The organism is Phenylobacterium composti DSM 19425 (genome assembly GCF_059568645.1).
In genome coordinates this window covers 112,162-167,638 of the sequence record NZ_JCANTT010000015.1, presented here as the reverse complement: position 1 = coordinate 167,638, position 55,477 = coordinate 112,162, and the positions used below count along the sequence as shown (strand labels likewise).

The following is a 55,477-nucleotide window of genomic DNA, read 5'->3' as shown; positions in this document are numbered from 1 at the left end:
AAAGCTCGCTGTGGAACAACGGAGGTGTTCGGTTTGAGGTTTTCCGGCAGACCGGGCAGAAGCCCGGTCCGCAGCGGGACTGTTGGAACGCGATTAGCTCGTGTTAGTGAGTCCTTCATTGCGAAGGATCATCCAGCGTCCTGCCAAGGCCGGGAGAGGGGGCCAGATTGGGGTGGGAGTGTGGCTTCGGCGACACTTACGCAACCAGACGGCCTTGTTATAACGCGGCTGGGTCGATAGGCCGCACCACCTGAGGGCAACGAGAGGGCTCTGATTATGAAGTTGAAACTCCTGGCAGGCGCCGCGATGGCTGCGGCGTTCGCCGCATCCGCCGCCCAGGCGCAAGGCTGGTATGGCGCGGTCGATCTCGGCTACCACTGGCCGCAAGAGTTCGAGATGTCTTCCTCGAACAACGCGCCGAACGGCAATCCCTACAACTGGGATTTCAATCAGGAAGATGACTGGGCCGGCTTCGCCCGTCTCGGCTACCAGCTGAACGACAACTGGCGCGTCGAACTCGAGCTCGGCTATCGCGGCGGCGACATCGAGTCGATCCGCGGCGGCTCGAACCAGGCGGTCCTCGGCCTCTGCACCCCCGGCGTCGTCCGCACGGCGGCGGCTCCGGCCTGCAACTCGCCGGACGGCGACGTGACCTCGTGGACGGTCATGGGCAATGTCATCTACGACATCCTGCCGGGCTCCACGATCAACCCGTTCATCGGCGCCGGCATCGGCATCAACCACACCTCGGTTGAGACCGTCGGCCAGTTCTCGAACGTGCCGAACGCCATCACGGCGGCGAACCCGGCCATCCAGAACCTGACGATCGACGACGACGACACGGCCTTCGCCTGGCAGCTGATCGCCGGTCTGGCCTGGCGCGCCACCGATCGCCTGAACGTCGACCTGACCTACCGCTACCTCGGCGGGTCGGACCTCGACTTCGCCTCCACCGGCTCGTCGGCCGGCGGTCTGCAACCCGGCGTGTTCGGCGGCGAATACCGCGACTCGTCGGTGACCCTGGGCCTGCGGTACTCGTTCGCGCCGCCGCCGGCTCCGCCGCCGCCGCCCCCGCCGCCCCCGCCGCCTCCGCCGCCGCCTCCGCCGCCCCCGCCGCCTCCGCCGGCGCCGGCCTATGAGGCCCGTCAGTTCATCGTCTACTTCCCGTTCGATCAGTACGTGCTGACGCCGGAAGCCCAGACGGTGGTTTCGGAAGCTGCAAACTACGCCAAGGCCGGCAACGCCACCCGCGTCGTGGTCGTCGGCCACGCCGACACCTCGGGTTCGGCCGCCTACAACGTCCGCCTGTCGGAACGTCGGGCCAAGGCCGTCGCCGACGCCCTGGTGGGCGCTGGCGTGAACCAGACCTCCCTGTCGGTGGACTGGAAGGGCGAAAGCCAACCCGCGGTCGCCACCGGCGACGGCGTGAAGGAACCGCTCAACCGCCGTTCGACGATCGACATCAACTTCTGATCTCGATCGCCGGCGACAGTCGGTATCTAAGCGAGGGCCCGGCGGCGACGCCGGGCCCTTTGCCGTTTCAGCATCCGGCGACAGGGCCGCGCTGGCGCCCCCCGGAACCGCTGTCGAAAACTGTTCACAGTCTCGTGAGCGACCTGTGGACGGCTGTTGGCAACCGATTGATCTGCCGAGGGGCGGGCGCCCAGATTAACCACTGGTTTACGAAAAAGGCTGTGGGCGGCGGGCCCGCCTCATTGACGAGTCATTAGCCAAGTGTCCCCATATGTGGGCTGGTTCGCGGGGGTGAACCACAAGATGTAGGGCACGGGCGGCCGATGAGCCGTCAATCGAGGGCTAGGGTAGGGACATGAGCGAAGCGGCTAAGGTTGGGATTGCCGAAGCTTCTGAACGGGTTGCGCCATCCCAGGCGAAGCCCCAGCTGCAACTCGTGCGTAAGGTCCAGGTGGACCGCAGTCGCGACGCCCTGCTGACCGAATTCGGCAAGACCACCCTCGAAGACCGCTACCTGCTGCCCGGCGAGAGCTATCAGGACATGTTCGCGCGCGTGGCGACGGCCTTCGCCGACGACGCCGACCACGCCCAGCGGATCTACGACTACATCTCGCAGCTCTGGTTCATGCCGGCCACGCCGGTGCTGTCCAACGGCGGCGCCTCGCGGGGCCTGCCGATCTCGTGCTTCCTGAACGCGGTGCCCGACAACCTCGCCGGCATCGTCAGCGTGTGGAACGAGAACGTCGCGCTGGCCTCCAACGGCGGCGGCATCGGCACCTACTGGGGCGGCGTCCGTTCCATCGGCGAGAAGGTGAAGGGCGCCGGCCAGACCAGCGGCATCATCCCCTTCATCCGGGTGATGGACAGCCTGACGCTGGCCATCAGCCAGGGCTCGCTGCGCCGCGGGTCGGCGGCGGTCTATCTCGACGTCCACCACCCCGAGATCGAGGAGTTCCTCGAAATCCGGAAGCCGTCGGGCGACTTCAACCGCAAGAGCCTGAACCTCCACCACGGCATCTCGATCACCGACGAGTTCATGGAGGCCGTCCGTGACGGCGCCATGTTCGCCCTGCGCTCGCCCAAGACCGGCGAGGTGATGCGCGAGGTGGACGCCCGCTCGCTGTGGCAGAAGATCCTCGAGATCCGCCTGCAGACCGGCGAGCCCTACCTGATCTTCTCCGACACGGTGAACCGGGCCATGCCGCAGCACCAGCGCGAGCTGGGCCTGAAGGTGCGCCAGTCGAACCTGTGCTCGGAGATCATGCTCCACACCGGCAAGGACCACCTGGGCAACGAGCGGACCGCGGTCTGCTGCCTGTCGTCGGTCAACGCCGAGAAGTTCCTGGAGTGGCGCGACCACCCGACGTTCATCGAGGACGTCATGCGCTTCCTGGACAACGTGCTGGAGGACTTCATCCGCCGGGCGCCGCCCGAGATGAAGAACGCGGTCTACGCCGCCCAGCGCGAGCGCTCGGTGGGCCTGGGCCTGATGGGCTTCCACTCGTTCCTGCAGTCGCAGAACGTGCCCTTCGAGAGCGCCCTGGCCAAGAGCTGGAACATGCGCCTGTTCAAGACGCTGCGTCGCCAGTGCGACGCGGCCTCGCGGACCCTGGCCGCCGAGCGCGGGCCCTGCCCGGACGCGGCCGAGCGCGGGGTCATGGAGCGGTTCAGCCACAAGATCGCCATCGCGCCGACGGCCTCGATCTCGATCATCTGCGGCGGCACCTCCGCGGGCATCGAGCCGATCCCGGCCAACATCTACAGCCACAAGACCCTGTCGGGCACCTTCGCGGTGAAGAATCCCTACCTGGAGCGCCTGCTCGAGGAGAAGGGCAAGAACACCTCGCAGGTGTGGGACTCGATCCTGCAGAACGAGGGCTCGGTGCAGCACCTCGATTTCCTCACCCAGGACGAGAAGGACGTCTTCAAGACCGCCTTCGAGATCGACCAGCGTTGGGTGGTGGAGCTGGCCGCCGACCGGACGCCAGACGTCTGCCAATCGCAGTCGGTGAACATCTTCCTGCCCGGCGACGTGGATAAGTGGGACCTGCACATGCTGCACTGGACGGCGTGGGAGCGGGGCTGCAAGTCGCTCTACTACCTGCGTTCCAAGTCGGTGCAGAGGGCCGCCCACGCCGGCGGCGAGGGCGTCGTCGCCATGGAGATCCAGGCCGAAGGCAAGACCGACTACGAGGAATGCCTGGCCTGCCAGTAGGCCGAGGCCTCAAGACAGATCGCCGCCCCGAGGCGGCCGGGAAGGCCGGCGGAGACGCCGGCCTTTCTTTTGATGTTGTCCTCGGTGCGGATCGTGAAACTATGGCCGCTCAAGACCCGCCCCAACGGCGGGTCGGGAGTGGCGCATGGCGCGGCGAGCGGTCCTTCTGGCCATCGTCCTGGGGTGCGGCGCGGCGAACGCCGCCGCGGCCCAGGGGCTCCCTGGCCCGGCATCGGTCCCAGAAAATCCTCCGGCGGGGCCGCTGATGGGGCCTCTGATGGGCCCTCTGGCGGGTTCCCTGGCCGACCAGCTGACCGGCGCCGCCGTCCTCGACCGCGAAACCTATGCCACGCGGCAGGGCCTGGCCCGCCGCAGCACGAGCCTTGCCCGGCTCGGCCGAAGCGGCGGGGCGGTGGACTCCCTGCGCATCCGGGTGGACGGCGTGCTGCGCACTCCCGGCGGCCTGCCGCTCGGCCGAGACCGGGCCGAGTTCGACGCGCAGGCCTATGACATCAGCCTGATCCGCGCCTGGCCCCGGGCGATCAACCTCACCGACGGCCGGTACGAACTCGACATCTCGCCTCACGCCGGCTTCGGCGTGGGTTCACGCGGCGGCTCGGCCGAGGCCGGGGCCATGCTGACGGTGGGCGAGCGGCGCGAACAGCGGGCGGTGGAGGCGCTCAAGGGCCTGGGCGTGCGCGAGGGCTCGGCCTATGGCGACAAGGGCCGTTGGTACCTGTTCGCCGCCGCCAGCGGCCGGGCCGTGGGCCTCAACATGCTGCGCAGCGACGGCGACTGGCGCCGCGGCGACTGGACCACCGACGACACCGGCGAACTGGTGGGCGACGCTCAGGTGGGCGTGGGCTGGCGCAAGGGCCAGATGCAGAGCTCGTTCGGAGTGATCCACCGGGAGGTGAAGGGCGACCATATGGTCTTCGGCCAGCACACCCGCGACGATACGGTGGCCGCCTTCACCTTCTCGATCCGGCCCCAGAACTAGGCGTCGGCCTCGTCCCCGGCGAAGGGAAAGCGCCGGGGCCAGAGGTCCGCCAGGCCCGGGTGGGCGTCGATGGCCCGGGCGATGGGCGCAAGGCCCGGGGCGGCCGCCTCGAAGGCCTCCCGTCCCGGCCGCCAGCGCGAGACGACCGCCAGATAGAGGTCAAGGACGCTCGCCTCGTCGCCCAGCAGGAAGCGCCCCTCGGGCCGGACCTGGGCGTCCATCATCCGCCAGCAGTCGAGAATGCGCCGGGCCGTGCGCTCCAGGATCACCGGCTCATGGGCGGCGTCGGCGGCCAGGCGCCGGACGTCGTCGCGGATCCAGTAGAGGGCGTAGATCTGGGCCGAGATGTAGCTCATCCACCGGAGGAAGCGGGGCCTCAAGGGATGGCCTGCGGGCGGGCCGAGCCGGGCGTCCGGGTGGGCCTCGGCGAGGTGGATCAGGATGGCCGCGCTCTCGGTCATCAGTTCGCCGGACGGGAGCAGCAGGGCCGGGGCCTGGCGCTGGGGATTGACCTGTTCGATCTCCGGCCCGGCGTCGGCCTCGCCCACCCGCCATTCCACCAGGCTGTAGGGCGCGCCGGCGAGGGTCAGGGCCGCCTCCACGGCCACCGAGCCGGAGCCTTCGGCGCCATAGACCACATAGCCGCCAGCCATGATCGTCCTCCGGTTTCCTTCACAACATCTTGGGCGCGGTGGCCAACTTGCCTCTAGATGTGGGGGCGATTTGGCGCCTATCGTACCCCCAAGAAACGCTTCTCCTCGCGCGTACGGGAATCAAAAGTCGTGACCGCCTCGAACGTCAAAGCCCTGCCGGGCCTGCTCACGCCCTCCTACGCCTACAAGCCCTTCCGCTATCCCTGGGCCTTCGAGTTCTGGCGCCGCCAGCAGCAGGTCCACTGGATGCCGGAGGAGGTGCCGCTTGGCGAGGACCTCAAGGACTGGGCGGTCAAGCTGAACGACCGCGAGCGCAACCTGCTCACCCAGATCTTCCGGTTCTTCACCCAGTCGGACGTCGAGGTGAACGACAACTACATGGAGCGCTACGCCCGCGTCTTCAAACCCACCGAGGTGAAGATGATGCTGGCGGCGTTCTCGAACATCGAGACCGTCCACATCGCGGCCTACGCCCTGCTGCTGGAAACGATCGGGATGCCGGACTCCGAGTTCACGGCCTTCCTCGACTACCAGGCCATGCGGGACAAGCACGACTACATGCAGCAGTTCGGCGTCGACACCGAGGCCGACATCTGCCGGACCCTCGCCATGTTCGGCGGCTTCACCGAGGGGCTGCAGCTGTTCGCGTCGTTCGCGATGCTGATGAACTTCCCGCGCCACAACAAGATGAAGGGCATGGGCCAGATCGTGTCCTGGTCGGTGCGGGACGAGAGCCTGCACTGCGAGGGCATCATCAAGCTGTATCACGCCTTCAACAAGGAAACCGGGGCGGTGACCCCGGCCGTGGCCGACGACATCGTCGACTGCTGCAAGACCGTGGTGGGCCTGGAGGACAAGTTCATCGACCTGGCGTTCGAGGCCGGCGAGGTCCAGGGCATGACCCCGGACGACATCAAGCAATACATCCGCTTCATCGCCGACTGGCGCCTGCGCCAACTGCACCTGCCGGAAGTCTACGGCATCAAGGAAAATCCGCTGCCCTGGCTGCAGTCGATGCTCTCGGGCGTCGAGCACGCCAACTTCTTCGAGGCTCGGGCCACCGAGTACTCGAAGGCCGCCACCAAGGGCCAATGGCATGGCGAGTCCGGCGTCTGGGCCGAGTTCGACCGCCTCCAGGCCCGCCGCGCTACGGAGAACGTCCCGGCGGAGTGAGTTTTCGCGCCTCGCTTGAGGTCGGGCGTCCAGACCGCAGCGCCAGCGCGAAGGCCGCGGAGGCCTTTGCGCGTCTCTGACATTTTGAACTCGTAGAATTGTGCGACGGCGGCTGCGTTGTGCGCACCGTTCGGCGTGCGCTGACGCGCCAAGTATTTCAATTTTGAACAAGCTGAGCCGTACCCTCCGTAAACATCTTGGGCGGGGATGGCCATGATTGGGCCAAGTTCTGGCCGCCGACGCTTCCCACAGGTGGGCGCTTCCGAACGAGGAGGCAGGCGATGGCTGGCAGCACCGGGAGCGCCGCCGCAGCCCAGGCGGACGGCGGGCGCGCCGCATCCTTCCGCATCCGCGGGCGCAACTTCATGGCCCTGGTGCTGGCGCCCGAGTTGCCGGCGACGCCGTGGTTCGCGGCCCTGGACGTCCAGCTGAGCGAGGCCGGCGCCGTGTTCCTGGACCGGCCCGTGGTGGCCGACCTGGGCCTGGCCGTGGCCCAGGCCGGGCCGGACGTGGCGCCCCTGTTGCTGGAGGGCCTGGAGGCCCGGGGCCTGCGCCTCGTGGGCGTGGACGGGATTAGCGCCCGGGCGCTGGAAGGCACCCGCTGGGCGCGCCTGCCGCGCATCCAGGGGCGGGACCTGCCCCGGGAGGCCAAGGACGAGGTGGAGGCCAGGGCCGCCCCGCCGCCGGCCTCGTCGCTGCTGATCGAAGGGCCGGTGCGCTCGGGCCAGTCGGTGGTGTTCGAGGACGGCGACGTGACCATCGTCGGCGCGGTGAGCTCAGGGGCAGAGGTGATCGCCGGCGGCTCCATCCATGTGTACGGCGCCCTCCGCGGGCGGGCGATCGCGGGCCTCAAGGCGGGCGGCGCGGCGCGGATCTTCTGCCGCCGGTTGGAGGCCGAGATGGTCGGCGTCGACCGGCTTTACCGAACCCCCAGCCAGGATGGCGGCTCCCACTGGGGCGCGGACCTGCACGGCCGGCCGGTGGAGGTGCGGTGCGACCGCGGCGCCATCCGCCTGACCGTCATCGATTAGAGGAGCAAAGGCGATGTCCAAGGTGTTGGTCGTGACCTCCGGCAAGGGCGGGGTCGGCAAGACCACCTCGTCCGCCTCGCTGGGGGCGGCGCTGGCCCAGGCCGGCAAACGGGTGGTGGTGGTCGATTTCGACGTGGGCCTGCGCAACCTCGACCTGGTGATGGGGGCCGAGCGGCGGGTGGTGTTCGACCTCGTCAATGTGGTTCAGGGCGACGCCAAGCTCCCGCAGGCGCTGATCCGCGACAAGCGGCTGGAGGGGCTGTGGCTGCTGCCGGCCTCCCAGACCCGGGACAAGGACGCCCTCACCGAGGCGGGCGTGGCCAAGGTGATCGAAGAGCTGCGGGCGACCTTCGACTGGATCATCTGCGACAGCCCGGCCGGCATCGAGAAGGGCGCCACCCTGGCCATGCGCTTCGCGGATGCCGCGGTGGTGGTGACCAATCCCGAGGTCTCGTCGGTCCGCGACTCCGACCGGATCATCGGCATGCTGGACGCCCGCACCCGCAAGGCCGAGGCCGGCGAGCCCATGGAAAAGCACCTGCTGCTCACCCGCTACGACCCGGCCCGCGCGGCCCGGGGCGAGATGATGAAGGTGGAGGACGTGCTGGAGATCCTGGCCATCCCGCTGCTGGGCGTGGTGGCCGAAAGCCCCGACGTGCTCACCGCCTCCAACGTCGGCTGTCCGGTGACCCTGAACAATCCGGCCTCGCCGGCGGCCCGGGCCTATGCTGATGCGGCCCGCCGGCTGCTGGGCGAGGACATCGCCGTCCGGATGCACGAGCCGGAGAAGAAGGGCTTCATGAGCCGCTTGTTCGGACGGAGGGCCGCGGCGTGAGCTTCCTGAACTTCTTCACCCGCGGGCGGGGCTCGGCGCCCGTGGCCCGTGACCGGCTGCAGGTGCTGCTGGCGCACGAGCGGATTTCCAGCGGCGGGACCGACCTGGCGGCCATCCTGCACAAGGAGATCCTGGGGGTGATCGCCAAGCACATCCCCATCGACCAGGACAAGGTGGTGGTGAAGCTGGACCGCGGCGCCCAGGTCTCGACCCTGGAGATCGACATCGAGATGCCCGAGGAGGCCCTGGCCCGCTAGCGCCCCTGCGGGGTCGGGCCTCCATCAGGGGCTGATCAGGCCCAGGGGCCCTTGCGAGTCACGGGGACGGCTGTGCCGCGGCGCCGCGAAGCGGCGACCGGGGCGCGCAGCGGCTGGACGGCCGCCGAGGCGCCGACCATCTGCATCAGGGCCGCAACCCGGTTGTGGGTGGCCGGGTGGGTGGAGAAGAGATTGTCGCCCCGGCCGCCGGCCAGGGGATTGATGATGAACATGTGAGCCGTGGCCGGATTGCGCTCGGCGTCCGGGTTCACATAGCCGCCCTTGGCGTAGGCCTCGATCTTCTGCAGGGCCGAGGCGAGGGCCTGGGGATCGCCCGAAATCTCGGCGCCGTGCCGGTCGGCCTCGTACTCGCGGCCGCGGCTGATGGCGAACTGCACCAGGGCGGCGGCCATGGGGGCCACCAGGGCCACGACGATCATCGGGATCACGCCCGCCGGGCGGCCTTCCTCGTCACGGCCGCCGAAGAAGAAGGCGAAGTTGGCCAGGGCCGAGATGGCGCCGGCGATGGTGGCCGTCACCGTCATGGTCAGGGTGTCGCGGTTCTTCACGTGCGCCAGTTCGTGGGCCATGACCCCGCGGATCTCGCGGCGGTCGAGCATGGCCAGCAGGCCGCGGGTGGCGGCCACGGCGGCGTGGGCCGGGTCGCGGCCGGTGGCGAAGGCGTTCGGCTGGTCCTGGTCGATCACATAGACCTTGGGCCGCGGCATGCCGGCCCGGTCGGCCAGCTCCAGGGTGTCGGCCACATAGTTGCGGATCACCGCCTCGGGATGGTCGGGCCCCACCTCCTGGGCGCGGTACATGCGCAGCACAATCTTGTCCGCGTTCCAGTAGCTGACGAGGTTCATGCCGGCGGCGAAGACGAAGGCGATCGCCATCCCGGTCGGCCCGCCGATGAGATAGCCGACGCCGATGAACAGCGCGGTGAGGGCGGCCAGGAGCATGAAGGTGCGAAGGTGGTTGCGCATGGTCCCTTTGGATCTGCGAGTGACGTCCCCACTGGGAATATGGGTTTTCGTCGGGCGGATTTAAGGAAGGCCGCCGGGGGCGGGAAGCCCGAAAGCGCCTCCGCCTCCCTAGCCGGCGGCGCGGCAACGCGGGGCGGCCTGACGCCGGGCCTCGGCCGGGCTCGCGCGCAGGAAGGCGTCCATGGCCTCGCCGCTCATGGGGCGGGCGAAGAAGTAGCCCTGCATGCGGTCGCAGCCGGAGGCGCGCAGGAACAGGGCCTGGGCCTCATGTTCGACGCCCTCGGCGACGATGGAGACGCCCAGCGCCCGGGCGGCGTGCAGCATGGAGGCCACCAGCTTGGAGACCCGGGCGTTGCGGCCGACATCGGCGATCAGCGAGCGGTCCAGCTTCACCGTCTGGATCGGCAGGTTCATCAGCGCCCGCAGGTTGGAATAGCCGGTGCCGAAGTCGTCCAGGGCCACGCGCACGCCCCGGGCGGCCAGGCGCTCGATGTGGCGGCGCGCCAGGCCCAGGTCCTGCAGCAGGAAGGTCTCGGTGATCTCGACGGTGAGGGCCGTGGCCGGCAGGTCGGTGCGGGCGAGGCGGCTCATCAGCTTGCGCGAGAAACCGGGGTCGAGCAGGTCGCGGGGGCTGACGTTGCAGGACACCAGCTCGATCAGGCCCTGCGAGACCCAGGGCGCGGCCCGTCGGCAGGCGGCGTCGAACACCGCCTCGTCGATGGGGCGGATCAGGCCCAGTTCCTCAGCCATGGGCACGAAGGCGGCGGGGGCGAGCATGCCCTGCTCGGGATGGTTCCAGCGGGCCAGCACCTCGACGCCCACCACGCGGCCGGTCATGGCGTCCACCACCGGCTGGTACCAGGGCTCGATCTCGCCCGCCGGGATCGCCCGGCGCAGCTCCTGCTCCAGGGTGCGGCGGCGCTCGGCCTCGGCGCGCAGCTCACCGTCGAAGATGCTGTAGCAGCGCCCGCCGCGAGTCTTCACCCGGTAGAGGGCCATGTCGGCGAAGCGCTGCAGGTCGGAGGCGTCCTGGGCGTCGTCCGGGAACACCGCCACGCCCACCGAGGCCCCCGGAGAGACCTGCCGACCGTAGATCGCCTGGGGCTGGGAGACCACGTTCACCAGGCGCTGGGCGCGGCCGGCCAGATCGCGGTCGGCGGAGATCAGGGCGAACTCGTCCCCGCCGAGGCGGGCGGCGACCTCGCCTGGGCCGCAGTCGGCCAGCAGGCGGGCGCCGAGCTCGGCCAGCAGCAGGTCGCCCGCATGGTGGCCCAGGGTGTCGTTCAGGGACTTGAAGCGGTCGAGATCGACCACGAACAGCGCGAGGGCCTCGCCGGCCGCCCGGGCGGCCTCGAGGCGCTCGCACAGCAGGGTGGTGAAGGCCCCGCGGTTCAGCAGGCCCGTGAGCGAATCCGTCTGGGCCAGACGCAGGGTCTGCGCCCGCTCGGCCTCCAGCGCGGCGACGCGGGCGGCGAGCTCCGCATGAGTGTTTCGCGTCTCGGACACGGGACTTGGCGCTCGGCCCTACCTTCCTCGAAGGAGAGAGCTTGGGCGCAACGCGGCGAACGGGCCGTTAAGGGGCGCGGTTAACGGAAGGTTGCGCGCCGCAGGGCCGCCCGCCCGGGAAGAGAGCCCGGGCCTCCGCGCGGGGCGAAGGCCCGGGGTCGTCAGGACGGGATCAGGCGCTCTGAGGCTCGGCGCCCGGCTCCTCGATCTGCTTCTCCCACTTGGCGACCACGGCGCTGGCGATGGAGTTGCCGACGACGTTGGTGGCCGAGCGGCCCATGTCGAGCAGGTGGTCGACGGCCAGGATCAGGGCGATGCCGGCCTCGGGCAGGTCGAAGAAGGTGAGGGTGGCGGCGATGACCACGAGCGAGGCGCGCGGCACGCCCGCCATGCCCTTGGAGGTCACCATCAGCAGGGCCAGCATGGTGATCTGCTGACCGATGGAGAGGTCGATGCCGTAGACCTGCGCGATGAACAGCGTCGCGAAGGTGCAGTACATCATCGAACCGTCGAGGTTGAACGAGTACCCCAGCGGCAGGACGAACGAGGCCACCTTGCGGCTGATGCCCCACTTCTGCAGCTCCTCGAGGGTCCGCGGATAGGCCGCTTCCGAAGAGGCGGTGGAGAAGGCCAGCAGAGTCGGGGCGCGGATCTGGCCGACCAGCTTGAGGATCCGCGGGCCGACGATGATCACCCCGGCGAGGACCAGCAGGCCCCAGAGGATGCCCAGCGACAGGTAGAAGCCGCCCACGAACTTGGCGTAGGTGAAGATCACCTCGATCCCGCGGGTGGCGATGGAGGCGGCCAGGGCGGCGAAGATGGCGAAGGGCGCCGTCTTCATCACATAGCCGGTCACCTTCAGCATGATCTGGGCGACCTGCTCGACCAGGGCCAGGACCTGCGGCGCGCGGTCGTCGATCGCCGCGACAGCGACGCCCACGAACACCGAGAAGACCACGATCTGCAGGATCTCGTTGCGGGCCATGGCGTCGAAGATCGACGAGGGCACCAGGTGGGTGACGAACTCGCGCAGGGTGAACTTCGACATGTCGACGGCGGTGGAGGCCACGGCCGCGTCGTCTGGCGACAGGTTCATGCCCACGCCCGGCCGCAGGATGTGGACCATGATCAGGCCCAGCAGCAGCGAGCAGATCGAGGCGATCAGGAACCAGCCGATGGTCTTGACGCCGACGCGACCGACTTCGGACGCGTCGCCCATGTGTGCGATCCCGACCACGAGGGTCGAGAACACCAGCGGCGCGATGATCATCTTGATCAGCCGCAGGAAGACATCGGTGATGATGGTCAGGTTGCCGGCCACGCTGGCGGCGGCCTCGGGCGACATCGTGACGTTGATCGCCCAACCGGCGACGACGCCCAGCACCATGGCGCCCACGATGAGATACGTGAATAGGCGGTTCATTAAGCCCCCGGGGGAATTACGAGGGCGCCTTTGTCGCCAAGAACGCCAGTTCAGTCCAGCGAAGCCGGGATACCGTGGATTCGCATCGCTCACTGAGCGGTCTATAAGCGGCCGATGAAGAGAACTGATGCAGCCGGCGTCGTTGATCGGCTTGAACATGAATACCGCAAGAGCGTCGAAGCGCTACGGTCGTCCCTGAAGAGCTTCCTGGCGGGCGGTCCGCCGCCGGATCCCGAGGCGCGGCGCGCCGGGGCCTATGTCTATCCAGAACTTCGGCTGACCTGGCCCGAGGGCCGGCCCTACCCCCGGCTCAGCCGCGCCTACGCCCGGGTCGGCCTGCCCGGCCGCTATGCGGTGACGGTGACGCGTCCGGACCTGTTCCGCGACTATCTGACCGAGCAGCTGTCCCTGCTGCAGCAGGATTTCGATGTGGAGCTGGAAGTCGGGCGCTCCACCCAGGAGATTCCGTTCCCCTATGTGCTGGACGGCGCGCGGGACCTAGCCCTGGCCGACGTCGGGGCGGCGCAGATCGCCCGGCACTTCCCCTCCACCGAACTCGCCCACATCGGCGACGAGGTGGCGGACGGGGCCTTCCTGGTCCCGGACGCGGCGCCTCGGCCGCTGGCCCTGTTCGACGGCCTGCGCACCGACTTCTCGCTGGCCCGGCTCGCCCACTACACCGGCACGCCCGCCGAGCACGTCCAGCAGTACGTGCTGTTCACCAACTACCACCGCTACGTGGACGAGTTCGTCCGCTGGGCGGCCGCGCAGCTGAAGGTCGAGGGCGGGCGCTATACGGCCTTGTCGGCGCCGGGGGGAATCATGGTCGCCGCCGACACCGAAGACCCCGAGGGGACGGTGGCGGCGGGGCCCTGGCGGCGGCACCAGATGCCCGCCTACCACCTCATGGCCGAGGGCCGCGCGGGGGTGACCCTGGTGAACATCGGCGTCGGCCCGTCGAACGCCAAGACCATCTGCGACCACCTGGCGGTGCTGCGGCCCCAGGCCTGGCTGATGATTGGCCACTGCGGCGGCCTGCGCGGCAGCCAGACCATCGGCGACTATGTCCTGGCCCACGCCTATCTGCGCGACGACCATGTGCTGGACGGCGTGCTGCCGCCCGAGATCCCGATCCCGCCGATCGCCGAGGTGCAGGTGGCCCTGCACCGGGCCGCCGAGATCGTCACCGGCGAGAGCGGCGACATTCTGAAGCGGCGCCTGCGCACCGGCACGGTGGTGACCACCGACGACCGAAACTGGGAGCTGCGCTATTCCACCAGCGCCCTGCGGTTCAACCAGAGCCGGGCGGTGGCCATCGACATGGAGTCGGCCACCATCGCCGCCCAGGGCTATCGCTTCCGGGTGCCCTACGGGACCTTGCTGTGCGTGTCGGACAAGCCGCTGCACGGCGAGATCAAGCTCCCAGGCCAGGCCAACGCCTTCTACGAGCGGGCCATCGGCCAGCACCTGCAGATCGGCCTCGCCACCGTGGCGCTGCTGCGCGAGGAAGGGCCGCGCCTGCATTCGCGCAAGCTGCGCAGTTTCGACGAGCCGCCGTTCCGATGATCGACCAATCCATGAGCCGTCACCTGCCCTTCGAGGGGATCGAGAACTTCCGCGACTTCGGCGACTATGTCGCCGGAACCCGGCGGCTGCGGCGCGGGCTCCTGTACCGCTCGGCGCACCACGCCGAGGCCACCGAAGCGGACCTGGCGAAGCTCGCCGGCATGGGCGTGGCGGTTATCGTCGACCTGCGCCGGTCCAACGAGCGCCAGAGCCAGCCCTCGCGCCGCTGGCGGCCGTTCTCGGCCGAGGTGATCGAAAACGACATCGGTCAGGAGCACGCCGACGAGTGGCACGAGTTCATCGCCGGCTCGGACCTGACCGCGGAGTCCTTCCGGCGCTACATGCTCGACTACTACGACGGGGCGCCCCACGCCCGGCGGCACGTCGATCTCTATTCCCGCTACTTCCAGGCGCTGGCGCGGACGGACGGGGCGGTGCTGGTGCACTGCGCGGCGGGCAAGGACCGGACCGGCATCCTCTGCGCCCTGACCCACCATGTGGCCGGGGTGCATCCGGACGACATCATCGAGGACTATCTCCTCACCAATGACGAGGCGCGGATCGCCCGGCGGCTGCCCACGATCCGGCGGCGGATCGCCGAGGCTTCGGGCCGTGAGCCGAGCGAGGAGGCCCTGCGGGTGGCGATGCGGGTGGAGGCCGAATATCTGGAGCGCGCCTTCGCCGCCATGCGGGCGCGGCACGGCTCCATCGACGGCTATCTGGACCAGGCCCTGGGGCTGACGCCGCAGCTGCGCGAACGCATCCACGACCGCCTGCTGGGCTAGACGACTACGCCCGCCGCGGGCTCCGCAACCCGCGGCGGGCGATGTCAGGGACAGACCTCAGAGAAGCCGTCCGACTGTGCGCTCATCCTGCGCCGGGCGGCCAATCACCTGCCCGTGAATCACGGACTGCTGATTGCGGCGCAGCCCCGTTGCGGCTTACGTGGCGGTCGACGGCCGACGCCAGATGCGGCCGCGAAGGGGTGTGAAATGCTCAATCCGGAATCCGTCGATGCGCGTGGTCCTGCGTCGGTGGTCGATCCGCCGGTGACGGCGACCGTGGGGGGCGATGGGCGGCTGAACCGTGGCGGCGTGGCCTGGGCCCTGTTCCAGGGCGGCCGCGACCCGTTCATCATCCTCGTCACCATCTACATCTTCATGCCCTATGTGGCCGCCACCCTGGTGGGCGACGCGGTGCAGGGCCAGGCGGTGATCTCCCGCTGGGACCAGTACATCGGCTGGACGGTGATGGTGACGGCCCCATTCCTGGGGGCCTCGATCGACAAGCTGGGGCCGCGCAAGGGATGGCTGGCGCTGATGGTGGGGCTGATGGTCCCGGCCATGGCCGCCCTGTGGTTCGCCAGGCCCGGCGGGCCGCTGTCGCTTACCGCCGTCCTGGCCCTGGTGGCCTTCGTCCGGGTGCTGTTCGTCTACAGCGAGGTGCTGCACAATTCGCTGCTCGTGCGGGCGGCAGGGGTCGAGGGGGCGCACAAGGCCTCAGGTCTCGCCCTGTCCCTGGGCAACCTGTTCTCGGTGGCGGCCCTGGCCTTCACCGCGATCGCCTTCGCCCTGCCGGGCAAGGTGGACTGGAGTTTCGTGCCGGCCACGCCGCTGTTCGGCCTCGACCCGGCCACCCACGAGCCCGAGCGGGTGGTCGCCCTGATGGCTGCGGGCCTGCTCGCCCTGGGCTCGATCCCGCTCTTCCTGTTCACGCCGGACGCTCCGCGCACGGGCATTCCCATGCTGCGGGCGTTCCGCGAGGGCGCGGCCGACCTGGTGGCCATGATCCGGGCCGTGGGCCGGCACCGGGACGCGGCGGTCTATCTGGTCTCGCGGATGTTCTTCGTGGACGGGATGAACGCCATCCTGATCTACGCCGGGGTGCTGGCCGTGGGCGTCATGAAATGGGGCGCCCTCGAAATGCTCGCCTATGGCGTCCTGCTCAGCGTCTTTGCGGTGCTCGGCGGCTATGTGGCCCGCTGGCTGGACGGGGCGCTCGGCCCCCGCATCGCGCTGCAGATCGAGATCGCCTTCTCCATGCTGGCCCTGACCGCGATCCTGGGCATGGCGCCGGACCGCATCCTCTTCTTCTGGCCCTACGACCCGGCCGCCCACGCGCCCCTGTGGTCCGGGCCGGTGTTCCGCACCCTGCCGGACTGGATCTATGTGGGACTGGGCTTCGTCTCGGCCGTCTTCATCACGGCCCAGTACGCCTCGAGCCGGACGCTGCTGGTGCGGCTGACCCCGGCGGCCCAGAGCGGGGCGTTCTTCGGCGTCTTCGCCCTCTCGGGGGTGGCGACCGCCTGGCTTGCGCCCACCCTGGTCAACCTCGGCACCGAACTTACCCGCACCCAGCAGGGCGGACTGGCCACCATCCTGCTGCTCCTGGCGGCGGGTCTTGCGGGCCTGTTCCTGGTCCGGGGTGGCGGGCGACTTGGTGGCGAAATCGACTGAATATTGTGAGTAAATCGCCGGTATTTCTAGGTGTGGTTAATCGATATAAATGCTGAATCTGAATAAACCATAGAATATTGGCGGATAGAGGTATCGCCTTTACTGCGGATTAAGCGAGTTTGGCGATGTTGGTCGCGCCATCGGGGCGAGCAGGCGTCTGCTTGATGTCCCCCAACGTCTGCTCGCAGACACAAGGAGAGTGACCATGTCGAAGTTCGTTACCCGCTTCATGAAGGACGAGTCGGGCGCTACGGCCATCGAATACGGCCTGATCGCCGCCCTGATCGCGGTGGTCCTGGTCGGCGCCCTGCAGCTGCTCGGCGGCAGCCTGAACGACAAGTTCAACCAGATCAGCGACGAAGTGAGCAACGCCGGCGCCTAAGCCGGCCGTGGTTCCCGCGTGACGAGGGCCCCTGGCGCGCGTCGGGGGCCCTTTCGTTTGCGCGCGCGGATTGCGCGCGGCCTTTTCCATTCGTTCACGGGTGGCGTGGCAGGGTCGCGCCCATGATGGCCGCCGTCACCCTCTGGACCGCCGCCCTGCTGGCCCTGGTCCTGCCCGCCCTCGTCATCGTGGCGGCGGTGAAGGACGTCACCAGCTACACCATTCCCAACTGGATCTCCCTGGCCCTCGTGGCCGCCTTCATCCCCGCGGCGCTGGCGGCGGGGCTGCCCCTGTCGCAGGTCGGCCTGCACCTGGCGGTGGGCCTCGGCGCCCTGACGGCGGGCCTGGTTCTCTTCGCCCTGCGGGTGATCGGCGGCGGCGACGCCAAGCTGATGGCGGCGGCGGCCCTGTGGCTGGGCTGGCCGGCCCTTACGACCTTCATCGTGGCCACCGTCCTGGCGGGCGGGGCGCTAAGTCTGCTGATTCTCAGCCTGCGGGCGCCGCTGGTGCGGCCGCTGGTGCTGTCGGCGCCGGCCTGGTTCGTGCGTCTGGCCGAGCCGGAAGAGGGCGTGCCCTATGGCGTGGCCATCGCCGTGGGCGCCCTGGCGGCGTTTCCGGTTTCCCCGTTCCTCGCTCCACTTTCGGCGCTGTAAGTTGCAGTGGAAGGGCGCATGGGCGAGAGGAAAGAGATGTCCGACGTGATCCTCGAGGCCTGGGACGGCGAGACCGTGCCCGTGCACGCCCTGACTGCGGCGCAGGTCGAGGGGCGCCTGGCGTCGGATCCGTTCGCGGCCGCCCTGGCCGCGACGGCCGGGTTCAAGGGCAAGGCGGGCCAGGCGCTGCTGGTCCCCGGGCCGGACGGGGCGCTGTCGCAGGTTCTCTTCGGGCTCGGCGAGGCGGCCGAGGCCATGGCGTTCCGCGCCCTCCCGGCCAAGCTGCCCGCCGGCGTCTATCGGATCGCCGAGGCGCCCGAAGGACTGGCGCCGGAGCGCATCGCCTTGGCCTTCGCCCTGGGGAGCTACCGCTTCGACCGCTACAAGCCCCGCGAGGCCGCGCCGCCGCGGCTGGCGTGCCCGGGCGCCGACCTTTCCGAGGCTCGCGCCGTGGCCCACGCCTGCGCCCTGGCCCGGGACATGGTCAACACCCCGGCCAACCACATGGGCCCGCGCCAGATCGAGGCCATCGCCCGGGAGATCGCCGAGCAGCACGGCGGCCAGATCACGGTCATTGCGGGCGAAGGCCTGCTGGAGGCCAACTATCCGGCCGTCCACGCCGTGGGCCGGGCCGCCCATGCCGACCGGGCGCCGCGGATCATCGAACTGACCTGGTCGCGGCCCGGCGACGCCGACCGGCCCCTGGTGGCCATTGTCGGCAAGGGCGTGGTGTTCGACACCGGCGGCCTCGACATCAAGCCCTCGGCCGGCATGCGGCTGATGAAGAAGGACATGGGCGGCGCCGCCCACGCCCTGGCCCTTGGCCGGATGATCATGGCCGCCAAGCTGCCGGTTCGTCTCGCCGTGCTGTGTCCGGTGGTGGAGAACGCCATCTCCGGCGACGCGATGCGGCCGGGCGACGTCCTGGACACCCGGGCCGGCCTTACCGTGGAGGTGGGCAACACCGACGCCGAGGGACGGCTGATCCTGGCCGACGCCCTGACCCGGGCGGCCGAGCTGGAGCCGGCCCTCACCCTGGACCTCGCCACCCTCACCGGCGCGGCGCGGGTGGCCCTCGGGCCGCAGGTCATTCCCTTCTATACCGACGACGATGCGCTGGCCGCGCAGATCGCCGCCGCGGCGGAGGCCGAGGGCGACCCCCTGTGGCGGATGCCCCTGTGGAAGGGCTACGCCGAGGCCCTGGACAGCGACATCGCCCATCTGAAGAACGATCCCGACGCCTGGGCCCAGGCCGGATCGGTGACGGCGGCCCTGTTTCTGCAAAGGTTCGCGCCCGCGGGCGCGTGGGCCCACTTCGACATCTTCGCGTGGAACCCCAAGGGTCGGCCGGGCTTCCCGGCCGGGGCCGAGGCGCAGGCCATCCGCGCGCTCTATCGCATGATCCGGGAGCGGTTCGCATGATGATGGATCCGCGCGTCACCCTGCTGCGCGACGGCATCGCCACCCGAGCCCTGGAGGGCGTGGTGGAGGCGGAGGTCTATCTGGACCCGACGCCCATGAGTTGCGTCGTCCCGTCGGCGGGGATCCACCGCGCGCCGGACTCGGCGTCCGAACAGATGGACCAGCTGCTCTTCGGCGAGCGCTTCGACGTGCTGGAGGAGGACCGCGGCTTCTACCTCGGCCAGGCGTCGCGGGACGGCTATGTGGGCTTCGTGGCCAAGGCGGCCCTGGGCCCGCTGGCGCCGACGCCGACCCACCGGGTGGGCGCGCTGCGCACCTATGCCTTCGAGGGGCCCAGCATCAAGAGTCGCGCCCTCATGGCCCTGTCGCTCAACAGCCTGGTCGCCGTGGAGTCCGAGGACGGCAAGCTGGCCAAGGTGGCCGGCGCCGGCTGGGTGAGCCTGGACCACCTGATCCCCATCGGCGTCTTCGAGGAGGACCCGGCGGCGGTGGCCCTGCGGTTCCTTGGCGCGCCCTATCTGTGGGGCGGGCGCGAGAGCCTCGGCCTGGACTGCTCGGGCCTGGTGCAGCAGGCGCTGACCGCCTGCGGCATGGCCTGTCCCCGCGACACCGACCAGCAGCAGCGCCTGGGCCGGGACATCGCTCCCGACGAGTTCGGCCGGGGCGACCTCGTGTTCTGGAAAGGCCACGTGGCCCTGGGCCTGGGCGAGGGGCGGATCGTCCACGCCAACGCCTCGCACATGATGTGCGCCGTCGAACCCCTGGCCGAGGCCGTGGCCCGGCCGGCCTATGGCGAGCCCACGGCCTATCGCCGGGTAATGTAGGCCCGCCCGGGCGGGCGCCGGTTCCCTGAAGCCAGATATGGAAAAGCCCCCGCGCGGGCGGGGGCTTTCGCAAACGATCGCCAAGGCGCGGCCCCTGCGGGCCCGCCTGAACGCGCGGGCCTCAGGCCGCCGGAGCGGCTTCGGCTTCCGGCGCAGCGGCCTCGGCCGGGGCGCCTTCGGCGGCGGCTTCCGGCGCAGCGGCGGCCGGGTTCGGCGCCGGGATCGGCAGGTTCGAGCCCTTCGAGCGCAGGAAGGCGATCATGTTGATGCGGTCTTCCGGCTTCTTCAGGCCGACAAAAGTCATCTTGGTGCCGGAGATGTACTTCTGCGGCGCCTTGAGGAATTCGTTCAGGTGCTCGTAGTCCCACACCGGCTGCTTGCCGCCGAAGTCGGTCATGGCCGCCGAATAGGCGAAGCCGGCGTGCGAGCCCGGCTTGGCGCCGACGACGCCCCAGAGGTTCGGGCCCGTGCCGTTGGCGCCGCCCTGAGCGATGTTGTGGCAGGACACGCACTTGGCGAAGGCCGCCTCGCCCGCCGCCAGATCAGCCGCCGGCAGCACCGTGCCCCAGTCGATCGGCGCGTCAGCCGCGGCGCCGCCGCTCGCGGCCTCCTCGGCGATCGCGATCTCGTAGCCCATCTTCTCGGGCGGTTGCGGGGTGAAGACCCCCTTAGAGACTTCGCGCAGGCCTACGATGGCCAGACCGGTCGCCAGAACCGCGCCGGCGACTTTGTTGAACGTCAGGTCGCTCATAGTCCCTAGATCACGCCTCTCTTCGGCTGGCGGCATCGCCAGCGAACGCTGCGGGAATCCCGCCCCTTATTGCGTGCGGCTCTCTTACACGCTACCGGCGCGGGCGCAACCGCCCAGACACGGGTCCCCACCACCAAAGCGCCACCATGAACCCCATTGTCCTCATCCCGGCGCGCCTGGCCGCGACCCGACTGCCGGGAAAGCCCCTGGCGGACATCGGCGGAATACCCATGATCGTTCGAGTCCTGCGCCAGGCCGAGGCGGCCGGCGCCGGGCCTGTGGCGGTGGCCGCGGGCGACCCGGAGATCGTGGCCGCCGTCGAGGCGGCGGGCGGCCGGGCGGTGCTCACCGACCCGGACCTGCCGTCGGGCTCGGACCGGATCCTGGCGGCCCTGGCGGCCCTGGACCCGGCGGGCGCGCATGACGTGGTGATCAACCTGCAGGGCGACATGCCCTTCGTGGACCCGGCGGTGGTCACGGCCTGTGCGGACCTGCTGGCCGGGGAGCCCGCCTGCGACATCGCCACGGTGGTGGCCGCGGAGTCATCGCCCGCCGACCGGAGCAATCCCGACGTGGTGAAGGCGATCCTCGCCCTGCCCGAGGGCGCGCACCGGGGCCGGGCCCTCTATTTCACCCGCTCGACCCTCTACGGGGACGCGCCGGTCTGGCGGCACATCGGCATCTACGGCTACCGGCGCGAAGCGCTCAGCCGGTTCAACGCTGCGCCGCCGTCGCCGCTGGAGCGGCGGGAAAAGCTGGAGCAGCTGCGGGCCCTGGAGCTGGGGCTCGACATCTGGGCGTGCGTGGCCGAGGCCGCGCCGATCTCCGTCGACACGCCCGCCGACCTGCAGGCGGCGCGGGATTTCGCCAAGACCATCGGGGGAGCTGAATGAGCAAGGGACGCATCGCCTTCCAGGGCGAGCTGGGCGCCAACAGCCACGAGGCCTGCGCCACCTTCTTCCCCGACTATGAGCCGGTGCCGCACGCCAGCTTCGAGGACGCCTTCGAGGCCATGAAGTCGGGCGACTGCCAGCTGGGCATGATCCCGGTGGAGAACTCCATCGCCGGGCGGGTGGCCGACGTGCACCACCTGCTGCCGCGCTCGGGCCTGAAGATCATCGGCGAGCGGTTCAAGCCCATCCACTTCCAGCTGATGGCCAATCCGGGCGTGACCCTGGACCAGGTGACCACGGCCGTGTCGATGCCCATCGCTCTCGGCCAGTGCCGCCGGACCCTGCGCAAGATGGGGCTGAAGACCCAGGCGGCGGGGGACACCGCCGGGGCGGCCAAGGAGCTGGCGGCCAACCCCGACCCCACCAAGGCCGCCGTCTCGCCCGCGCTCTGCGCCGAGCTCTACGGCCTCGAAATCCTCGCCCGCGACCTCGAGGACGAGCACAACAACACCACCCGCTTCCTGGTGATGACGGGCGAGAAGGACCCGGCGCCGCCGCCGTTCACCGCCCCCTGCGTCACCAGTTTCGTGTTCCGGGTGAAGAACCTGCCGGCGGCGCTCTACAAGGCCCTCGGCGGCTTCGCCACCAACGGCGTCAACATGACCAAGCTCGAGAGCTACATGGAGAACGGCGCCTTCACGGCGACCTTCTTCTACGCCGAGGTGGACGGCCGGCCCGAGGACATCGGCGTGGCCCGCGCATTCGAGGAACTGGGCTTCTTCTCCGAGAAGTTCGAGATCCTGGGCGTCTATCCGGCCGATCCGTTCCGGACCCGCACCTGAACCCGGGCCCGCCCCTGGGAAAGGGGCGGGCGCAGGGTGGTCAGCCCTCCTCGACCCAGGCCTTCAGCAGCTGGTGCGCGATGGCCATGGGGCTGGGCGCGCTGACGCTGTCGTGGGTCCCGGCCAGGACCTGGCGGGCCTCCTCGCGGGTGAACCAGCGGACCTCGGCCAGCTCGGTCTGGTCGGGCGCGCCCTCGTCGTCCTCGACCTCGGCGAGCAGGCCGATCATCAGGGACGACGGATAGGGCCAGGGCTGGGACGAGTGGTAGCGCACCTTGCGGGCGCGCAGGCCCGCTTCCTCGGCCAGCTCTCGGGCGCAGGCCTCCTCGATGCTTTCCCCGGGTTCCAGGAACCCGGCGAGGGCCGAGAACATCCCTTTGGACCAGGCCTCCTGCCGGCCCAGCATGCAGCGGTCGCCGTGGTAGGGCAGCATGATGACCACCGGGTCGGTGCGCGGGAAATGCTCGGCCTCGCAGGCCGGGCACTGGCGCTTCCAGCCGCCGTCTCGCACCTCGGTGGGCTCGCCGCAGACGGCGCAGCGGCGGTGGCGGCGTCGCCATTCGAACATCGACTTGGCCGTGGCGCAGATGGCCGCCTCGGCCGGGGTCAGGCGCAGGGCGATCTGGCGCAGGTCCTGGAAGGCGCCCAGGCCCTGCAGCGGGCCGTCGGAGGGATCGGCCTGGCCCTCGAGGTCCACGGCGAAGACCGCGGTCTCCTTCCAGAGGCCCATGAACAGCAGCCGCTCGGGGCCGCCCGCCAGTTCTCCGGCCAGACGGGAGGGCAGATAGGCGATCTGCAGGCCGCCCGGCTGTTCGGCGGGTTCGATCAGGGGGCGGCCGTTCCAGATGGCTACGGCCAGGGACTCCGGCGAGGCGAGCTGGGCGGAGATCCAGGCGGCGTCCGGCCGGCGCTCGCTGGCGCGGTCCAGGGGGTTGCCGGCGAAGGTGTTGGTGAAGGCGGAAAGAGCCATGGGCGCTGTTCTAGCGCCCATGGCCCAGCCGGGGATAGTCGTGACGGCGGGTCAGGCCGCCTGCTTCCACTGGGGCGTCAGCTCCTCGTGCGGCCAGGCGGCGGGCACCGGGGCGGCGACCGGGCCGCCGGCCAGCTCGTTCGCAAAGCCGTGGTTCACGTCGCGGTGGTGGGCTTCGTCGGCGCGGACCACCTCGACCACGTCCCGCAGGCGGGCGCCCACCGGCAGGTTCCAGTAGGCCAGGGCGATGGCCGGGGCGGGGACGTTCTCGCTGCGGCCCTCGTCGATCTCGGCGAGGTAGTGGGTGTAGCTGATCACCGCCTCTTCCTCGAAGTAGCCGACCACGCGGTGGGCCGTCTTCGGGCTGACCAGATAGAGGGCGAAGAAGAACAGGTAGAAGACCCACTGCACGGCCACGACGATGAAGCGTTCGAACAGGGTCGGCTTGCAGACCTCGATGAAGGTCATCAGGTGCATCCGCTCGTTCTCGGCCTCATCCATCAGCGTCTTGATCCAGCCGCGGTCGTCTTCCATGCGGCGCAGGCACTTCAGGTGGTTGAGGGTGGCCCCCACCATGCCGGGGACGGCGGCGACGGTTTCCAGGACGACGGCCCGGTGGCCGTAGCGCTTGGCGAAGAAGGTGTCGGCGAAGAAGCGCAGGGCCTTCACGAAGCCATAGGCCACGCGGTCCGAGACGCCCTTGGGCGCGTGGTGGACGGTGAAGTCGACGCCCGCGAGGGCCTGGGCGGGGGCCTGACCGGGACGGAGGTTGGCGGGGGCGGTCATCGGTGCGGTTCCTTCGGAAGCGTCTTCGGACGAGCGCTCTCGTCCGTGGCCATGGGGATAGCCCCGGCCGACGACCGCCGAAATTCGGGACGGCTCCTTACGTACTGATCCGGAGGGCTTGGCCGTAGTTGGCGGGATTGGCGGGAAATACGTCATTTCGGCCGCCCACGCGGGGAGGCACCATCCGGCCATGCGCAACTGGATGTCCTCCCCGATCCGCCGCGTCCTGACCGGCCTGGCCCTGTCCCTTGTCCTTGCGGGCGGGGCGGCGGCCAGGCCGCTTGTGGTGATCCTGGCCGAGCCGGACGGCACCGTAGCCACCGATCTGCTCGCCCCCTACGCCATCCTCGCCGAGAGCGGGGCGGTGGAGGTGAAGGTTGCGGCCCCGACCCGCGCGCCGGTCCGCCTGACCCCCGGCCACGCCTGGGCGGCGCCCCAGGCCACCCTCGCCGACTTCCGCAACCGGCGTCCCGACGTGGTGATCGTGCCCGCCATGGAGGACGAGGCCGATCCCCAGCGGGCGGCCTGGCTGAGGGCCCAGCTTCAGCGCGGCGTCCATCTGATGTCGATCTGCAACGGCGCCCGGGTGCTGGCCAAGGCCGGGCTGCTGGACGGCCGCCAGGCCACGGTCCACTGGTTCAGCCAGGGCCGCATGGCGCGTCGGCATCCCAAGGTCCGCTGGCGGCGGGACGTGCGCTGGATCACCGACGGGCCGGTGACCACCACCGCGGGCATCAGCGCCGGCGAGCCCGCCACCCTGGACCTGCTGCGCCGGCTGGCGGGGGAGGCGGTCATGCGGGAGACGGCCCAGCGGTTGTCGCTTCCCGGTCCGGACGTGATGGCCCGTACGTTCGCCGCTATCGGCCGGGCCTATGGCGAGCCCACCGCCCGGTTCGTGGCCCTGCAGTTCGAGCATCCGCTGGGCGTTTCGGCGGGGCCGGTGGCGGCCCGCACCGGCGGCTAGCCGGAACGAACCCCCGCCTAGCGGGGTTCGGCGTGCACAGGCTCCGCTGCGTCGGAGCCTTTCCCATCAAGGCAAGGAGCGCGCCATGAGCGAATGGAACAGGTACGGCCGTCACGACCGATCGGGCGGCTATGAGGCCGAACGCCGGGGCGATTGGGGCGAGCGCGACCGGGATCGCGACCAGCGCCGGGACTGGGCCGGGCGCGAATCCCGCAGCTTCCAGGGCGGCCGGGGTCATCACCAGGGCGGTTATGGCGGAGGCGGCTACGGCCAGGCGGGCTATGGCGAGCGGACCGGCCTTCGCACCGAGTCCTATATCGAGCCGGGCGGTCCCTACGGCGGCGAGGTTTACGACCGCCCGGCCTATGGCGCGCGCAGCTATGGCGGTCATGACTATTCGTCCGGCGGGCGACGGTCAGGCGCCTATGATGACGACAGCCGCTTCGACTATGGCCGCAGCGCCTATGGCGAGGGCCGGTCCTTCGGCGATCCCAACGATCAGGTGCGACGGGTATCTGACGGCGACACCGATCCTGGCCTGTTCGGCGGCGGGGCCCACCGCGGCCGCGGGCCCAAGAACTATGTCCGTTCGGACGAGCGCATCCGCGACGACATCAACGACCGCCTGTCCGACGACGCCTGGCTGGACGCCTCGGACATCGAGGTGGCCGTGGACAAGGGCGAGGTGACGCTGAGCGGCATGGTCGCCAGCCGCCAGGACAAGCGCCGGGCAGAGGACCTGGTGGAGCAGGTGCTGGGCGTAAAGCACGTGCAGAACAGCCTGCGCGTCCAGTCGGGCCGCGACGGCGCCTCGGGCTATGAGGCGGGAATGTCGTCCGCCGGCGGCACGGCCGGCCATGGCCTCACTGGCCAGGGCGCCATGACGGGCATGACCCGCGGCAAGGACAACTAGGCCCGCATCCGGCCCTGTCGGACGAGGCGGCCTCCGGCGCATCCGGAGGCCGCCTTTTTGTATGCGCCGCCCGGGGGGAACCTTCCCGAGCGGGCCGTGTTTGGCTGGCGCCGGGGAGGTGGCCTTGCCCAGATACCAGTTCGTTCCGATCTCGCCCGACGGCCGGCGCGGCGATCCCGTGGTCGTGGCCGCCTATGACGACGCCGCGGCCCTGAAGCGGGCGCTGATCCTGCCCGGCGCGGCGGTCTGGGACATCTGGCGGGGCGTGTCGCATGTGGGCCGGCTGGCGGCCCCGGTTTCGGTCCCGCCGCCTTCGGCGCCGATGGCTGGGCCAGGCTGACGCGCCATGTGGTTCGATGTCCGCGCCCAGCTCACCTACGATTTCGCCCGGCCGTGCGAGACCCTGCTGCTGGTGGAGGCCGCCCGCGGGGCGGACCAGACGGTGCATGAGGAGGCCCTGACGCTTTCGTCCGGCGGGGCGGTATCGCGGCTGGACGACGGCCTCACCGGCGAGCGCCGGGTGGTGATCCAGGCTGAGGGGCGGCTGGCCATCGACTATCGCGCCGTCGTGGAGGTGGCGCCCCGCGACCATGGGCTGAAGGGGGCGGCGGCCAGCCCGATCCGCGACCTGCCCGGCGAGGCGCTGCGCTATCTGCGGCCTAGCCGTTACTGTCCGTCCGACCGCTTTGAGCGGTTCACCGCCCGCCAGTTCGGCCACCTGCAGGGCGGCGACAAGGCCGAGGCCATCCTCGACTGGATCTGCGAGCATCTGGACTATGTCCCCGGCGTCAGCGACGCCACGACCACCGCCGTGGACACCTTCACCGACCGGGCCGGCGTCTGCCGCGACTTCGCTCACCTGGCCATCTGCCTTTGCCGGGCCGCCGACATCCCCGCCCGGGCGGTGAGCGCCTATGCCTGGAAGCTGCGGCCGCCCGACCTGCACGCCGTGGTGGAGGTGTTCGTGGGCAGGCGCTGGCGGCTGGCCGATCCCACCCGCAAGGCGCCGGTGGAGGGGCTGGTCCGCATCGCCTCGGGGGCGGACGCCGCCGACATCGCCTTCATGACCGTCTTCGGCGCCGCCCAGCTGGTGGATCAGGCCTTCACCGTGCGCCGCGTCCGGGCGCGATAGGGCGGGGCGCAGGCGGCCGAGCGCGCCTTGGGGGCGAATGGGAGGAAGAGGCAGGCTTGCCCCCATCGCCTGCAACCGCCATATAGCGCCCCGGAGATCGGCGGCGGACGAGCGCCTCGCCAACCTGGTCAGGTCCGGAAGGAAGCAGCCACAACGAGTCCCGCTTCGGGTCGACGTTCGGTCTCCACCTCATTCCCCAAAGGCTCAGCCGCGCAGGGACGCGGCAGGCTCCGTGATCTGCGGCCGTTTTCGCATGGGCGGACCACCGCTTCGGCGGGCCCCGGCGTTTTCCTCAAGCTTGCTTGCTTTCCCCTTCCGTTCACCGGGCGCCAGCCGTTAGATGGCCGCGATGGTGGACGACGAAGAGATTCCCGAACGCGACCCGAACACGGGCGACATGTTCGGCGATCCTGCGCCGCGGCCCGCGGCCGCCCCGCAGGAGGAGGCCTCGTCGGCCTATACCGTCATCGCGCGGAAGTACCGGCCCCGCCGGTTCGAGGACCTGTACGGCCAGGAGGCCATGGTCCGCACCCTGCGCAACGCCTTCGCCTCCGGGCGGATCGCCCACGCCTTCATGCTCACCGGCGTCCGCGGGGTCGGCAAGACCACCACCGCCCGCCTGCTGGCCCGGGCCCTCAACTACGAGACCGACACGGTCAAGGAGCCCTCGCTGGACCTGGCCGAGGAAGGCGTCCACTGCCGGGCCATCATCGAGGGCCGCCACATGGACGTCCTCGAGCTGGACGCCGCCTCGCGCACCGGGGTCAACGACATCCGCGAGCTTCTGGACGGGGTGCGCTATGCTCCCGTGGAGGCCCGCTACAAGGTCTACATCATCGACGAGGTCCACATGCTGTCGACGGGGGCGTTCAACGCCCTCCTAAAGACGCTGGAGGAGCCGCCGCCCCACGCCAAGTTCATCTTCGCCACTACCGAAATTCGCAAGGTCCCGGTGACCATCCTCTCGCGGACCCAGCGGTTCGACCTGCGCCGGGTGGAGCCCGAGATGCTGGTCAAGAACCTGGAGATGATCTGCGAGAACGAGGGGGCGCGGGTCGAGGCCGAGGGGCTGATGCTGATCGCCCGGGCCGCCGAGGGTTCGGTGCGCGACGCCCAGTCGATGCTGGACCAGGCCATCGTCCAGGCCGAGCCCGGCCAGACGGTCACCGCCGCCACCATCCGCGACATGCTGGGCCTGGCCGACCGGGCCCAGACCATCACCCTGTTCGAGCAGTTGATGCGCGGCCAGGCGGGCGAGGCGATCACCACCTTCCGCACCCTCTACGGCTATGGCGCTAATCCCGACCAGGTGATGCTGGACCTGCTGGACCATGTGCACGGGGCCAGCGTCGCCAAGGCCATCGGGCCGAACGCCCTGGTCATGCCCAAGGAGCAGGCCCAGCGTCTGGCGGCGGTGGGGGCGGCGGTCTCGGCCGGGGTGCTCTCACGCATGTGGCAGCTGGCCCTGAAGGCCTATGAGGAGGTCCGCCGGGCCCCCGATGCGGCCGCAGCCGTGGACATGGCCCTGATCCGCCTCGCCTACGCCGCCGACCTGCCGGGCCCCGAGGAGGCGCTGAAGAAGCTGCAGTCGGGCGAGCCCCTCGGCGGCGGTCCGGGGGGCGGTCCTGGCGGCGGGGGCGGCCTGCCGGCGGGCGGCGGCGCGACCGCCGTGGCCCGCCAGATGATGCCGCAGGCCCAGGCGCAGCCGGCGGTGACCCTGCAGAGCTTCGAGGACGTCCTGAAGCTCATCGACCAGAAGCGCGACATCACCCTGAAGCTGGACGTGGAGCGGTTCGTCCGCCCGATCAGCTTCCGACCCGGGGCCATCGAGTACGAGCCGGCGCCCGGCGCCCCCAAGGATCTGGCCCAGCGGCTGGTGGGCCGGCTGCGGGAATGGACCGGCGAGCGGTGGCTGATCTCGGCCCAGGGGGGCGGCGGCGCCGAGAGCCTGTGGGAGAAGCAGAAGCGCGAGCAGCGCGAGGTCCGCGAAAAGATCGAGCAGGACCCGTTCGTGCAGTCGATCATGCAGGCCTTCCCGGGCGCCGAGATCGTCGGCATCCGCACGACCGTCCAGCCGCAGGTGAGCGAGGCCGCCGAGCCTCCGCCCGAGGCGGACGACGACGAGGACTGATCAGGGGACGCGGCGTCCGCCCCCACAGACGCGGCGCGAAGCTCATCCGTCCCGGCTTGGCCCCGGCGCTTCCCTTCGCCATGGCCGGGACGACGGTTTAAGGAGTGCGGTGATGAAAGACCTGAATTCGCTGATGAAGCAGGCGCAGGCCATGCAGCAGAAGCTGGCCGACGCCCAGAACCGGATCGCCGAGCTGGAGGTCGAGGGCACCTCGGGCGGCGGCATGGTCAAGGTGGTCCTGAAAGGCACGGGCGAACTCGCCAAGGTGGACCTGGACGAGAGCCTCATGCAGCCGGGCGAAGGCGAGGTGGTGGCCGACCTGATCGTCGCCGCCCACGCTGACGCCAAGCGCAAGCTGGACGCCCGCCAGGCCGAGCTGATGCGCGAGGCGGCCGGGCCGCTGGCCGGCATGGGCATCCCGGGCATGCCGAAGTTCTGATGCGGATTGTTTCCTGGGCGCTGGCGGCGACGCTGCTGGCCGGAACGGCGGCGGCCGAGCCGTCGGTGGTCCCTCTGGAGGTGCAGGCGCCGGCGCAGGTGACGGCGGTGCGTGGCGAGGGGCGGGCGCACCTGCTCTACGAACTGCGGCTGACCAACTTCGCTCCGCGGCCGGTGACGTTGGAGGCGCTGGAGGCCTTGGACGCCGACGGCGCCGTGCTCGCCGCCTTCGACGCTGCGGCCCTGCGGGAGATGGTGGCCCATCGCGGGACGACGCCGGCCAAGGGCGAGGAGCTGACCGTGCCCGCGGGCGGGTTCGTGATCGTCTTCGTGGGGCTTGAAACGGGCGCCGGCCAAGCGCCGCGGGGACTGTCCCACCGCATCCGGGTGAGCGGACCGGCCGATGCGCCGGCCAGCCGCACCCTGGTCCGGGCCGGGGACGCCCCGGTTGTCGCCGCGCCCCGCGTGCTGGCGGCTCCCCTCAAGGGCGCGGGCTGGCTGGCCGCCAACGCCCTCTCGAACGACGCCGATCACCGGCGCACGGTGGCGGTGGTGGACGGCCGGGCGGGGATCTCCCAGCGCTACGCCGTGGACTTCGTGCAGCTCGACGAGGCCGGCCGCGCCTTCCGCGGCGACCCGGCGCGCAACGACTCCTGGCCCGGCTACGGCGCCGAGGTTCTGGCGGTGGCCGACGGGACGGTGGCGGCCACCCGCGACGACCTGCCCGACAACGTCCCCTTCCAGCCGCCCGCCACGCCCGTGAGCCTGGCCACCATCGGCGGCAATCACGTGGTCCTCGACATCGGCGGCGGCGCCTACGCCTTCTACGGCCACCTGCAGCCGGGCGGCGTGAAGGTGAAGCCCGGCCAGAAGGTGCGCCGGGGCGAAGTGCTGGGCGTGCTCGGCAACTCGAGCCAGTCCGACGCCCCGCACCTGCACTTCCACCTCTCGGACGGGATCAGCGCCCTGGGCGGCGACGGCCTGGCCTATGTGTTCGAGGGCATGGCGGTGCGGGGGCAGGTTCCGTCCCTGGAGGTGTTGGAGAGCCCGGAGGGCTGGACCGGCATGGCCGCCGCCCGACCGCGGCCCGCCCCTGGCGAGGCGCCGGTGGCCAATGCGGTGGTCGACTTCGGATCGTGAGGGGGAGCTGACATGGCGGCGTCCGCCGGACCCGAGATCGAGCGGCTGATCGGCCTGCTCTCCAAGCTGCCGGGGCTCGGGCCTCGCTCGGCGCGGCGGGCGGCCCTGGCTTTGCTCAAGCGCCGCGACCAGCTGCTCCTGCCGCTGAGCGACGCCCTCTCGGAGGCGGCGGCGCGGGTGAAGACCTGCCAGGTGTGCGGCAGCCTCGACACCCAGGACCCCTGCGCCATCTGCGCCGACGGGACGCGGGACGGCAGCCTGATCTGCGTGGTGGAGGAGGTGGGCGCCCTGTGGGCCATGGAGCGGGCCGGGGCCTTCCGCGGTCGCTACCACGTCCTGGGCGGCCTGCTGTCGGCCTTGGACGGCGTGGGGCCCGACGCCCTGCGGGTGGGGCCGCTGGTGGCCCGGGCCAGCGACGAGGCCGTGCGAGAAGTGATCCTGGCCCTGCCGGCCACGGTGGACGGCCAGACCACGGCCCACTATCTCGCCGACCGCCTCGCCGGGGCCGGCGTGAGCGTGACCATGCTGGCCCGGGGCGTGCCCGTGGGCGGCGAGCTCGACTGGCTGGACGACGGCACCATCGCCCAGGCCATGCGCGCCCGGCGGCCGGCTTAAGGACCGCGCCTGCGTCCGGTGCGAGCGGGGTTATGCCGACTCGCTGGATGCGTTAGGAACGCAGCATGAACATGCTGTGGATTCTCGTCGTGACGCTGGCGGCGGTGGCCGCCGGGGCGGTGCTCTGGGCCTTGAAGGCGCAGATGCGCGTCGCGGCCGCCGAATTGCGGGCGCAGATGCTGGAGGAGCAGGGCGACCTGCTGCGCAGCCAGCTCACCCAGTCGGCGACCCAGGTAGCTGAGGAAATCCTGCGCCGAAACGAGGATGCGCAGCGCAGCCGCGAGCAGCTGGTCCAGGCCCGCCTCGAAGCCCAGCTCAAGCCCGTTGCCGACACCCTGCAGAAGTTCCAGGCCCAGGTGGCCGAGGTGGAAAAGCAACGGGCCGAGGAAACCGGCGGCCTGAAGGCCCAGATCCAGCAGCTGCTGCAGGCCTCGGCGGCGACGCAGGAAGAAGCCCGCAAGCTGTCGGCGGCCCTGCGCCGGGGGGCCGGCGTCCAGGGCCGCTGGGGCGAGCAGACCCTGCGCAACGTGCTGGAGGCGGCGGGGCTCTCGGCCCGCTACGACTTCGAGGAACAGACCTCCACCGACACCGAGGAAGGCCGCCGCCGTCCGGACGTGACCGTGCGACTGCCGGGCGGCGGGGTGTTCGTGATCGACGCCAAGTGCTCGCTGAACGCCTTCCTGGAGCTGCAGGAGGCGGTGGACGATGCGGCCCGGGACGCCGCCGGCCTGCGGCACGTAGCCTCGGTGAAGGCCCATATCAACGGCCTCTCGGCCAAGGCCTATTGGGACCAGTTCGACGCCTCGCCGGACTTCGTGGCCATGTTCGTGCCGCTGGACTCGGCGCTGGCCGCGGCCCTGGACCGGGCCCCCGACCTGATGACCGAGGCCATGGACCGGCGGGTGGTGATCGTCACCCCCACGACCCTGTTCGCCCTCTGCAAGGCGGTGGCCTATGGCTGGCGGGTGGAGGAGCAGGCGGCCAACGCCCAGAAGATCGCCGACCTCGGCAAGGAGCTCTACAAGCGCATCGCGGTGATGGGCGAGCACGCCGGTTCGGTGGGCAAGGCCCTGACGGCGGCGGTGGAGCGCTACAACCGCTTCGTCGGCTCGCTGGAGAGCCAGGTCCTCACACAGGCCAAGCGCTTTGAGGACCTGAAGGTCGATCACCAGGGCAAGGAGATCGCGGAACTGCCGCCCATCGAGGTGGGCGTGCGGGCGCTTTCCAAGCTGTCGGAGGACGAACAGCCGCAGGTGCGGCTCGCCGCCAAGTCCTAGGCGTCTGATTGTTCCCGGGGGGCGGTTAACCCACCTTGACGCTCGGGAATTCCGAACCTACCTCGCTGCCCATGGCCGTGCGCGAGATCCTGACCGTTCCGAACCCTGTGTTGAAGCAGGTGTCCCAGCCCGTCGACAAGGTCGATGACGAGCTGCGCGCGCTCATGGATGACATGCTGGAGACCATGTACGACGCCCCCGGCATCGGCCTGGCGGCGATCCAGATCGGCGTGGCCAAGCGCGTCATCGTCATGGACCTGGCGCGGCAGGGCGAGGAGCCGCAGCCGCGCTACTTCGTGAACCCCGAAATCCTCTGGGCCTCGGAAGAAACCGCGCCTTACGAGGAAGGCTGCCTGTCGGTTCCCGAATATTACGACGAGATCGAGCGGCCGGCGCGGGTGCGCCTGCGCTACCTGAACTACCAGGGGGAACAGGTGGAAGAGGAGGCCGACGGCCTCTACGCCGTCTGCATCCAGCACGAGATGGACCACCTGGAAGGCGTGCTGTTCATCGACCACCTGTCGCGCCTGAAGCGCGAGCAGGCGGTGAAGAAGGTCAGGAAGCTTACCCGGGCGGCCTGAGGCGACGCCCTCAGGGGGGCCGTCCGTCAGCCAGGCCGTTGGCGAGGAACCAGGGGCCGCACGGCGTGTGCGGCCCCTCTTCGCATCAGCCTTGCGGCGCCCGCGGCGTGGCCGGGGCCTGTTGCTGGCCCTGGCCTTGCCCCTGAGGGGTGCGGACCGGCGGCACCGCCCGGCGGGGCAGGAAGATCTTCCGGAAGCTGAGCTTCACGGTCCGGCCCATGGGATCGACCAGGTCGGGCTGGTAGCTGAGCGGCGTGAGCCCGGCCTCGTCGCGGACGCTGATCCGCTCGTCGAACAGGTTGTCGATGTTGAGGCTGACCCGCGCGCCCCGCATCCACGGATTGTTGCGGGCCATCGGCTGCATGCCGAGGTCGACGAACAGGCGCAGGCCCACCGTGGTGAGGTCCGAGAACCGCAGGCTCTCGCCCGACGGGCCGCCGTCCACGCTCGTTCCCTCGCGCCAGCGGGCGTTGAGCCGCGCGCCGAGGCCGTTGCGGGAGACGCCGGCCTGGACGTCGATCTGATGCTTGGGCGAGCCGCCGGTCTGGGTCAGGGCCGAGCCCTCCAGCAGGTCGAGCACCGGCACGCCCGGCCGGATCAGGACCTCGTCCTCGATGCGCCAGGTGTGGAAGACGGCGAACTGCAGGTTGCCGCCGCCGCCCCGCGGGCCGCCGAAGCCGCCCGGGCCGCCGGGTCCGCGACCGCCGCCGCCGAAGCCGCGGCCGCCGCCTTCGCCGGGCGGAGGACCGTCCGGCGGCGGGCCCGCCCCTTCGGGACGCGGCGGCATGCCGGGAGGCGTGCGGGTGTTGCTGATGGGCCGCGAGTAGTTGAAGCCCCAGCGCAGCTCCTGCTGGTCATGGCGGGCGAAGTTCACCGGCCGCACGTCGATGGAGACGAGGTCGCCGGCGGCGTTGCGCACGAACCGCTCGGGGAACGCCGCCTCGATCTCGGCGGTGGCCGCCGGGAAGCTCGAGATCTCGTCCTTGGTGCGGCTGTGGGTGTAGTCCGCCCGCAGGGTGAAGTCCGTGCTGCTGAAGGGCTTGAGGGTCAGGCCCAGCTTGGCCACCCGGCGGTTGTCGGCCGACAGGCCGGGATTGCCGCCGGAAATCTGGGCGACCTCCACCGTCTGGCCCGTGACGAAGTCGAACACCCGAACATTGGGCGTCACCGTCTCGGGATCGCCTAGCTGCTGGATGCCCGGCGCGCCGTCCTCGTCGGTGACCGAGGCGATCAGCCGGATCGCATCGATGGGCGACCAGGTGACGCCCCCGCCGAGGGTCCAGAGGGCGCCGAAGTCCGAGTAGTCCTCGACATTGGCGTTGAAATTAACCGACAGGTTGCCGATCCCGCCGATGGGCCCCTTGGTGCGGCTGGCGATCGGCAGGTCGATGTTGGCCTGGGCCGTCACCGTCTGACGATCGAGGTCGGTCTCCCGGGCCACGCCCAGGCGGAAGGATTCGCCCTCCACGCGCTGGGTGGTCGCCCCGGCGCTGAAGGCGGCGTTCACCGCGCCGGCCGGCAGGTCGAACAGCGTGCCGTTGACCAGGCCGTTGAGGTCCGCCGAGGTGACGGTGGAGCGCGAGGTATTGGGCGCCCGCGCGCCGGTGGCCGGGTCGAAGGCGACTTCGGTGGTGGTCTGGTTCTCACTCCAGTCGGCGTTGCCGACGAGCGACCAGCGCCAGCCGCGCACGGCCCCGTTCACCGCCCCGCCCAGGTGGGCGGTGTTGCTGTCGGACAGCCGGCGCAGGGCGTCGAGCGTCCCCGGGTCCTGGCCAAGGCGGCTGGTGGTGTCGGTCCACTCCAGGCGCCCGTTCAGGCTGGCGCCGACACCGTCGCCCAGCGGGCGCGAATAGACCCCGTTCAGCGCCAGGGATTCCCGCCGCGGAACCAGGGTCCGGTAGGCGGTTTCGTCCGGGACGCGGATGATGTCGCGGTCGGACTCCAGCATCGGCGTCTGCAGACCGGCCCGCAGGTTGACCTGCTGGCGCTCGTCATCGCGGATCAGCAGGCCGTTGATGGTGGCGTCATAGGCCGCCTGATCGCCTGCGGTGGGCGCGGCGACGCCGGCCTCCACCGTCACCGCCCGGAAGCGGCGGCGCAGGACGAGGTTCACGACCCGCTGGTCGGCGCGATAGCCGTAGCGGAGGGCCACCTCCTCAGGGAGAATCTCCATCCGCACGATGGCCTCGGTGGGCAGGTCGCGGATTTCCGAGAAGTTGGAGATGCGCATGCCGTTGACGAGCATGATGGGCCGCCCGCCCCCCCGGCCGCGGCCCGAAGACAGCTGCGGCTCCAGAGCCTCGAGCATCTCGGCGACCGAGCTCACCCCGAGGGCGCGGATCTCGCGCTGGTCGAGGGTGATTTCGGGCTGGGCCTCGCCCAGGACCGAGCCACGCGGCGCGAGGGTGCTCGCGGCGGTGACCACCAGCTCGTCGACCTCGTAGCCTTCGTCGTCATACGGGTCATAGGCGGCGGCAGCGGCGTCGGCCTGGGCCGGTTGCTGGGCCATCGCGGCCTGCGCGAGGGCGAGCGCTGCTGCGGAGGTCGAAAACAGAAGCGCCCAGCGGGCGCCTTGGCGTCGGATCAACTTCAAACTCCCTGGCCGAAATGTCGGCCTTGCTAACGTCCCCCGTCCTCCCCGGATCATTGCGGCGTGCAGCTAGCGTTCAGGCGTTGCGAAAGTGTGTCCGCAAAGCCGCAATTCGGCCGCAAGCTTGACTGTGAAGGTCAGCGCCGGGCGTCGTCCGAGGCGTCCCGGGACTTGGCCTCGACCTTGGCGGCGCCTTCCCGGGCGCCCTTGGCCGCGCCGCGGGCGGTGTCCTTGATCACCTGGCCGGCGTCGCTGGCGGCGTCCTTGATCTCGGAGCCGACCTCGCGAAGCTTGGGGCTGCTGACCGCCTCCTTGGCCTCGGCGGCGATCTTGTCGGCGGCCGTTTCCGCCTCGGCGCCGGCGTCGGTCCGCTCACGCTCGCTGCAGGCGGCCAGGGCGGCGGCCAGGCCCAGGGCGGCGGCGACGGCGAACAGCTTCTTCATGGCGCATCCTCCGTGGCGGCTATCGGCTCCAACGGCCCCGCTTGGGCGAAGTTCCCTTGCGGGCCCAGGACGGCTAAACCCCGCCCATGCGACTGGCCTTCCTGGGGACCCCCGATTTCGCTGTCTCGGCGCTCGCCGCCATAGTGGAGGCCGGGCACGAGGTGGCCTGCGTCTATTCCCAGCCGCCCGCCCCGCGCGGCCGGGGACACGAGCTCAAACCCTCGCCGGTCCACGCCTTCGCCGAGAGCCGCGGCATTCCCGTGCGGACGCCAGCGTCCATGCGCGACCCGGCCGAGATGGCCGCCTTCGCGGAGCTGGGCCTGGACGCGGCCGTGGTGGTGGCCTTCGGCCAGATCCTGCCGCGGGAGGTGCTGGAGGCCCCCAGGCGCGGCGCGTTCAATGTCCATGCCTCGCTGCTGCCGCGCTGGCGCGGCGCTGCGCCCATCCAGCGGGCGATCATGGGCGGTGACGAGGTCACGGGCGTCCAGGTCATGCGCATGACCGAGGGGCTGGACGAGGGGCCCGTGCTGTCGACCGCGCGCGTGCCCATCGACGCCCTGGAGACCGCCGGGACCCTGCACGACCGCCTCGCCGCGGCGGGGGCGGAGCTGATCGTGCGTACGCTCGAGGATATCGCCGCCGGCCGGGCGGTGGAGACGCCCCAGGCCGAGGAGGGCGTCACCTACGCCAAGAAGATCCGCCCCAAGGAGGCCCGCATCGACTGGACGAAGGCGGCCGTCGAGGTGGACCGCAAGATTCGCGGCCTTTCGCCGTTTCCGGGGGCCTGGTTCGAGCTGCCTGCCGAGAAGGGGCCGGTGCGGGTGAAGGTGCTCCTGTCCACGCACGAGGCGGCGGCCGGCGAGCCCGGCGTGGCGCTGGACGATCGGCTGCTGGTGGGCTGTGGAGAGGGCGCGGTGCGGCTGCTGCGGGTGCAGCGCGAGGGCCGCGGGCCGCAGGACGCCGAGACCTTCCTGCGCGGGACGCCCGTCCCGGCCGGAACCAAGCTTGCCTGATGCCGCGCTACCGGCTGCTCATCGAATACGACGGTCGCCCCTACGCCGGGTTCCAGGCGCAGGCGGGGCTGCCCACCGTGCAGGGCTCCATCGAGCGGGCGGTGAAGGCCTTCTGCGGCGAGGAGCAGCGGCTGCAGGCGGCCGGGCGGACCGACACCGGCGTCCACGCCATGGGGCAGGTGGTGCATGTGGACCTGACCAAGGACTGGAAACCCGACGTGGTGCGCAACGCGCTGAACGCGCACCTTGTCCCTGAGCCCATCGCCGTGCGCGAGGCCAGTCTCGCCGAGGAAGGCTGGCACGCCCGCTTCTCGGCCAAGGAGCGCCGCTACCTCTATCGTATCCTCAACCGCATGGCCCCGCCGGCCCTGGACCAGGGACGGGTGTGGCACGTGAAGAAGCCGCTGGACGCCGAGGCCATGCATGACGCCGCCCAGGTGCTGGTGGGCCACCACGACTTCACCACCTTCCGCGACCTGGGCTGCCAGGCCAAGTCGCCCATGAAGACTCTGGACGTGGCCGCCGTGCGCCGCGAGGGCGACTATGTCCTGCTGGAGTTCGCCTCACGCTCGTTCCTGCACCGGCAGGTTCGCTCCATGACCGGCAGCCTCGCCGAGGTGGGCGTCGGGCGCTGGTCCAAAGCCGACCTGAAGGCCGCGCTCGAGGCCCGTGACCGCCGCGCCTGCGGTCCCGTGGCGCCGGCCGAGGGGCTCTATTTGACAGGGGTGTCCTACTGACCGACCTTCGCCCCCGCTACGCTCCAAGGACCTGCCGTCTGACCCGTCCGACCTTCCTTCCGGCCCTCGGCGCCGCCCTGACGCTGCTCGCCGCCCCCGGCGTGGGCGTGGCGGAGGAGGCGTGCCTGGCCTATGGCGACGCCACCGCCACCCTGGTCGGGGTGGTCTACGCCATGGAAAGCTTCGACGAGGCCGAGTTCGGCACGGCCAGCGCCGATGACACTACCGCCCGAGAACGGCATGTGGATTTCTACGCCCTGGTGATGTCCGACCGGGTCTGCGTGGCCCCAGGGACGGGCGAGCCGGCGCAGCCGCCCAACTATGGGGTCACCATCGTCCGGCTCGATATGCCGGTGGAGATGGCCAAGATGGTGACCCAGAAGCGCGTGATCGTGCAGGGGCCGCTGTCGCGCAACATCGGCGCCGAGGGCGACCCCGTGGTCGCCATGAAGGTGACGGGCCTGGCCGGGGCCGGCGAATAGCGCCGCCTGGGCCTTCCTAAGCCGCGAAGTAGCGTTCCAGGATGCGGCCGTAGACGGCCTGCAGCCGGCGAATCTCGTCCACCGGGGCGCGTTCGTCCACCTGGTGCATGGTGCGGCCCACCAGACCCACCTCGACCACCGGGCAGAGGGCGCGGATGAAGCGTGCGTCCGACGTGCCGCCTGAGGTCGAAAGTTCAGGCTCGGCGCCCGTGACGTCGCGGATGGCCGCGGCCACCAGGTCGGTGAAGGCGCCGCGTTCGGTGAGGAAGGCCTCGCCGCTGATCGACGGGATGACGGTGACCTTGCCCCTGAAGCCTTCGGCGGCCTTGGCGGCCTCGGCGGCGATCCAGTCGGCCAGGGCCTGGCCGGTGTGGTTCGGGTTGAAGCGGATGTTCAGCCGCGCCCTGGCCACGCCGGGGATGACGTTGGTCGCCGTGTTCGGCACGTCGATCATGGTCACCTCCAGGTTCGACGGCTGGAACTCGGGATAGCCGTCGTCCAGCCGCCGGTCCTGCAGGGCCGCCAGCAGCCGCACCAGCACCGGCACGGGGTTGGCGGCCCGGTGGGGATAGGCCACGTGCCCCTGAACGCCTTCCACCACGATCTCGGCGTTGATCGAACCGCGGCGGCCGACCTTGACCATGTCGCCGAAGGACTCGGCGGAGGTGGGCTCGCCCACCACGCAGTGGTCGATGACCTCGCCCTCGGCCAGCAGGGCCTCGACGACCTTCTTGGTGCCGTGGGTGGCCACGCCTTCCTCGTCCCCGGTGATCAGGAACGACAGGGAGCCGGTGACGCGGCCCGCGGCGATGGCCTCGGCGGCGGCGGCGGCGAAGGCGGCGATGGCCGACTTCATGTCCACGGCCCCCCGCCCGATCAGCACCCCGTCCACCACCTCGGCGGCGAAGGCGTCCCTGGTCCAGGCGGCGGCGTCGCCCACCGGCACCACGTCGGTGTGGCCGGCGAAGCAGAGGTTCGGGCGGGCGGTCCCGTAGCGGGCGTAGAGGTTCTCGATCTCCCCGAACTTCATCCGCCGGCAGGTGAAGCCCAGGCTCGCCAGGGTGCGCTCGACCACGTCCATGGCGCCTTCGTCGGCGGGGGTGACGGACGGCTTGCGGATCAGCTCGCGGGTGAGCTCGACGGGATCGATGGGGCTCGGCATGGCCTCCGCTACTAGGCGAAGGCGCACGCAACCTCCAGCGGCTTGTGCCGGTGGCGCCCGGCCCGGGTCGTCCCCAGATCACCAGGAGACAAGAGAGGCTGGGCCATGCCGAAGGTCAACATCGCGCAGGTGGAGGAGCGGCGGGGCAGCAGCTATCCGCATCCGTTCAAGGAAATCTGTCTGGGGCCCAGCTGGCGCCAACTGGGCGACGCCGCCGGGCTCACCGACTTCGGCGTCAACCTCGTGCGCCTCACCCCCGGCAAGTGGTCGAGCCAGCGTCACTGGCACACGCTGGAGGACGAGTTCATCTGGATGCTGGAGGGCGAGGCGGTGCTTGTGGAGGACGACGGCGAGACCGTGCTGCGGCCCGGAGACTTCGCCGCCTGGAAGGCGGGCGTTCCCAACGGCCACCATCTGCAGAACCGCAGCGGCCAGGACGCGGTCTATCTGGAGGTCGGCTCCCGCCGGCGCGAGGCCGACGTCTGCGACTATCCCGACATCGACATGATCGCCCTGCCGGACGGCTACCGTCACCGGGACGGGCGGCCCTATCCGCAGGACGACGAGGCCTAGGCGCGGCTCAGAAGGTGTAGAGCACCGAGGCTCGGGTGGTGGTGTCGAGGTCCGAGCGGGCGACGCGGGAGTCCCGCTCGTACTGCATGTTGTAGGAGAGCCGCGCCTTCAGCGGTCCGAACAGCAGGGTCTCCACCGCGGTGATCGACTTGGCGCTGGTCTGGTCGGCCTCGGCGTAGAGGGCGGCCTCCTGCGAGAGCGTGATCCGGTCGGAGGGCAGCCAGCGCACATTGAGGCTGGCGCGGCCGGCGGCGGCCCGCTCCTCGCCGTACTCCTGGGTCTCGGTCAGTCGCAGGGCGGGGCCGAGGTCCACGGCGATCTTCAGGTCCGGGGCGTTGGCCAGCTGCACGCCCAGGCCCGCGCCCACGGTGTAGCGGTGCTCCACGCCCAGGAAACGGTCGTGTTCGTACTGGGCGAGGCCATAGGTGTAGCGGCGCGAGGAGAGGCGCACCCGCGGCTCATAGGCCAGGCTGAGTCGCTGGGTGCTCGCCCGGCCGTTGGTCTCCTGATAGTCGCCGCGCCAGGTGAGGCGCTGGGTCCAGAGCGGGGTCACGCGGGAGACGTCCACCACCCCATAGGCGCCGACCGACTCGGTGGAGCCCTGGACGAGGCTGCCGCCGAACTCCAGCGAGCCCTTCCAGACGGGCGCATCGAGGGCGGCGTTGGCGTTGGCTGGCGTGGCCGCCGCCGCGGCGGTGGCGAGTTCGAGGGCCGGCTCGGCCGGCTCGGCGGCGGGCGCTGTCTCCGGCGCTGTCTCCGGCGCAGCCTCGGCGTGGGCCAGTTCGGCGGCCAGGCGGTCGATGTCGGCGGCCTCGTCGGGATGCGTCTGGCGGGCCACGGCCACCACGGCGGACAGCACGGCCGGGTCGCGGCTCTCGGCGGCCTTGGCGATCATCGCCCGCACCGGTTCGGGCAGGGCGGCGGCGGCCGGCGAGGCGGCGCCCAGGGCGACGCCGAGAGCGGCGATGGCGAGGGCGCTCGGCAGCGCGACGCCGGGGAGGGCGGTCGAGACGCGGACGATCATGACAAAAGGCTACCTAGCACGAGCCGCGCCGGCGTCCACGGCGGAAGGCCCAGCGGCTCTCAGTGAGTCGGAAGATCGCCGCTTGTCCGCTCACCGCGTCGCCGTGCGATGCTCCCCCGGCGGGGGAGCATCGGGCGCGGCATCAGTCGCGCAGGAGTTCGTTGATCGAGGTCTTGGAGCGGGTGCGCTCGTCCACCCGCTTCATGATCACCGCGCAGTAGGTGGACGGCAGGCTGGAGTCGTGCGGGTTGGGCCGCGAGCCCGAGACCACCACCGAATAGGGCGGCACCTCGCCGGTGAAGACCTCGCCGGTCTGGCGGTCGATGATCGGGGTGGTGGCGGTGATGAAGACGCCCATGGAGAGCACGCTGCCCTCGCGGACGATGACGCCCTCGGCCACCTCGGCGCGGGCGCCGATGAAGCAGTTGTCCTCGATGATGGTGGGGTTGGCCTGCAGAGGCTCCAGCACCCCGCCGAGGCCCGCGCCGCCCGAGATGTGGCAGTTCTTCCCGACCTGGGCGCAGGAGCCGACGGTGGCCCAGGTGTCGACCATGGTGCCTTCGCCCACATAGGCGCCGACGTTCACGAAAGAGGGCATCAGCACGACGCCCTTGGAGATGTAGGCGCTCTTGCGAACGATGGCGCCCGGCACGGCGCGGAAGCCGGCCTGTTCGAAGCGGGCGGCGTCCCAGCCCTCGAACTTGAGGGGCACCTTGTCCCAGTAGGGACCGGGCTCCATGAGCTGGTTGGCGTTCAGGCGGAAGGACAGCAGGATCGCCTGCTTCACCCACTGGTTCACGGTCCACTGGCCGTCGGCGCCGCGCTCGGCCACGCGCAGCTCGCCAGCGTCGAGCCGGGCTAGGACCGTGTCCACCGCCTCGCGCACCTCGCCGGTGGTGGCGGTGTTCAGGCCGTCGCGCGCCTCCCAGGCCTGTTCGATGACGGTCTTCAGGTCGGACATGGTCAGGCAGTCTCCCGCAGGCGCACGTCCGCGAGGAACGGCGCGAGCTTGTCAGTACGGTGGTGGATGAACGGGGCGGCGGCGTGGCCGTCTTCGAAGGCGTGGGCGCCCACCAGGACCGTGGTCATGCCGAGGTCGGCGGCCGGGGCGAGGTTGCGCGGGCTGTCCTCGAAGAAGGCGGTGCAGGTGGGGTCGATGGCGTGGGCCGCGCCGATGCGGGCGAAGGCCTCGGGGCTGGGCTTGGGCTCATAGCCCCCCGAGCCGATGTGGAAGACGTCCTCGAACAGATGCGACAGGCCCAGCCGGTCCAGCACCCGCTCGGCATGGACGGCGTCGGCGTTGGTGAAGATCAGCCGCCGGCCCGGGAGGCGCTCGAGGGCGGCCAGCAGCTCGGGATCGTGGGCCAGGCACTCCAGCGACAGGTCGTGGAAGATGGCATGGAACTCGGCCGGATCGACCCCGTGGTGGATCATCATCCCCTTCAGGGTCAGGCCGTGCTCGGCGAGGTAGGCCTTCTGCAGCCGGAAGGCCTCGTCGCGGGGCAGGCCCGTGACCTTCTGCACGAAGTCGGTCATCCGATCGACCATGGCGGCCATGAAGCCGCAGTCGGCCGGGTAGAGGGTGTTGTCCAGGTCGAACAGCCAGGTGTCGACGTGGGTGAGGTCTACCGGCAAATCAGCGTCCCCGCCCCGTGCTCGGTGAACAGCTCCACCAGCATGGCGTGGGGGCGGCGCCCGTCCAGGATGACCACGGCCTCGACGCCGGATTCCACGGCGTGGATGGCGGTCTCCAGCTTGGGGATCATGCCGCCGGTGGCGACGCCGTCGGCGATGGCCTGGCGGGCCTCGGCGACCGTCATCTGGCGGATCAGCTCGCCGTTGCGGTCGAGCACGCCCGCCACGTCGGTGAGCAGCAGCATGCGCTTGGCGCTGAGCGCCCCGGCCAGGGCCCCCGCCACGGTGTCGGCGTTGATGTTGTAGGTCTCGCCCGTCTCCGAGACGCCGATGGGGGCGACCACCGGGATGTAGTCCTCGTCGGCGTGGATCAGGGCCTTGATGATCTTGGTGTCGATCCGCTTGGGCTCGCCCACGAAGCCCAGGTCGACGATACGCTCCTCGTCGGAGTTGGGGTCCTTCTTGGTGCGGGTGACCTTGTCGACGACGATCAGCCGGGCGTCCTTGCCCGACAGGCCCACGCCGCGCACGTCGGCCTCGGCCCCGGCCTGGGTGATCCAGGAGGCGATCTCCTTGTTGATGGCGCCCGAGAGGACCATCTCGGCCACTTCCATGGTCGCCTCGTCGGTGACCCGCAGGCCGTCGACGAAATGGCTCTGGACGCCGGCCTTGGACAGCCAGGCCGAGATCTGCGGGCCTCCGCCGTGGACGACCACGGGATGCAGGCCCAACATCTTCAGCAGCACGGCGTCGGCGGCGAACAGCTTGGCCACCTCTTCCTCGCCCATGGCGTGGCCGCCGTATTTGATGACCACCGTCTCGCGGTCATAGATCTGGATGTAGGGCAGCGCCTCGGCCAGCGTCTTCGCCGTCGCCCAACCTTGGCCTTCCGTGGTGTCGGTCACCCGCGCGCTCCGCCCGAAACTGGTGGCTGAAAATCGTGGCGTCCCGATAGCGGAGAGGCCGCCCCCTGTCACGCCTCCGACCATGCGCGGATGCGGCGCAGCCTGCCGATCTTGAATGGCGCGTCCGCTCCTAGGCCGCCTTGGCCAGCAGCTCCGAGACGGTGACCGGGCGCAGCCCCTTGGCCGCAAGGCCGCCGAGGATCATCGGCAGAGCCCGGCGGGCGGTGGGATCGGCGTACATGGGATGCAGCAGGATGATGTCGCCGCCCCTGACCTGGCTGGTCACCGCCTGGGCGAAGGCTGCGGGATCGCGGGTGGCCGGATCCTCCACGGTCCACATGATCATCTTGAGGTCGTGCCGGCGCAGGGCCAGCGGCAGGCCCAGCAGCTTCTTGCCATCGGGCGGGCGGAAGAGCACCGGCTCGGCGCCTGCCGCCCGAAGGGCTTGGTTCGTGCGGTGGATTTCAGCGTCGTAGAAGCCGCGGCCGCGGCCGATCATCCGCACATGGCTCCAGCTGTGGTTGCCCACCTCGTGACCCGAGGCCACCAGTCGGCGGACGAGGTCGGGCCGCTCCGCCGCCTCGGCGCCGACCAGGAAGAAGGTCGCCCGGACGCCCCGGCGCTCCAGCTCGGGCAGCAGGGCGTCGAGGCCGGCCGGGGTCGGGCCGTCGTCGAAGGTCAGGGCGACCACCGGCTCGGTGGTCGCAACCCGGCAGACGGCGGGGGCGGCCAGGGCGAAACAGCGGGCCCGGCTGACCTGATAGGCCGCATAGGCGAGGCCGACGGCCAGGGCCGCCAGCAAGGCGGCCGCGAGGAACAGGCGACGGCCCCGGCTCATGTCGGCGCTCCCGTCAGATGGTCCGGGCCACGACCTCCTTCATGATCTCGGAGGTCCCGCCATAGATGCGCTGGACGCGGGCGTCGCGCCACAGGCGGGCGATGGGATACTCGTTCATGTAGCCGGCCCCCCCGTGCAGCTGGAGGGCGGCGTCGCAGACCTCCCATTGCAGCTCGGTGTGGAACAGCTTGGCGGCCGAGGCCTCGGCGGCGGTCAACTTGCCTTCCAGGTGGCGGGCGATGCACCAGTCGAGGTGCGCCCAGCCCGCCTGCAGCTTGGCCTTCAGCCCGGCCATGGTGAAGCGGGTGTTCTGGAACTCGAACACCGGCTGGCCGAAGGCCCGGCGCTCCTTGGTGAACTTCGCCGCCTCGTCGAAGGCGCGCTGGGCGCCGGCTTGGCCCGAGACGGCGATGCCCAGGCGCTCCTGCGGCAGCTGGCTCATCAGATAGATGAAGCCCTTGCCCTCCTCGCCCAGCAGATTGGTCGCCGGCACGCGCACGTCCTCGAAGAACAGCTCGGAGGTGTCGGCGCTGTTCTGGCCGATCTTGTCCAGGTTGCGGCCGCGCTTGAAGCCTTCGCGGGCGGCTTCCACCAGGATCAGCGAGATCCCTTTGGCGCCGGCGTCGGGATTGGTCTTGGCCACCACGATGACGAGGTCGGCGTTCTGGCCGTTGGTGATGTAGGTCTTGGAGCCGTTGACCACATAGTGGTCGCCGTCCTTGCGGGCGGTGGTGCGCACGCCCTGCAGGTCCGAGCCGGTGCCGGGTTCAGTCATGGCGATGGCGGTGATGGCCTCGCCCGAGACCATCTTCGGCAGCCACGCGCGCTTCTGCTCCTCCGAGCCGTAGGCGACGATGTATTCCGCCACGATGTCGGACTGCAGGGTGATGCCGGCCGAGGAGCCCGCATAGGCCAGCTCCTCGTCGATGATGGCGTTGTAGCGGAAGTCGAGGCCGAGGCCGCCGTACTCCTCCGGCACGGTGGGGCAGAGCAGGCCGGCCTCGCCGCAGGCGCGCCAGAAGGCGCGGTCGACGATGCCCTCTTCCTCCCAGTGGTCGAGGTTGGGGACGAGCTCGCGCTCGAAGAACTTCCGGACCTGGTCGCGGAAGACGTTCAGGTTCTCGTCGTAGATCGTGCGGGTGTCGGTGCTCAGCATCATGGCCTCCGGCGTTTCCCGGAGGCAGTTAGCGGCATGACGTTGGGGACGCCTAGATGTGACAGGCGGCCAGGATCTCGGCCCGCAGCTCGGGGATGCCGGTTCCCTTCTCGGACGAGGTGGCCAGCACCCGCGGGAAGGCCGCCGGGCGCTTGGAGACCTTCTGCAGGGTTTCGGCCGTGACCTTCTCGATCTCGCCCTTCTTCAGCTTGTCCGCCTTGGTGAGGACGATCTGGTACGAGACCGCCGCCTGGTCGAGGGCGTCCAGGGCCTCGGCGTCGGGCGCCTTCAGGCCGTGGCGGGAGTCGATCAGCAGATAGACCCGTTTCAGATTCGGCCGCCCCCGCAGGTAGTCGCGGCCGAGGTTCTGGAACTTGCGGGCCACCGACTTGGAGGCGCGGGCCCAGCCGTAGCCGGGCAGGTCCACCAGGCGCAGCTTCTCGTCGGCGACGAAGAAGTTCACCTCCCGGGTCCGGCCGGGCTCGTTGGACGCCCGGGCCAGCTCCTTGCGGCCGGTGACGGCGTTGATCAGCGAGCTCTTGCCCACATTGGAGCGGCCGGCGAAGGCCACCTCGGGCAGGTCCGCCTCGGGCAGGCCCGAGATGGACGCCGCGCCCATCAGGAAACGCACCGGGTGGGCGAAGAGGACGCGGGCAGCCTCCAGCTCCTCGGGCGTGAAGACCGCTTCGTCCGTCATGCCCTAGCCCGCGTTCTTGGCGCGCCCGCCGGAGAGCCGGCGCAGGAGCTGGTCGATCGGCGTGTCCACCTTGAACCGGCGCATGATCACGTACTGCTGGAGGATGGTCAGCACGTTGGACCAGGTCCAGTAGATGATCAGGCCCACGGCGAACGGCGCCATGATGAAGGTGAAGATCAGCGGCATCAGCTGGAAGATCTTCTGCTGCACCGGGTCGCCCGCCGGGGGGCTCATGGCCGTCGTCAGCCACATGGTGAAGCCGTAGAGGATCACCACCACGCCGATGTGCAGCGGGCCGTCCAGGAAGCCGCCGAGCAGGGGCAGGGTCGCCGGATTCCAGGGGATCAGGCCGAACAGGTTCCAGACGGTGGTCGGGTCGCGGGCCGACAGGTCCTTGATGAAGCCGAGGAACGGCGCGTGCCGCATCTCGATGGTCACCGTCAGCACCTTGTAGAGGGCGTAGAAGACCGGGATCTGCAGCAGCAGCGGCAGACAGCCGGCCAGCGGATTGACCTTCTCGCGCTGGTACAGGGCCAGAAGCTCCTGCTGCTGCTTGGCCGGGTCGTCCTTGTAGCGCTTGCGCAGCTCCTCCATCTGGGGCTGCACCTTCTTCATCTTGGTCAGCGACTCGTACTGCTTGTTCGCCAGCGGGAAGAAGATCAGGCGCACCACCACCGTCAGGGCCAGAATGGCGAGGCCGAAGGCGCCCACGTAGCGGTGGATGAATTCCAGGAACTGGAAGATCGGGCGGGTCAGGAACCAGAAGTTCCCCCAGTCCACGGCGCTGTCGAAGTGCTTGATGTTCAGCGCCTTCTCATAGGCGCGCAGCACCGGAACCTGCTTGGCGCCGGCGAAGACGTGGGTGGTCAGGGTGACCTGCTGGCCGGGGCCGATCAGGCGCGGCTGACCCACGAAGTTGGCGTCGAGCACCACCTGGCCCAGGGCCTCGGTGCGGCGGAACTGGCCGGTGATCTGCTCGCCCTGGCCGGGGATCAGGGCCGCCAGCCAGTACTTGTCCGTGATGCCGAGCCAGCCGTCGGGCGAGGTGTAGGCCGGGCCGCCGCCCTCCTTCTGCCACTTGCCGTACTTGACCTGGCGCAGCTTGCCGTCGAGCCAGCCGATGGCGCCTTCGTGGACGATCTGGTTCTTGCCGAGGTCGGCGGGGACGCCCTGGCGCTGGACGGTGCCGTAGGGGGCGAGGGTCACCGGCTGGCCGGTGGTGTTGGCGACCGTGTCGGTCACCTTGAACATGTAGCGGTCGTCCACCTCGATGCGGCGGGTGAACGTCAGGCCCTGGCCGTTGGAATAGGTCAGGACGACCGGCTTGCCCGGCGCGAGCTTCGTGCCCTCCGCCAGGGTCCAGACGGTCTGGGCGTTGGGCAGGCCCGGCACGTTCTGGCCGACCCAGCCGATCTCGGCGAACCAGGGATACTGGGCGCCTTCGGGGCGCAGCAGCTCCACCGCCGGGGCGTCCTTGGCCACGGTCTGGCGGTACTGGTCGAGGTAGAGGTCGTCGATCCGCGCGCCGCGGAGCGACAGCGAGCCCGACAGGGCCGGGGTGTCGATGGCCACCCGGGGCGAGGCCGCCACCGCCGCCTGGCGGGTGATGGCCTGCGGGACCTGGGGCGCGGTGGGCGCCTGGCCGGCCTGCGCGGCCGCCGGCGCTTGGCGCGCGAGCTCGGCCTGCCGGCGCTTGGCCTGCGGGTCGATGACGAAGACCTGATAGGCGATCAGGAGGAGGACCGCGCACACGACGAAGATGATCGTGTTGCGGGTGTTTTCGTCTCTCATGTCGGGAGCGGGTTCCGAAGAGGGGGCTTAGCCCATCACGCCGTTGGGCTTTGGGAGGCGGGCTCGCGTTCGGCGGCGAGCCTTATCAGCGCGCTTTTCACATCGTCAAGCAAACGGGCCCACGGACGGGTCGTCGCACCGCCGCGGGCGATGAACACATAGTCGTGCCCGGGACGTCCGTGCTCGGGCAGGAGCAGGCGGGCCGCCTCGCGCAGACGCCGCTTGGCGCGGTTGCGGACCACGGCTCCCCCGATGCGCTTGGTGGCGGTGAAGCCGGCGCGGACGAGCGGGTCGCCGTCGCCGCGGGGGCGGACCTGGACGACCACGGCCCCGCGGGCGAGCGAGGCCCCCTGGGCGCAGGCCAGGAAGTCCGGTCGCTTCTTGAGGCGTTGGATGGGGAAGTCGGCGCTCACGGGCGCACCATAGACTAACGCCGCGCATTCCCGGGAGGACGGGAAACTGCGCGGCGGTCAGAGCGCGTTCGGCGCCCGAAGATGTTCAAGGAAATCCAGCTGATCCCCGCCGGGGCGGGGACAAGCGGAATCAGGCGCTCAGGCGCTTGCGGCCCTTGGCGCGGCGACGCGCCAGGATCTTTTGGCCGTTCTTGGTGGACATCCGCAGGCGGAAGCCGTGACGGCGCTTGCGCACGAGACGCGAGGGCTGAAAGGTCCGCTTCACTGGGTGGCTCCGGGTAGAAAATTGAGGCGCGGTGGATAGTTGACCGGGCCTGACGTGTCAACACCCCGGCGGCGCTATTCCGCAAGGGTCAGCGCCACGGGCCGCGACGGGCCTTCAGCTTTTCCAGTCGTCTTCGCTGCTGATGGTCATGACCGGCGGTCCTTCAGAGATCGGGCCGGATGATGGTCTTGCCGACGACGGTGCGCCGGGCGAGCGTCTCGTAGGCGTCGCGCCAGCGGTCGAGGGGATATTCGGCGTCGACCCGGGGCTTCACAAGGCCGTCCTCGGCCAGTTTCCAGATCGCGGCATTGTTCTCGCGCCCTTTCTCGGGGAACTGGCGGCCGTATTCGCCGGCCCGCACGCCCATCAGCGAGAAGCCCTTGATCAGCGCGAGGTTGACGGGAAGCGTGGGCAGCCGACCGGAGGTGAAGCCCACCGAGAGCAGCCGGCCGCCGAAGGCGATGCAGCGGACGCTCTCGTCGAAGACGTCGCCGCCCACCGGATCGTAGATGACGTCGGCGCCGCGGCCGCCGGTGATCTCCTTGACCCGCTCCCGGAAGCCGCCGGTGACATTGACCGTGGCGTCCACGTCGTATTCCCGGGCGATGACCGCCAGCTTCTCGTCCGAGGCCGAGGCGGCGATCACCTTGCAGCCGAGCACCCTGGCGTAGTCCACGGCGGCCAGGCCCACGCCGCCCGCCGCCCCATGGACCAGCACCCATTCCCCCGCCTTGGCGTCGGCGCAGCGCGTCAGGGCCACATAGGCGGTGAGATAGGCCACCGGATAGCCCGCGGCCTGGGCGAAGCTCAGTCGCTCGGGCTTGCGCCGCAGGCCCGCCGCCGGAACCACGGCGTATTCGGCGAATACGCCCCGGGCGCCGCCGCAGACGGGATCGCCGGGCCGGAAGTCGGCGACGCCCTCGCCCACGGCGTCCACCACCCCGGCCATCTCCATGCCGCCGATGAAGGGCAGGGGCGGCTTGTGCTGGTGCTCGCCCCGGGTCTGCATCAGGTCGGGGAAGTTCACCGCCGCGGCCAGCACCTTCACCCGCACCTCGCCGGGGCCCGGCTCGGGCGTGGGCAGGTCGCGGATGTGGACGCCGGCGTAGTCAGGGGCCAGCGCCTCGACGACGAGGGCCCTCATCGGCGCGCCCGCATCAGCCGACGCGGCCTTCGTAGGCTTCGCGCACGAGGCCCGCGACCTCGCGGCTGGCCACATCGGCGGCGGGCACCGCGCCTGTGAAGGCCACGAAGGCGTGGGCCAGGCTGTCGTAGCAGCGATAGGTCACCGGCACGCCCGCCTCGCGCAGGGCCTTGGCGTAGGCCTCGCCCTGGTCGACCAGGGGGTCGAACCCGGCGGTGACAACCACGGCGGGCGCCAGGCCCGAGAGATCCGGCGACTTGAGCGGCGACAGACGCGGATCGGCCGGGTCGTCGCCGGGGTTGAGGTAGTGGCCCATGAACCACTCCATGGTGGCGCTGTTCAGCGGGAAGGCGTCGCCGAAGGTGGTCATGGAGGGCGTCTGCGAGGCTACGTCCGTGCAGGGGTAGATGAGCAGTTGCATCACCGGCTGCGGCTCGCCGGCCCGCTTCAGCTCCTGGCAGACGATGGCGGTGAAGTTGCCGCCCATGGAATCGCCGCCCATGGCCGCCTTGCCGACGGGGGCGCCGAAGCGGTCCGCATGGTCGCGGCCCCAGCGGTAGGCAGCGAGGACGTCCTCCAGGCCCGCCGGGAAGCGGTGCTCGGGCGCCAGGCGGTAGTCCACCGACAGCACCGGCCCCCGGGCGATCTTGGCCAGCAGGGTGCAGAAGACGTGGTTGGTCTCGATGTTGCCGATCACCCCGCCGCCCATGTGGGCCCAGACCATCAGCGGCGCCGCCGGGTCCTGGCTGGACGGGCGATAGGCGCGGGCCGGGATGTCGCCGGCGGCGCCGGGGACCTGCAGGTCTTCCCAGGTGACGCCGGGCTCGGGCTTTCCGGCCATGGCGGCGATCATGCCATCCATGCCCGCCCGGGCCTGCTCCGGGGTGGCCTGGGTCATGGGCGGGGCCTTGCGGGCCTGGGCGGCCAGGAACTGCAGGCGCGGATCGAGGGTGCGGCCGCCCTGATAGACCACCCCGCCCCCCGCCATCAGCCGCAGCAGCGGCGCGGGCAGGGACAGGATCAGCTTGAGGATGGCGCGCTGCGCGGCGGGCGAGGCCATGGTCAGGCGCCCTTCGGCAGGCCGTTGAGGCCGTTGAGGATGAAGGCCACCGCGAAGTCGGTGGCCGCCTCGGTGTCGATGGGCCGGCGTTCCAGCATCTTGTCCCCCAGTTCTCGGGCCACCGCGATGCAGGCGGCGGCCATGTAGTCGGGATCGGCCGCCGGCCCCTTGCCGTCGGCGATGGCCTCCACGATCGCGTCGCGCACCTCGGCGAAGACCGCGGCCATCTCCGGCGTCTCGCCGTGGATGTGCGGCTGGTGCTCGCCGGGCGGCCGGCGGGCGATCCAGCTGGTGTGCTCATCGGCCATGAAAGCGAAGTAGGCGCGGATCGCCTGGCGCACGAAGGTCTCGAAGTCGGTGGACTGGGCCCGAAGCGACTTCAGGATCGGGGCGAAGCGGCGCGCCCCGTCGTCGGCGAGGGCGGCGAACACCTCTTCCTTGGAGCGGAAGTAGTTGTAAAAGGTCCCGGCCGCGAGGCCCGTGCGGCGGATGATGTCGCGCACCGTGGCCGCCTCATAGCCCAGCTCGCCGAACACCTCTCGCGCCGCGTCGAGGATCGCCTGCCGGTTCTGGACCTTGGTCTGCTCGCGCTTGCCGGCTGGAAGATAGGCGACCTGGGCCATGAACGGGTTACAGCAGTCCTGTGGAAAGATGACGAGAGTCATTCTCGCGGGCGAATCCAGCGCCTGCAAGGGCTTGCGCGGCTATCTGGAGGCCAGTCCTCAAACCGTGCGCTTAAACCGTACGCTGGGCGCGGTCCTTCTCGTTGGTGGCGCGGATGGCGTTGCGGGCCGCCTCCCACTCGGCGTCGCCCCACGAGGCGAGGCGCGAGAAGCCGCCGCTGGTCAGAAGGTGCGAGCCGCCGTCGATGGCGATGGTCTGGCCGTTCACATAGGCCGACAGGGGATGCAGCAGATAGACGGCGAGGTTCGCCAGTTCGCGCATCTCGCCGTTTCGGCCCAGGGGGATCATCGGGTCCTTGTCCTCGGCCATGGCGCCGCCGCTGGGATTGAGGCGGGCGCTCATGCCTTCGGTGGGGAAGGGGCCGGGGGCGATGGCGTTGAAGCGCACGCCGCGGTTGCCCCACTCCACCGCCAGGGACTGGGTCATGACGTTGAGCCCGGCCTTGGACATGGCGCTGGGGACGGTGAAGGGGCCGCCGTGCCAGACCCAGGTGGTGAGGATCGAGACCACCGAGGCCGGCTTGCCCTCGGCCAGCCAGCGCTTGCCGGCGTCGAGGGTGACGAAGAACGAGCCGCGGAAGACGATGTTGGCGATGGCGTCGAAGCCCTTGGGCGTCAGGTCCTCGGTGCGGCTGATGAAGTTGCCCGCGGCGTTGTTGACGAGGCCCGTGAGCGCTCCGCCGTCGGCCCAGATCTCGTCCATGGCCTCGTGAATCGCCTCGGGCACGCGGATGTCGCAGGCGCGGCCCACGCAGCGGCCGCCGCTCGCCCCGTGCAGCTCGGTGAGCTCGCGCGCCGTCTCCTCGATGACATTGCCCCGCCGGCCCCAGATGTAGACGTCCGCGCCCAGCATCAGGCAGGCCTCGGCCATCACCTTGCCCAGGCCCGTGCCGCCGCCGGTGATCAGCACCCGCTGGCCCTTCATCAGGCCGGGCCGGAACATCAGGTCCTCGGGCGTGAAATGGGTCATCGGCGGCCTCCCCTGGGTTCTTGTTGGAGAGGTAGTGGGCCGCCCTGACGCGGCGTCGGTCAATCCCGCGCGGAAACCGTCGCGAAGGCGTCCGCCGGCGCGCGTCCGCCCTCGATCTCCGCCACCGCCCGGACGATGCGTTCCAGGACCGGGCCCCACTGGCCGTCCGGCCCCTGGCGGAACAGCCGCGCCGAGCCGTACCAGGGCAGGGTCTCGCCGCTCGCGCCGTAGCGCCATTCCGGCGTCTTCGGGATCATCACCAGGGCGGGTCGGCCCAGGGCGCCGGCAAGGTGGACGAGAGCTGTCTGGACGGTGACCACCAGATCGAGGGCCGTGACCAGTCCGGCCAGGGCCGAGAAGTCGTCGATCTCGGCCGGGCCGAAGGCGCGGACGGGCGTGGGCAGGCCGGCGTTGACCGTGGCGATTTCCTCGCGCGGGTCGCCGTACTGCAGGCTCACCAGTTCTCGGCCGGGGGCGGAGAGGGCGCGGGCTAGGCGCTCCAGGGGCATGGACCGGGCCGAGGCGCCCGTGCGCGCCAGGCCGCCGCGCCAGGAGATGCCGATCCGCAGGGGCGCAGGGCCCGCGTCGCCCGCGGCAAGGCGCTCGCGCCAGGCCGCGGCGGCGTCGGCCGGGGGCCGCAGATAGGACCTGCCGGGAAAGTCCTCGCGGCGGCGGCGCCAGGCGTGGGCCAGGCTCCCCAGGGAGACGATCCGGTCGAAGGCTCCGCCCCGCAGGCTCCGAGCGGCCTCGGGGTCCAGGCAGGCGATCTGCGGGAAGCTGGCCGAGAACAGGCCCACAAGGCGCGGCTCGCACACCAGGGCGACCTCCCGGGCCACGGCGGCGAGATCGGGCAGGATGCTGGCGAACATGATCTCGTCGCCCACGCCCTGTTCGGCCACCACCAGCACCCGGCGACCGGCCAGGTCCTCGGGCGTCGGGGCGATGGTCAGGCGCGGGATGAGGGGCGCCGGGACCTGGCCGCGGGCCCGGGCCGTGAAGAGCGGGGTCGCCCAGCGGTGTTCGTAGTCGGCCCAGCCGCCCTCGAAGTCGCCGAGAGGGAGGCGCGCGTGGGCCCGGCGGTAGCGCGCCAGGCTGCTGTCCGGATGGGCGGCGACGGCGGCGTCCAGGGCCGTCACGGCTTCGGCGTGGCGCCCGAGGGCGGTGAGCGTCATGCCCAGGTTGCAGAGGCTGTCGTGATGGGCGGGGCGGACCTTCAGCGCCTGGCGGAAGGCCTCGAGGGCCTCGTCGTAGCGCCGCTGGGCGTGGCGGGCGACGCCCAGATGGTTGAGGGCGCCCACGTCTCCGGGATGCAGGCGCAGGGCCCCCAGGGCGGCTTCGGCGGCCTCCTCGTGGCGGGACAGTTCGTTCAGGGCCTGGGCGCGGTTGGCGTGGGCCACCGCGAGGTCGGGCCTCAGGGCCAACGCCTTGTCGTAATCGTCCAGGGCCTCGGCGTGCCGCTCCAGGCGGCCCAGGGCCACGCCGCGATTGAGGTGATTCTCAGCCCGCTCCGACTGCAAGGCCACGGCCTCATCGAAGGCGGCGAGGGCCTCGGCGGAACGGCCGAGGTCGAGGCGCAGCTGGCCCAGCATGGCCCAGGCGGCGGCGTCCTTGGGGGCGGTCGCCAGCAGGCGTTCGAGCGCCGCGGCCGCCTCGGCCAGCCGACCAGCGCGGGCGAGGGCGATGGCCTGGGCGCGGGGTTCCGTCGCGGTCAAGGCCAGGGCTCCGGCGTGAAGTCCGGATCCACCCGCCTGATGAACTCCATGGCCGCGGCCGGGGCGCGGACCTTCCCCTCGTGAATGACAAAGGCGTAGACGTCCCGGGGCTCCTCGGGCGGCCCCGTGCGGTCCAGGGGGCGGAAGTCGCCGGGCACGCCGCCGGCCGCATAGGCGCGGAACCGCTCGACCCAGAGGTCGAGGTCGGCCGCCTCGTACCCGGTGGGAATTTCGTCACTGGCGGAGATCAGGCGCAGGTAGACGACGTCGGCGGTCACGTCCGGAATGAAGGGGTACTTCTCGGTCTCGGCGTTGCAGATCGCCACATTGCGGTCCCGGCAGAGGCCGACGAACTTCGGATCGGCAAAGGAGGCGTTGCGCACCTCCACCACATGCCGGAGCGGCAGGCCGTCGAGCTCGCGCGGCAGAAGGTCGAGCCAGGCGGCGAACTCGTCGTGGTCGAAGATCTTGGTCGGGGCGAACTGCCACAGGATCGGCCCCAGGCGGTCGCCCAGTTCGGTCAGGCCCTGGCCCAGGAAAATGTCCATGGAGCTCTTGCCCTCGGACAGCACCTTTCGGTTGGTGCAGAAGCGGCTGGCCTTCACGGCGAACTTGAAGCCCTCGGGCGTGGCCGCGCGCCACCTGGCCCAGCTGTCGGGCTTGAAGGTGGAATAGTAGGTGCCGTTGATCTCGATGGCGGTGAGCCGCCGCGAGGCATAGGCCAGTTCGTCGGCGTGTTTCAGGCCCTTGGGATAGAACACCCCGCGCCAGGGCTCGAAGGTCCAGCCCCCGATGCCGCAGCGGATCTTGCCCTGGCCGGCCATGTGCGCCTCCCGTTGGTCGCGTTCTAGCTAGTCGGGAATAGCGGCGTTCTCAAGATGTTCCTGAGGCGCTCG

The 55,477-nt window shown here is 70.6% G+C and carries 56 protein-coding genes and 1 other RNA gene; 31 read left to right on the top strand and 26 right to left on the bottom strand.

Features of this window, described 5'->3' with window-relative positions:
• Positions 1-276: 276 nt before the first annotated feature.
• The 3 genes from BO64_RS11180 (at position 277) to BO64_RS11170 (ending at position 4,688) form a co-directional block, all read left to right on the top strand.
• A complete protein-coding gene (locus BO64_RS11180) occupies positions 277-1,473 on the top strand; it encodes an OmpA family protein (RefSeq protein WP_496403372.1) in 1,197 nt (398 codons plus the stop codon).
• A gap of 355 nt (positions 1,474-1,828) precedes the next feature.
• Positions 1,829-3,688: a ribonucleoside-diphosphate reductase subunit alpha gene (locus BO64_RS11175; protein ID WP_496403371.1), complete on the top strand. Its 1,860-nt coding sequence runs from the start codon at positions 1,829-1,831 to the stop codon at positions 3,686-3,688.
• A 277-nt stretch (positions 3,689-3,965) separates the two neighbouring features.
• On the top strand, positions 3,966-4,688 hold the full coding sequence (locus BO64_RS11170; protein ID WP_496403370.1) for a lipid A-modifier LpxR family protein: 723 nt from the start codon (positions 3,966-3,968) through the stop codon (positions 4,686-4,688).
• Here the strand turns inward: BO64_RS11170 and BO64_RS11165 are convergent.
• Positions 4,685-5,341: a glutathione S-transferase family protein gene (locus BO64_RS11165; protein WP_496403369.1), complete on the bottom strand. Its 657-nt coding sequence runs from the start codon at positions 5,339-5,341 to the stop codon at positions 4,685-4,687. The two genes, BO64_RS11170 and BO64_RS11165, sit on opposite strands and share 4 nt — an antisense overlap.
• A 129-nt stretch (positions 5,342-5,470) precedes the next feature.
• Between BO64_RS11165 and BO64_RS11160 the strand changes: the two genes are divergently transcribed.
• The 4 genes from BO64_RS11160 (at position 5,471) to minE (ending at position 8,637) form a co-directional block, all read left to right on the top strand.
• On the top strand, positions 5,471-6,514 hold the full coding sequence (locus tag BO64_RS11160) for a ribonucleotide-diphosphate reductase subunit beta (protein WP_496403368.1): 1,044 nt from the start codon (positions 5,471-5,473) through the stop codon (positions 6,512-6,514).
• Between the two features lie 281 nt (positions 6,515-6,795).
• A complete protein-coding gene (minC, locus tag BO64_RS11155) occupies positions 6,796-7,545 on the top strand; it encodes a septum site-determining protein MinC (RefSeq protein ID WP_496403367.1) in 750 nt (249 codons plus the stop codon).
• Positions 7,546-7,558: 13 nt separating this feature from the next.
• Positions 7,559-8,380, top strand: coding sequence for a septum site-determining protein MinD (minD, locus tag BO64_RS11150; protein ID WP_496403366.1), 822 nt, complete (start codon positions 7,559-7,561; stop codon positions 8,378-8,380).
• Positions 8,377-8,637 (top strand): cell division topological specificity factor MinE, encoded by a 261-nt coding sequence (gene minE, locus BO64_RS11145; protein ID WP_496403365.1) that lies wholly within the window; start codon positions 8,377-8,379, stop codon positions 8,635-8,637. The genes minD and minE overlap by 4 nt, the downstream gene beginning before the upstream one ends.
• A 35-nt stretch (positions 8,638-8,672) precedes the next feature.
• On the opposite strand, the gene htpX is transcribed toward minE, so the two are convergent.
• From htpX to BO64_RS11130, 3 genes are all read right to left on the bottom strand, one after another.
• Positions 8,673-9,623, bottom strand: a complete 951-nt coding sequence (htpX, locus tag BO64_RS11140; RefSeq protein ID WP_496403364.1) for a zinc metalloprotease HtpX — start codon at positions 9,621-9,623, stop codon at positions 8,673-8,675.
• A gap of 108 nt (positions 9,624-9,731) precedes the next feature.
• Positions 9,732-11,129 carry a putative bifunctional diguanylate cyclase/phosphodiesterase gene (locus BO64_RS11135; RefSeq protein WP_496403363.1) on the bottom strand — a complete coding sequence of 466 codons (1,398 nt, stop codon included), beginning with the start codon at positions 11,127-11,129 and terminating at the stop codon, positions 9,732-9,734.
• 172 nt (positions 11,130-11,301) lie between these two features.
• Positions 11,302-12,552, bottom strand: a complete 1,251-nt coding sequence (locus BO64_RS11130; protein WP_496403362.1) for a dicarboxylate/amino acid:cation symporter — start codon at positions 12,550-12,552, stop codon at positions 11,302-11,304.
• A 114-nt stretch (positions 12,553-12,666) separates the two neighbouring features.
• On the opposite strand from BO64_RS11130, the gene BO64_RS11125 reads away from it, so the two are divergent.
• The 7 genes from BO64_RS11125 (at position 12,667) to BO64_RS11095 (ending at position 19,855) form a co-directional block, all read left to right on the top strand.
• Positions 12,667-14,118 (top strand): AMP nucleosidase, encoded by a 1,452-nt coding sequence (locus BO64_RS11125; RefSeq protein WP_496403361.1) that lies wholly within the window; start codon positions 12,667-12,669, stop codon positions 14,116-14,118.
• Between the two features lie 11 nt (positions 14,119-14,129).
• A complete protein-coding gene (locus BO64_RS11120; protein ID WP_496403469.1) occupies positions 14,130-14,903 on the top strand; it encodes a tyrosine-protein phosphatase in 774 nt (257 codons plus the stop codon).
• Positions 14,904-15,110: 207 nt separating this feature from the next.
• Positions 15,111-16,574: an MFS transporter gene (locus BO64_RS11115; RefSeq protein WP_496403360.1), complete on the top strand. Its 1,464-nt coding sequence runs from the start codon at positions 15,111-15,113 to the stop codon at positions 16,572-16,574.
• A gap of 205 nt (positions 16,575-16,779) precedes the next feature.
• Positions 16,780-16,956, top strand: coding sequence for a Flp family type IVb pilin (locus tag BO64_RS11110; protein WP_496403359.1), 177 nt, complete (start codon positions 16,780-16,782; stop codon positions 16,954-16,956).
• Positions 16,957-17,078: 122 nt separating this feature from the next.
• The gene (locus BO64_RS11105) at positions 17,079-17,609 is read left to right on the top strand and encodes an A24 family peptidase (RefSeq protein ID WP_496403358.1); all 531 of its coding nucleotides are present in this window, start codon (positions 17,079-17,081) and stop codon (positions 17,607-17,609) included.
• A 36-nt stretch (positions 17,610-17,645) separates the two neighbouring features.
• Complete coding sequence (locus tag BO64_RS11100) at positions 17,646-19,031, top strand: leucyl aminopeptidase family protein (protein ID WP_496403357.1); 1,386 nt, start codon at positions 17,646-17,648, stop codon at positions 19,029-19,031.
• Positions 19,028-19,855, top strand: coding sequence for a C40 family peptidase (locus BO64_RS11095; protein WP_496403356.1), 828 nt, complete (start codon positions 19,028-19,030; stop codon positions 19,853-19,855). The genes BO64_RS11100 and BO64_RS11095 overlap by 4 nt, the downstream gene beginning before the upstream one ends.
• Before the next feature lie 121 nt (positions 19,856-19,976).
• Here the strand turns inward: BO64_RS11095 and BO64_RS11090 are convergent, their stop codons facing one another.
• A complete protein-coding gene (locus BO64_RS11090) occupies positions 19,977-20,606 on the bottom strand; it encodes a c-type cytochrome (RefSeq protein ID WP_496403355.1) in 630 nt (209 codons plus the stop codon).
• 146 nt (positions 20,607-20,752) lie between these two features.
• On the opposite strand from BO64_RS11090, the gene BO64_RS11085 reads away from it, so the two are divergent.
• Together BO64_RS11085 and BO64_RS11080 are read left to right on the top strand one after the other, a co-directional pair.
• A complete protein-coding gene (locus BO64_RS11085) occupies positions 20,753-21,499 on the top strand; it encodes a 3-deoxy-manno-octulosonate cytidylyltransferase (protein WP_496403354.1) in 747 nt (248 codons plus the stop codon).
• Positions 21,496-22,341 (top strand): prephenate dehydratase, encoded by an 846-nt coding sequence (locus tag BO64_RS11080; RefSeq protein ID WP_496403353.1) that lies wholly within the window; start codon positions 21,496-21,498, stop codon positions 22,339-22,341. The genes BO64_RS11085 and BO64_RS11080 overlap by 4 nt, the downstream gene beginning before the upstream one ends.
• A gap of 40 nt (positions 22,342-22,381) precedes the next feature.
• Here the strand turns inward: BO64_RS11080 and nudC are convergent, their stop codons facing one another.
• Entirely contained in the window at positions 22,382-23,311 is a 930-nt protein-coding gene (nudC, locus tag BO64_RS11075; protein WP_496403352.1) for an NAD(+) diphosphatase, read from the bottom strand.
• A 51-nt stretch (positions 23,312-23,362) separates the two neighbouring features.
• Positions 23,363-24,097: an alternative oxidase gene (locus tag BO64_RS11070; RefSeq protein WP_496403351.1), complete on the bottom strand. Its 735-nt coding sequence runs from the start codon at positions 24,095-24,097 to the stop codon at positions 23,363-23,365.
• Between the two features lie 190 nt (positions 24,098-24,287).
• On the opposite strand from BO64_RS11070, the gene BO64_RS11065 reads away from it, so the two are divergent.
• From BO64_RS11065 to BO64_RS11015, 11 genes are all read left to right on the top strand, one after another.
• Complete coding sequence (locus BO64_RS11065) at positions 24,288-25,061, top strand: DJ-1/PfpI family protein (protein ID WP_496403350.1); 774 nt, start codon at positions 24,288-24,290, stop codon at positions 25,059-25,061.
• 85 nt (positions 25,062-25,146) lie between these two features.
• A complete protein-coding gene (locus BO64_RS11060) occupies positions 25,147-25,974 on the top strand; it encodes a BON domain-containing protein (RefSeq protein WP_496403349.1) in 828 nt (275 codons plus the stop codon).
• 124 nt (positions 25,975-26,098) lie between these two features.
• Entirely contained in the window at positions 26,099-26,314 is a 216-nt protein-coding gene (locus tag BO64_RS11055; RefSeq protein ID WP_496403348.1) for a hypothetical protein, read from the top strand.
• Positions 26,315-26,320: 6 nt separating this feature from the next.
• A complete protein-coding gene (locus BO64_RS11050; protein WP_496403347.1) occupies positions 26,321-27,106 on the top strand; it encodes a transglutaminase-like domain-containing protein in 786 nt (261 codons plus the stop codon).
• Between the two features lie 91 nt (positions 27,107-27,197).
• Positions 27,198-27,296, top strand: an RNA gene (gene ffs, locus BO64_RS11045) — signal recognition particle sRNA small type.
• A gap of 150 nt (positions 27,297-27,446) precedes the next feature.
• Entirely contained in the window at positions 27,447-29,237 is a 1,791-nt protein-coding gene (locus BO64_RS11040; protein ID WP_496403346.1) for a DNA polymerase III subunit gamma/tau, read from the top strand.
• A 112-nt stretch (positions 29,238-29,349) separates the two neighbouring features.
• Positions 29,350-29,676 (top strand): YbaB/EbfC family nucleoid-associated protein, encoded by a 327-nt coding sequence (locus tag BO64_RS11035; RefSeq protein WP_496403345.1) that lies wholly within the window; start codon positions 29,350-29,352, stop codon positions 29,674-29,676.
• Entirely contained in the window at positions 29,676-30,815 is a 1,140-nt protein-coding gene (locus BO64_RS11030; RefSeq protein ID WP_496403344.1) for a M23 family metallopeptidase, read from the top strand. Before BO64_RS11035 ends, BO64_RS11030 begins: the two co-directional genes overlap by 1 nt.
• Positions 30,816-30,827: 12 nt before the next feature.
• A complete protein-coding gene (recR, locus tag BO64_RS11025) occupies positions 30,828-31,430 on the top strand; it encodes a recombination mediator RecR (protein ID WP_496403343.1) in 603 nt (200 codons plus the stop codon).
• Positions 31,431-31,495: 65 nt separating this feature from the next.
• Complete coding sequence (locus tag BO64_RS11020) at positions 31,496-32,707, top strand: DNA recombination protein RmuC (RefSeq protein WP_496403342.1); 1,212 nt, start codon at positions 31,496-31,498, stop codon at positions 32,705-32,707.
• Positions 32,708-32,778: 71 nt separating this feature from the next.
• Positions 32,779-33,288, top strand: a complete 510-nt coding sequence (locus tag BO64_RS11015) for a peptide deformylase (protein ID WP_496403468.1) — start codon at positions 32,779-32,781, stop codon at positions 33,286-33,288.
• 85 nt (positions 33,289-33,373) lie between these two features.
• Here the strand turns inward: BO64_RS11015 and BO64_RS11010 are convergent, their stop codons facing one another.
• Positions 33,374-35,797, bottom strand: a complete 2,424-nt coding sequence (locus BO64_RS11010) for a hypothetical protein (RefSeq protein WP_496403341.1) — start codon at positions 35,795-35,797, stop codon at positions 33,374-33,376.
• A gap of 218 nt (positions 35,798-36,015) precedes the next feature.
• On the bottom strand, positions 36,016-36,321 hold the full coding sequence (locus BO64_RS11005; RefSeq protein WP_496403340.1) for a hypothetical protein: 306 nt from the start codon (positions 36,319-36,321) through the stop codon (positions 36,016-36,018).
• Positions 36,322-36,407: 86 nt separating this feature from the next.
• On the opposite strand from BO64_RS11005, the gene fmt reads away from it, so the two are divergent.
• The 3 genes from fmt to BO64_RS10990 all read left to right on the top strand — a co-directional run bounded on the left by fmt (position 36,408) and on the right by BO64_RS10990 (position 38,553).
• A complete protein-coding gene (gene fmt, locus BO64_RS11000) occupies positions 36,408-37,334 on the top strand; it encodes a methionyl-tRNA formyltransferase (protein ID WP_496403339.1) in 927 nt (308 codons plus the stop codon).
• Positions 37,334-38,071, top strand: coding sequence for a tRNA pseudouridine(38-40) synthase TruA (gene truA / locus BO64_RS10995; RefSeq protein WP_496403338.1), 738 nt, complete (start codon positions 37,334-37,336; stop codon positions 38,069-38,071). The genes fmt and truA overlap by 1 nt, the downstream gene beginning before the upstream one ends.
• 107 nt (positions 38,072-38,178) lie before the next feature.
• Positions 38,179-38,553 (top strand): hypothetical protein, encoded by a 375-nt coding sequence (locus BO64_RS10990; RefSeq protein WP_496403337.1) that lies wholly within the window; start codon positions 38,179-38,181, stop codon positions 38,551-38,553.
• A 16-nt stretch (positions 38,554-38,569) separates the two neighbouring features.
• Here BO64_RS10990 and dapE read toward each other — a convergent pair whose 3' ends face one another.
• Entirely contained in the window at positions 38,570-39,715 is a 1,146-nt protein-coding gene (gene dapE, locus BO64_RS10985) for a succinyl-diaminopimelate desuccinylase (RefSeq protein ID WP_496403336.1), read from the bottom strand.
• Between the two features lie 105 nt (positions 39,716-39,820).
• Between dapE and BO64_RS10980 the strand changes: the two genes are divergently transcribed.
• Complete coding sequence (locus BO64_RS10980; protein WP_496403335.1) at positions 39,821-40,288, top strand: cupin domain-containing protein; 468 nt, start codon at positions 39,821-39,823, stop codon at positions 40,286-40,288.
• 7 nt (positions 40,289-40,295) lie between these two features.
• Here the strand turns inward: BO64_RS10980 and BO64_RS10975 are convergent, their stop codons facing one another.
• The 16 genes from BO64_RS10975 to BO64_RS10900 form a co-directional block, all read right to left on the bottom strand.
• A complete protein-coding gene (locus tag BO64_RS10975; RefSeq protein ID WP_496403334.1) occupies positions 40,296-41,312 on the bottom strand; it encodes a DUF481 domain-containing protein in 1,017 nt (338 codons plus the stop codon).
• Between the two features lie 142 nt (positions 41,313-41,454).
• Positions 41,455-42,273 carry a 2,3,4,5-tetrahydropyridine-2,6-dicarboxylate N-succinyltransferase gene (gene dapD, locus BO64_RS10970; protein ID WP_496403333.1) on the bottom strand — a complete coding sequence of 273 codons (819 nt, stop codon included), beginning with the start codon at positions 42,271-42,273 and terminating at the stop codon, positions 41,455-41,457.
• A gap of 2 nt (positions 42,274-42,275) precedes the next feature.
• Positions 42,276-42,947 (bottom strand): pyrimidine 5'-nucleotidase, encoded by a 672-nt coding sequence (locus BO64_RS10965; protein ID WP_496403332.1) that lies wholly within the window; start codon positions 42,945-42,947, stop codon positions 42,276-42,278.
• A complete protein-coding gene (argB, locus tag BO64_RS10960; protein ID WP_496403331.1) occupies positions 42,938-43,852 on the bottom strand; it encodes an acetylglutamate kinase in 915 nt (304 codons plus the stop codon). Before argB ends, BO64_RS10965 begins: the two co-directional genes overlap by 10 nt.
• Before the next feature lie 130 nt (positions 43,853-43,982).
• Positions 43,983-44,690, bottom strand: a complete 708-nt coding sequence (locus BO64_RS10955) for a polysaccharide deacetylase family protein (protein WP_496403330.1) — start codon at positions 44,688-44,690, stop codon at positions 43,983-43,985.
• 13 nt (positions 44,691-44,703) lie between these two features.
• The gene (locus BO64_RS10950) at positions 44,704-45,846 is read right to left on the bottom strand and encodes an acyl-CoA dehydrogenase family protein (RefSeq protein ID WP_496403467.1); all 1,143 of its coding nucleotides are present in this window, start codon (positions 45,844-45,846) and stop codon (positions 44,704-44,706) included.
• A 52-nt stretch (positions 45,847-45,898) separates the two neighbouring features.
• Positions 45,899-46,543, bottom strand: coding sequence for a ribosome biogenesis GTP-binding protein YihA/YsxC (yihA, locus tag BO64_RS10945; RefSeq protein WP_496403329.1), 645 nt, complete (start codon positions 46,541-46,543; stop codon positions 45,899-45,901).
• Between the two features lie 3 nt (positions 46,544-46,546).
• Positions 46,547-48,334 carry a membrane protein insertase YidC gene (yidC, locus tag BO64_RS10940; protein WP_496403328.1) on the bottom strand — a complete coding sequence of 596 codons (1,788 nt, stop codon included), beginning with the start codon at positions 48,332-48,334 and terminating at the stop codon, positions 46,547-46,549.
• 35 nt (positions 48,335-48,369) lie between these two features.
• The gene (locus tag BO64_RS10935; RefSeq protein WP_496403327.1) at positions 48,370-48,747 is read right to left on the bottom strand and encodes a ribonuclease P protein component; all 378 of its coding nucleotides are present in this window, start codon (positions 48,745-48,747) and stop codon (positions 48,370-48,372) included.
• Positions 48,748-48,877: 130 nt separating this feature from the next.
• Positions 48,878-49,012: a 50S ribosomal protein L34 gene (gene rpmH / locus BO64_RS10930; RefSeq protein ID WP_012520954.1), complete on the bottom strand. Its 135-nt coding sequence runs from the start codon at positions 49,010-49,012 to the stop codon at positions 48,878-48,880.
• A 163-nt stretch (positions 49,013-49,175) separates the two neighbouring features.
• On the bottom strand, positions 49,176-50,156 hold the full coding sequence (locus BO64_RS10925; protein WP_496403326.1) for an NADPH:quinone oxidoreductase family protein: 981 nt from the start codon (positions 50,154-50,156) through the stop codon (positions 49,176-49,178).
• Between the two features lie 13 nt (positions 50,157-50,169).
• Entirely contained in the window at positions 50,170-51,216 is a 1,047-nt protein-coding gene (locus tag BO64_RS10920) for an alpha/beta hydrolase (protein WP_496403325.1), read from the bottom strand.
• 2 nt (positions 51,217-51,218) lie between these two features.
• Complete coding sequence (locus BO64_RS10915; protein WP_496403324.1) at positions 51,219-51,881, bottom strand: TetR/AcrR family transcriptional regulator; 663 nt, start codon at positions 51,879-51,881, stop codon at positions 51,219-51,221.
• Between the two features lie 70 nt (positions 51,882-51,951).
• Positions 51,952-52,869, bottom strand: coding sequence for an SDR family oxidoreductase (locus BO64_RS10910; protein ID WP_496403323.1), 918 nt, complete (start codon positions 52,867-52,869; stop codon positions 51,952-51,954).
• A 59-nt stretch (positions 52,870-52,928) separates the two neighbouring features.
• On the bottom strand, positions 52,929-54,581 hold the full coding sequence (locus BO64_RS10905) for a tetratricopeptide repeat protein (protein WP_496403322.1): 1,653 nt from the start codon (positions 54,579-54,581) through the stop codon (positions 52,929-52,931).
• A complete protein-coding gene (locus BO64_RS10900) occupies positions 54,578-55,405 on the bottom strand; it encodes a DUF72 domain-containing protein (RefSeq protein ID WP_496403321.1) in 828 nt (275 codons plus the stop codon). Before BO64_RS10900 ends, BO64_RS10905 begins: the two co-directional genes overlap by 4 nt.
• Positions 55,406-55,477 lie beyond the last annotated feature (72 nt).

Coding starts and splice junctions, on each gene's coding strand:
- BO64_RS11180 (WP_496403372.1), top strand. CDS start 277: ATGAAGTTGAAACTCCTGGCAGGCGCCGCGATGGCTGCGGCGTTCGCC.
- BO64_RS11175 (WP_496403371.1), top strand. CDS start 1,829: ATGAGCGAAGCGGCTAAGGTTGGGATTGCCGAAGCTTCTGAACGGGTT.
- BO64_RS11170 (WP_496403370.1), top strand. CDS start 3,966: ATGGGCCCTCTGGCGGGTTCCCTGGCCGACCAGCTGACCGGCGCCGCC.
- BO64_RS11165 (WP_496403369.1), bottom strand. CDS start 5,341: ATGGCTGGCGGCTATGTGGTCTATGGCGCCGAAGGCTCCGGCTCGGTG.
- minC (WP_496403367.1), top strand. CDS start 6,796: ATGGCTGGCAGCACCGGGAGCGCCGCCGCAGCCCAGGCGGACGGCGGG.
- minD (WP_496403366.1), top strand. CDS start 7,559: ATGTCCAAGGTGTTGGTCGTGACCTCCGGCAAGGGCGGGGTCGGCAAG.
- htpX (WP_496403364.1), bottom strand. CDS start 9,623: ATGCGCAACCACCTTCGCACCTTCATGCTCCTGGCCGCCCTCACCGCG.
- BO64_RS11130 (WP_496403362.1), bottom strand. CDS start 12,552: ATGAACCGCCTATTCACGTATCTCATCGTGGGCGCCATGGTGCTGGGC.
- BO64_RS11125 (WP_496403361.1), top strand. CDS start 12,667: ATGAAGAGAACTGATGCAGCCGGCGTCGTTGATCGGCTTGAACATGAA.
- BO64_RS11120 (WP_496403469.1), top strand. CDS start 14,130: ATGAGCCGTCACCTGCCCTTCGAGGGGATCGAGAACTTCCGCGACTTC.
- BO64_RS11115 (WP_496403360.1), top strand. CDS start 15,111: ATGCTCAATCCGGAATCCGTCGATGCGCGTGGTCCTGCGTCGGTGGTC.
- BO64_RS11110 (WP_496403359.1), top strand. CDS start 16,780: ATGTCGAAGTTCGTTACCCGCTTCATGAAGGACGAGTCGGGCGCTACG.
- BO64_RS11105 (WP_496403358.1), top strand. CDS start 17,079: ATGATGGCCGCCGTCACCCTCTGGACCGCCGCCCTGCTGGCCCTGGTC.
- BO64_RS11100 (WP_496403357.1), top strand. CDS start 17,646: ATGTCCGACGTGATCCTCGAGGCCTGGGACGGCGAGACCGTGCCCGTG.
- BO64_RS11095 (WP_496403356.1), top strand. CDS start 19,028: ATGATGATGGATCCGCGCGTCACCCTGCTGCGCGACGGCATCGCCACC.
- BO64_RS11090 (WP_496403355.1), bottom strand. CDS start 20,606: ATGAGCGACCTGACGTTCAACAAAGTCGCCGGCGCGGTTCTGGCGACC.
- BO64_RS11085 (WP_496403354.1), top strand. CDS start 20,753: ATGAACCCCATTGTCCTCATCCCGGCGCGCCTGGCCGCGACCCGACTG.
- BO64_RS11080 (WP_496403353.1), top strand. CDS start 21,496: ATGAGCAAGGGACGCATCGCCTTCCAGGGCGAGCTGGGCGCCAACAGC.
- nudC (WP_496403352.1), bottom strand. CDS start 23,311: ATGGCTCTTTCCGCCTTCACCAACACCTTCGCCGGCAACCCCCTGGAC.
- BO64_RS11070 (WP_496403351.1), bottom strand. CDS start 24,097: ATGACCGCCCCCGCCAACCTCCGTCCCGGTCAGGCCCCCGCCCAGGCC.
- BO64_RS11065 (WP_496403350.1), top strand. CDS start 24,288: ATGCGCAACTGGATGTCCTCCCCGATCCGCCGCGTCCTGACCGGCCTG.
- BO64_RS11060 (WP_496403349.1), top strand. CDS start 25,147: ATGAGCGAATGGAACAGGTACGGCCGTCACGACCGATCGGGCGGCTAT.
- BO64_RS11050 (WP_496403347.1), top strand. CDS start 26,321: ATGTGGTTCGATGTCCGCGCCCAGCTCACCTACGATTTCGCCCGGCCG.
- BO64_RS11040 (WP_496403346.1), top strand. CDS start 27,447: ATGGCCGCGATGGTGGACGACGAAGAGATTCCCGAACGCGACCCGAAC.
- BO64_RS11035 (WP_496403345.1), top strand. CDS start 29,350: ATGAAAGACCTGAATTCGCTGATGAAGCAGGCGCAGGCCATGCAGCAG.
- BO64_RS11030 (WP_496403344.1), top strand. CDS start 29,676: ATGCGGATTGTTTCCTGGGCGCTGGCGGCGACGCTGCTGGCCGGAACG.
- recR (WP_496403343.1), top strand. CDS start 30,828: ATGGCGGCGTCCGCCGGACCCGAGATCGAGCGGCTGATCGGCCTGCTC.
- BO64_RS11020 (WP_496403342.1), top strand. CDS start 31,496: ATGAACATGCTGTGGATTCTCGTCGTGACGCTGGCGGCGGTGGCCGCC.
- BO64_RS11015 (WP_496403468.1), top strand. CDS start 32,779: ATGGCCGTGCGCGAGATCCTGACCGTTCCGAACCCTGTGTTGAAGCAG.
- BO64_RS11010 (WP_496403341.1), bottom strand. CDS start 35,797: ATGGCCCAGCAACCGGCCCAGGCCGACGCCGCTGCCGCCGCCTATGAC.
- BO64_RS11005 (WP_496403340.1), bottom strand. CDS start 36,321: ATGAAGAAGCTGTTCGCCGTCGCCGCCGCCCTGGGCCTGGCCGCCGCC.
- fmt (WP_496403339.1), top strand. CDS start 36,408: ATGCGACTGGCCTTCCTGGGGACCCCCGATTTCGCTGTCTCGGCGCTC.
- truA (WP_496403338.1), top strand. CDS start 37,334: ATGCCGCGCTACCGGCTGCTCATCGAATACGACGGTCGCCCCTACGCC.
- dapE (WP_496403336.1), bottom strand. CDS start 39,715: ATGCCGAGCCCCATCGATCCCGTCGAGCTCACCCGCGAGCTGATCCGC.
- BO64_RS10980 (WP_496403335.1), top strand. CDS start 39,821: ATGCCGAAGGTCAACATCGCGCAGGTGGAGGAGCGGCGGGGCAGCAGC.
- BO64_RS10975 (WP_496403334.1), bottom strand. CDS start 41,312: ATGATCGTCCGCGTCTCGACCGCCCTCCCCGGCGTCGCGCTGCCGAGC.
- dapD (WP_496403333.1), bottom strand. CDS start 42,273: ATGTCCGACCTGAAGACCGTCATCGAACAGGCCTGGGAGGCGCGCGAC.
- BO64_RS10955 (WP_496403330.1), bottom strand. CDS start 44,690: ATGAGCCGGGGCCGTCGCCTGTTCCTCGCGGCCGCCTTGCTGGCGGCC.
- BO64_RS10950 (WP_496403467.1), bottom strand. CDS start 45,846: ATGCTGAGCACCGACACCCGCACGATCTACGACGAGAACCTGAACGTC.
- yihA (WP_496403329.1), bottom strand. CDS start 46,543: ATGACGGACGAAGCGGTCTTCACGCCCGAGGAGCTGGAGGCTGCCCGC.
- yidC (WP_496403328.1), bottom strand. CDS start 48,334: ATGAGAGACGAAAACACCCGCAACACGATCATCTTCGTCGTGTGCGCG.
- BO64_RS10925 (WP_496403326.1), bottom strand. CDS start 50,156: ATGAGGGCCCTCGTCGTCGAGGCGCTGGCCCCTGACTACGCCGGCGTC.
- BO64_RS10920 (WP_496403325.1), bottom strand. CDS start 51,216: ATGGCCTCGCCCGCCGCGCAGCGCGCCATCCTCAAGCTGATCCTGTCC.
- BO64_RS10915 (WP_496403324.1), bottom strand. CDS start 51,881: ATGACTCTCGTCATCTTTCCACAGGACTGCTGTAACCCGTTCATGGCC.
- BO64_RS10910 (WP_496403323.1), bottom strand. CDS start 52,869: ATGACCCATTTCACGCCCGAGGACCTGATGTTCCGGCCCGGCCTGATG.
- BO64_RS10900 (WP_496403321.1), bottom strand. CDS start 55,405: ATGGCCGGCCAGGGCAAGATCCGCTGCGGCATCGGGGGCTGGACCTTC.